The following is a 55,823-nucleotide window of genomic DNA, read 5'->3' on the forward strand; positions in this document are numbered from 1 at the left end:
ACAACGTGCTGGTCTTCCCCGGCGTCTTCCGTGGCCTGCTGGACGCGCAGTCGCGGACGGTGAACACGGACATGATGCTGGCCGCGGCCCGGGCGCTCGCCGATGTGGTCGCCGAGGACGAGCTCAACGCGAACTACATCATCCCCAGCGTCTTCAACCCGAAGGCCACGACCGCGGTCGCCGACGCGGTGAAGCGGGCCGCCCTGGCAGCGGGCGCCGCAGCCGCGGCGGACCGTTCGCCGCACGCATGAGGTGACGGCCCCGCCGCCGCGCCGGGCAGCCCGCCCGGCGCGGCGGCGGCCCGGTCGAGCGGCAGCCGTGGCCTGCACCGGACCGAGGGGTCGGTACGGGCCCGTCCGGCGGAGGGCGCCGCGTACCGTGGATCCATGACGGACGGGACCGGACAACGCCGCCACGCCTTCGGCGACGACGCCGATCAGTACGACGCGGCCCGGCCGGGCTATCCGGCACAACTGGTCGACGACGTCCTGGACTTCGCCGCCCCCGCCGACGCACCCGCCCTGGAGGTCGGCGCCGGCACCGGAAAGGCCACGCGGGCCTTCGCGACGCGAGGAATGCCCGTGACGTGCGTCGAGCCGGACGCACGCATGGCCCGGGTCCTGCGCCGCACCTGTGCGGGGACGCCGGGCGTTGCCGTCGAGGTCGCCGACTTCGAGACGTGGGACCCGGGCGGGCGGCGGTACGGCCTGCTGTACTGCGCCCAGGCGTGGCACTGGGTCGACCCGGCGGTGCGCTGGGCACGGGCGAGGTCCGCACTGCGGCCGGGAGGTGCCCTCGCCCTCTTCTGGAACCACTGGTTCCTTGACGACGGGCAGCTGGCGCACCGGCTGACCGCCGCCCATGCCCGGCACGGAGTGGAGGTTCCCGAACACACGCTCCTCGACCCTCGCCCGCGCCCGGCCCGTCGCGGCTTCGAGGCCCGGCAGTGGCGGGAGATGGAGGCGGACGGCGGCTTCACCGACATGGACCACCGCCTGTACGAGACCGAGCACGAGCGCCCGGGATGCGGGATCGCCGAGCTGATGGCCTCGTACGGCGGCTACAGGGTGATGGGGAAGACGGTGCGGGAACCCCTCCTCGCGGACATGGCCCGGATCGCGGGCGACGCCGGCGGCGGGACGGTGCGCGTGGTCAGCAGCCTGTTCCTGGCACGGACGAAGAGCATGTAGCGTCCGGACCGGCGGCCGCGGCTACGGCGCGTCTGCTGCGTCGGCCCATTCGACGAGGAGCATCGCCGCGTCGTCCGTCAAGTGGCCCCCCGTGTGCCCGAGCAGTGCCGCGTGCAGGTCCTCCAGGAAGTCCCGGGGAGCTCCGGAACACCGCCCTGCGGCGTTCTCCTTCCTGGCGGCCTCTTCCATGGCCTCGGGCAGGGGGAAGAACGCGTCGTCACGATCGCGGGCCTCGATCACGCCGTCGGTGTAGAGCAGCAGGCGGTCGCCGGGTGCGAAGGGGTGACGCTCGGCCGTGGACGGAAGGCTCGCGGCGAAGTCCTCCAGCCACAGGGGCGGCAGGGTCTCGGCCGGGACCAGGGCGTGCACCGTGCCCCGGCGCAGCACCAGCGGGGACGGGTGGCCGCGGTTGACGACCTCGACCACGTGCCCGTCGTCCGGCACCTGGGCCACGAGAGCGGTGACGAACCCCTCCAGCAGCGCGACCTGGTCGAACGCCCCCGGTACGGCGGTCTCCCGGCGCAGCGCGGCCGTGCAGTGGTTCATCACCTCCACGAGGTCCTCCTCGTACTGCGCGGCCTCGCGGAAGGCGCCCAGCACCGCCGCGGCCGCCCGCACGGCCGGCAGCCCCTTGCCCCGGACGTCGCCCACGATCATCCGGACCCCGTACCGGGTCTCCAGGACCTCGTACAGGTCACCGCCGATCTGCGCCCCCTCCTCGGCCGCGAGGTACATGCCGGCGGCGCGGAACGTGCCCAGCCGCGCGGGTGCGGGACGCAGGATGACCTCCTGTGCGGCCTCGGCGATCCGGCGGACCTGGTCCAGTTCGCTCTGCCGGCGCGTCTGCACGGCGCTGCTCGACGTGTAGCCGGCCAGGGACACCAGGAAGAGGGCCAGGAAGTTGGTGTAGACCTGCTGGGTGCCCCAGGCGTCGTTGTAGGTGGCGGTGGCCACGCTGACGGCCACGGCGACGGCGACCGCGGCGAGGGTGCCCCGGGGGCCCATCGTCACCGCCGCCAGCGCGGGCGTCGCCGTGAGGAGGGGGCCGGTGTACAGGAAGTGCGCGGGCGTGAACTCGATGACCACCACCAGCACGGCGATGGCGAACGGCACGCACTGTCCCAGCCGGAAGAGGCCCCGGTTGTAGGCACTCGGCCCCCTCCGGGGAGCTGAGCGCAGGAGCGACCCCATGTCTCCAGGCTCCTCCGTGTGTCCCCCGGGTTCCACTCGTTGCTTCGGGCATCCGGTCGTGGCCGTCGCTCATGCGCTGCCCTCGCTCATGCGTGCCTCGTTTCCCCGTGTGAACCTGAAAGAGAGGCTGCATTCGACAGATGCGAGAGAGGGGATCCGTCATGGTCGGATTGCCGAGAAGGAAGCACAGGCAAACCCATGCCGCCGAGGACAAGCGCGAAGAGCAGCAGAAGGCGGCACAGGCCGGGAAGGACCGGGAAAAGCCGGCGGACGAGGTCTACAAGCACCCGTCCGAGCCGAGCGTCCTCGGATGGGGCCACCGCGGGGAATCGCCTCCCTGAACACCAGCCCCGGCCCGCTGAGGCCGCCCCCCTGCGGTCACTGCATGATCTCCGGCGTGGTCCGGTCCCGCCGTCCATCGGAGGGCGGACCACGCCGGAGGGGAGGGGGCGCGTGTCACTCGCGGTGCGGTGTCACTCGTCCTGGCGGACGACGCACAGAGCCCAGATGACGAAGGCGCACAGGGCTATGACGATGATCGACCACAGCGGGTAGTAGGGGATGAAGAGGAAGTTGGCGATCAGCAGGAGTGCCGCGATGGCTATGCCCAGCACTCTCGCCCAGGTCGAGACCTTGAAGAGGCCGATGCCCACCATCAAGGCCGCGATTCCGAGGAAGAGGTGCACCCAGCCCCAGCCCGCCACGCTGAACTTGTAGATGTAGTCGGGCGTGCTGAGGTACACGGCGTCGCGGACTATGGCCGAGATGCCGCGGAATATGTCGAGGAATCCCGTGATCAGCAGCATCACTGCTGCGAAGACGGTCAGTCCTGCGGCGGCCGCGGCGGTCCTCTCGGAGTGGGGGTGCAGTGACGACGACATCGTTCCTCTCCTTTGTCCTGTGCCTCGTTGTCCCGTGGGGTGAGGCTCTGGCTGGGAGTCCGGGTGTTCTCAGTGCAGGATCTTCTCCTTCGCCCGCTGGAATTCCTCTTCCGAGATGTCGCCTCTGGCGCGTACCTCGGACAGCTTCATGAGTTCGTCGGCCGCACTCCGCTGGCCGGAACTGCCGGCCGCGTCACGGATGTACTGATCGAACGCCTGCTGCTGGGCCTGCATGTGCCGGCGTTCGCGCGCCCCCATGCTGCGGCCCCTGGCGAGGACGTAGACGAACACACCGAGGAAGGGCAGCACGATCGTGAGGATCAGCCAGCCGGTCTTGGCCCAGCCGCTCAGGGAGTCGTCGCGGAAGATGTCGCCGATCACCCGGAACAGGAGGATGACCCACAGCACCCACAGCAATATCCAGATGATGGTCCAGAACGCACCGAGCAGCGGGTAGTCGTAGGCCAGGGGGAGGGGTCCGCTCATGTCGTCCGCCTTCTTCTTGGCAGCTTCGGTTTCCTGCAGTCCCATCGTGCGTGCGCGGTGGCCGTGCGGCCTCACACGCAGTGGGTGATCGGCGGGGGCCGGCCCGGCCGCGCCTCACGGCCGGGGTGCCGCACGGTGTGTGGTGGAGGCGGCGCCGAGGATCGCGAGGACGGCCAGGACCAGGAGGGTGATGCCGAGGACCAGGGCCACGCAGGCGACGGTGGGGTAGTTCCAGAGCATCAGGGTCACCGCCGCGGCCGCGATGACGATGCCGGTCGTCCAGCGGCGATGGGTCTCCAGCCAGTGCCCGGTGGCGCCGGTGCGCAGGCCGGAGCGGGCCATCGCCCGGCCGGTGGCCCCGGTGGCCCGGCCGCTGACCGAGCGGACGAACCGGGCGCCGCGTCCGGGACCGTAGAGGTATCCGGCCAGCGCGACGACGACGGCGGTGACGAGGACCGTGCGCGTGCCGTTGCGCAGGAAGCGCACGAAGGTGTCGTAGACCGCGGTGGCCGCGTCCGTGGGCAGGGCCGTGGGCGGGACGGAGTCCAGATAGATCCGCCGTGCCACGACGAGCCCCACGAGCAGCACCAGCATCATGACGGCGATGCCGACGGCTGCGCAGATGAGGGCGACCCGGTGCGAGGGCGACGCCCACACGGCGAGGGCGGCCAGGGCGATGACGGTCACGGGAAGCCAGGTGCCGACCACGGAGAGCAGACGCATGCCGCTCTGTGCGTCGTCGAGCTTGTCGGTCCGGAACAGAGTGATCGTCTTGTCGACGTCGGGGATGTTCGCGGCCTTCTCGTAGCCCTCCTCGACCAGCTTCTGCTTGACCTTGTCCACGACGGTGCCGAGGTCGAGGACGACGGCGTCGCCCTTGGCCTGCACCGCGCTGTTCCCCTCACCGGTGAGGGTCTTGACGATGGCGGCGTGAGCCCGCCGGTTCGCCTCGTCCCACAGCTGCGCGAACTGGTCGCTCGTCACGACCTTCCCGACCACGTTGTGGACGGCCGTGGTGAGCGCGTTCTTCAACGGGCCGGCGAGGAGGTGGGACTTGTCCACGACGCCCGGCGGCGCACTGGCCTTGCTGAGGGCGTTGCTGAGCGCGTCCGTGATGCCGTTGACGTCGACGTTGTCGACGACCCGCTTGGTCAGCCGGTCGTTCACGGCGTTCTGCACCGCCGGGTCCCTGGCGAGGGGGGCGACGGTCTGGACGTAGCGGTCGGTGTCCGAGACCTGGCTGTCGGCCCAGGTGGCGACCACGGCGAGCGGCGAGAGGACGAACGCGAGGACGAGCAGCACGGACGTCGCCGCGTAGCGCAGTTTCCGGTGGCGCATGGCCTCGCGGTTGCGCAGGCGCACATAGTCGTTGCGCTCGTCGGGGGTCAGCGGGCGGTCGCCGGGCGGCGGTCCGGGGCCCTGGGGGCCGGCGGCACCGGTCGGGCTCATGTCCTGCTCCCTTCTCGGCCGGGCTCCCCGCACCGGGGAGGCACTCCGAAGGCGCGGTCATTCCGGCAGCCGGCGGATTTCCTCGACGCGCAGTCCGAGGTCCTGGAAGCGGGCGAGAAGCCCGTAGAGATGGGCCTCGTCCATGACCGGGCCGAAGAACAGCGTCTGCCGGGGCGCCGGTTCCGTTCTCAGCTCCGGGAACGCCTCCGCCAGCAGCCGGGAGACGCTGCCGGTCACGCGGAATTCGTAGCGCATGTCCCGTTTCCGATCCCGGGTCGGGAACGTCTTCACGGGGACCAGCGTGCGCGGACCATGCGGCATCCGGCACCACCCGCAACAGGTGGGAAGGCCACCCGGAGACCACGGAGACGTCAGAGGATGTGCAGCGCCTTGGCCCGTTCCACGGCATCACGTCGCCGGGTCACGCAGAGTTTGCGGTAGACGCTCTTCAGGTGGGTCTTCACGGTGTTGACCGAGAGGTTGAGTTCTGCGGCGATCTCGTCGGCGGACATCATCTGCTGCACGCCCGCGAGCACGTCGCGTTCCCGGCTGCTGAGCGGCTGGACGACGCCCGGCACGCCGGCCCCGTCCCCCCGTGCGGTGAGCCAGGCGCTCGCGGACGGTGCGGGCCCGGGGCCGTCCGGCTCGTTCAGCAGGTGCCGCAGCCACGGACCGGCGTCGGCGAAGGGACGGCGCAGCCGCTCGGGCCGGGCCGTGTCCAGCGCCTGCCCGAGCAGGCGACGGGCGGTCTCCGGGTGACCGTCCAGCACCGCCGCGTGGGCGCCCAGCAGCTGAATGCCGACGTGGTCGGCCAGGCCCAGCTCCGGCGAGCGGCTCGCGCGGGCCAGGAGGCGCCGTGCGCGTTCGGTGCGGCCGGCGGCGGTGTGGGCGCGGGCCAGGGCGACGAGGGGGGCCGGGCCGTCGCCGTCGGTCTCGTGCAGGGCCGCGACGGCTGCTTGGTGATCGCCCCGGGCGAGCGCGATGCCGGCGCGGGCGAGCGCGAGGCGCCGGCCCGGCCAGGGCCCGGCGCCGTCGGGCTTCCGGTGGGGGAGGGGCGTGAGGGCCGTGAGGGCCGCCTCCCAGCGGCCGCGCGTGAGCTCCAGGCGGGACCGCAGGATGCGGCTCTCGGTGCTCAGCACGAGGTCCGCTGCGGTGTCGGGGCAGGCAGCCGCCTCGTCGAGGCGCCGTCCGGCGGCCTCGTCGTCGCCCTGTTCGAACGCCACGGCGGCCAGTGCCAGATATCCGGCTCCGGACCGGTGGTCCGGGACGACCCCGTGCTGGTCGGCGATCGTCAGCGAGCGGAGGGCGTGGTCCTCCGCCGAGGCCAGGGCGCCCTCGGTGCTCTCGGCCAGGGCGAGCGCTCCCAGGCACGCGTGCCGTATCAGGAGCGTCTCGTCCGCCGTGCAGGCGTCGACGGCTTCGGCGAAGGCGCGGCGGGCCTCGGCGAGGCGGCCCCCCACCAGGTACGCCCGGGCGAGCCCCTGCAGCCGCAGGGCCTCGATCTCGGGGCGCTCGCGAAGCCGTTCGGCCGGGAGCCTCCGCATGAGTTCCGCAGCGGCGGCGGCCGTTTCCCCGGCCGTTTCCGGAGGCGTGCCGCCGTCGTGCGGACCGCACAGCAGGCGCAGCAGCGCGTGGGTGAGCAGGACCGCGGGCTCCGGCTCGGACTGCCGGAGACGCAGGTGTTCTCCGGCCTCGTCGAGATGCCTGCGGCATCCCGCCCGGTCGTGCTGCGACAGCCGGCACGCGGCCGCCACCAGCGCGGGCTCCGCTCCGGGCACGCTGCCCGGCATCGACGAGAACGTCCGTTCGATGCGATCGGTGCGTGGCCCGGCGGGCATGGCTGCGGCCAGCAGCCGGTGGACGGCCTCGGAGGCGCCGTAGGCCCAGTTCCCGGCCTCCGCCGCGTGCTCGATCGCTTCGGTGGTGTGTCCGGCGTCGGCCAGCCAGTGGGCGGCACGGGCGTGGAGCCGGGGGACGAGGCCGGGGTGCCCCATCCGCAGCCGGGTCCGCAGCACCTGGGCGAACAGCGGGTGGACGCGGCACCAGGCCGTGCCGGGGACCGGCTCGACGAAGGCGTTCTCACGGGCCAGCCGTGCCAGCACCGCCTCGGCGTCCCGGCGCCCGGTCAGCACGTTCGCCAGGTCGGGGTGGACGCGGTCGAGGACGCTGGTGCGCAGCAGCAGCTCCCTGTCGGCCGCGGGCTGCGCGTCGAGCACCTCGGTGAGCAGGTAGTCGGCAACGGCCTGTTCGGACGTGGTGAAGGAGCGGGTGAAGCCGCCGGGATCGCCCGTCCGCCGCAGGGCCAGGGCGCACAGGCGCAGCCCGGCGGCCCAGCCCTCGGTGTGCTGCGTGAGGGCACGGACGACGTCGTCCCCCGGCGCCAGGTCGTGCCGCCGCAGCAGCACGGCCGTCTCGTGCGGGGTGAAGGCGAGGTCGGCGCCGCGTATCTCCGTCAGCCGGTCCTCGGCCCGGTAGCGGTGCAGCGGCAGCAGGGGGTCCGCCCGCCCGGCCACGACCAGCCGCAACAGGGGGCCCGCGTGGGCGAGGAGGAATTCCAGGCCCGCCGGCACGCGCCGCCCCGCCACCTTCTCGAAGCCGTCGAGCACCAGGACCACGGGCCCGGGCAGCTGCTCCGTCGCCGCGGCGAGCCGCGTCAGCAGGGACGCGCCGACGCTGCCGGGGCAGCCGGGCATGCGGATCCCCTCGGGCAGCCGGGGCAGGGCGCGCCGCAGGGCTTCGACCACGTAGCTCCAGAAGACGCCCGGTGCGCTGTCGTGCGCGTCCAGCGTCAGCCAGGCCACCGGCCCGGGCGGTGCGCCGGAACGCGTCCAGGACGCGGCCAGGGTCGTCTTCCCCGTCCCCGCCGGACCGGTGAGCAGAGTCAGCGGCCCGCTCCCGACGCCTTCGCCGAGCCTGTCCAGCAGCCGCTTCCTGGGCACATGGGTGCGCAGCCCAGCGGGTACGGAGAGCTTGGCGTCCAGCAGGGGGTCACCGGACCAGGCCAGCCGCGTCCGCTGGCCGTCGCCGGGAAGCAGGAGTCCGGTCGGAGGCATCCGATCACCACCGTGGCAGGGAACCGCGGCCCTGGGCCCTGCAGTGCTCCACGGTGCGGAGCCGGACCGTCTCGGGGCCGTCTCGTGAACCGCCTGTCTCCCACTCCATCACCTCCCACGGGTGATCGCACACGCTGCCGGTCCGGCTCCCCGGACCGGACCACGCGCCCGCAGGCGCCGACACGCCCGCAGTCAATGACACCGGCCGGTCCCCGAGCGCCTCTAGGGTGCGATCATGCGGCCGCTCGCGCACCGCCGAGGCGCACCGGGACGTGGAGAGGTGCAGGCGTGAAACGATGGCGGGCCCTGATCGTCCTCGGGACGGCCCAGTTCCTGATGGTGCTCGACACCTCGGTCATGAACGTGTCGATCAGCCGGCTCGTCGAGGACTTCCACACCGAGGTCACCGCGATCCAGGGCGTCATCACCTTCTACACCCTGGTCATGGCCGCCTTCATGGTCACGGGCGGCAAGCTGGGCGACGCCTTCGGGCGACGCCGGACCTTCGCCGTCGGACTGGTCGTGTACGGCGTCGGATCGGCCCTCACCTCGGTGGCGCCCTCGCTGTGGGTGCTGGCCCTCGGCTGGTCGGTGATCGAGGGACTCGGCGCCACCCTCGTCCTCCCCGCGCTGGCGGCGCTCGTCGCCGGTGCGTACCGCGGCCGGGACCGGTCGGTCGCCTACGGCGTCATCGGAGGGCTCGCCGGCGCCGGCATCGCGGTCGGGCCGCTGCTCGGCGGCTGGGTGACGACCTATCTGACGTGGCGGCTGGTCTTCGCCGGCGAGGTCGTGCTCGTCGTCGCCATGCTGTGCGCCGTCCGCTGGGTCCCGGACGTCCCGCCCGGCCCCAGGACCAGACTGGACGTCGGAGGCGTCGCGCTGTCCGCGGCCGGGCTCGCGCTCGTCGTCCTGGGCGTCCTGCAGAGCAGCTCCTGGGGATGGCTCAGGCCCCGCAACCCGCCCTTCACCGTCTTCGGCTTCTCCCCGACCGTGTTCGTCATCGCCGCGGGAGCCGCTCTCCTGTGGTCGTTCTGCGCCTGGGAACGCCGACAGCAGGCACGGGAGCGCGAACCCCTGGTGGACCTGTCGCTGTTCGCCGTGCCACCGCTGCGCGCGGGCCTGACCATGCTGCTCTGCCAAAACCTGATCCTGCTCGGCCTGTTCTTCGTCATCCCGCTGTACCTCCAGATCGTGCAGGGCCTCGACGCCTTCCAGACCGGACTGCGGCTGTTGCCCGTGTCCCTGACGATGCTGGTGTCCGCGATGACCGGCCCGCTGCTCGCCCGGATCGCCACGCCCCGCACCGTGGTGCGATGCGGCCTCCTCGTCCTTCTCGTGGCGGCCGTGTGGCTGCTGTCCACCATCGAACCGCACATCGACAACCTCTCCTTCGGCCTGGCGATGGCCGTCCTCGGCCTGGGCATGGGGCTGCTCGCCTCCCAGCTGGGCAACATCGCGCAGTCCAGCGTCGGGGAGAAGGCACGCAGCGAGGTGGGGGGCCTGCAGTACACCGCCCAGAACCTCGGCTCGTCCCTGGGCACGGCACTCATCGGCTCGCTGCTGATCGGTGCGCTGGTCCACGCCTTCACCACGCAGATCGACAACAACCCGAAGATCTCCGACGACGTGCGCCGGCAGGCCGGCATCGCCATGGAGGCGGGCGTCAGCTTCGTGAGCACGGACCAGGTGCGCGCCGCAGCCGAGCACGCCTCGCTGCCGTCGTACGAAGTGGACGCGGTCGTGGACTCGTACGCCACCGCACAGCTCGACAGCCTCAAGGCCGCGATCCTGGCCGCGGCCGCCGTCCCCCTCCTCGCCTTCCCGTTCACTCGTCATCTGCCGGCCGAACGGCTGGTGAAGCGGGGAAAGCCGGCGGGGGCGGCCGCCGGATGAGCGCCGTCCTCCGGCCCGTCGCCAGCGCGACCGTGCTCGTCCTCGCCTACTACCTGCTGCCGCTGAACCAGCGCTTCGAGGGCAGCGCCGCCGTCGGCCTCGTCCTGGGCCTGGCCGCCGTCGCGGCCCTCTTCACCTGGCAGATCCGGTCCATCCTGCGGTCCTCCCGGCCCCGCCTGCGGGCCGTCGAGGCACTGGCGACCACGGTGCCGTTGTTCCTGCTGCTCTTCGCGGCCACCTACTACCTCGTGGACCAGTCCGGACCGGGCAGTTTCGCCGAACCGCTCAGCAGGACCGATGCCCTGTACTTCACCCTCACGGTCTTCAGTACCGTCGGTTTCGGCGACATCACCCCCCACACCGAACCGGCACGGATCGCCACCATGGCGCAGATGGTGGGCGACATCCTGCTCGTCGGCGTCGCCGCCCACGTCGTCGTCGGCGCCGTCCAGTCCGCCCTCGCCCGCGGATCAGCCGACGACCGATGAAGCCGGGCCGGCGGGACGGCCTCGCGCGGAGAAGGCGAGATGCCACAGGCGCCGCCAGTCCAGGCGCGGCCGCGCCGCCGGGACACCCGGGCGGTTCCGCGGCACCCGCACCCGCAGGGCCGAGGGCTCGATCGTGCAGAGCACCGGCGCGGGAAGCGTCTGCGCCTCACCGTCGATGCCGACCCGCACCTCCGGCAGGTCGGCGCCCACGACGACCTCCGGCACGGCCAGCGAGATCAGGCCCGGCGCGCGCCGCCCGCGCAGCAGCTCGGCCGCCTGGACGGCGCTGTCCGCGCTGACGCTGACCAGACCCAGCACACCGCCGTCGAGCCGGTCCCGCCGCCCCAGCCCCGCACGGTCGCCGACCCGGTACGGGTTGTTGCTGACCAGCACGGCCTGCGGCGCGTCCACGCCGACGGTCCCGGCGGTCACCGTCAACCGGGGACCACGGTGATGCGTCAGGACGTCGGGCAGCAGCTTCATCACGGTGCGCACCTTGTCGTCGCGGTACGCCGGGCTCTGCACGACCTCCGCGTACGCGCCGAACGACGCGTTGTTGACGAAGACCCGGCCTCCCGCCCGCCCCAGGTCCACCCGGAACTCCACGCCGTCGGTGAGGGCTTCGAGACTCCGTGACGGGTCGTCCCGGTCGAGCCCCAGGTCCAGGGCGAAGTGGTTGCGCGTGCCGGCCGGGACCACCACGAACGGCACGCCCCGTTCGGCCGCCACGCCCGCGACCAGCGCCTGCGTTCCGTCGCCGCCGGCCACCCCCAGCAGGTCCGCGCCCTCGTCCACGGCCTCGTGGGCCAGCGCGGCGACGTCGGGGAAGCGGGCGGGATCGAGCAGGAGGACGCGCGCACCCAGCGCCTCCGCCTTCTCCCGCAGGCCGAACTCCACCACCTTCCCGCCTCCTGATCGCGGGTTCATGAGCAGACAGGGGCATCGGGGAGGCGGGGCCGGACGGCCGGGGGGAGGCGCCGGGGCGGCGTCCGCCCTCAGCGCCGCCCGGCCCGCGGCCGCCGCCACCACCCACAACGCACCGCAGACGACGACGAGCCACAGCAGCCGCGCCGCGACGTAGGACACGACCACCATCACCGGTGCGGCCACCGCCAGCACCACGGCGGCACCCCGCACCACGCCCCGCCGGCTCAGCGCCCACCACCCGGCCGCCACCGAGACCACCAGCCCCGCCAGCCCCAGGCCCACCAGTGCCACGCTGCTGACGCCGGCCACGGACGGCAGGAGCAGCGCCGCGGCGACGGCCGCGGCGAACGCCAGGCGCGCCCACCGGCGTGGCGCTGCGCGTCCGCGGCCGGCAACCCGTCCCATGGAGACCTCCCGGAGCCGACGACCGGTGTTCCCGGGCCCATGGTCGCCTCCCCGAGCGGCCGGCACGATCACACGCAACGGGTGAGGTGGGCTCCGCGCACGACGCCCCGACACTGGGAGACGCGGGAGCACGGGAGGTGCGGCAGAGGCGTAAGGGAGCAGGAGACGGCCGAGGAGAGCAGGCCCCGGATGAACGACGGACGCACCACCGGCGGGCGGCACCCGGCCCGCCCGGACGACTCGGTGACGGTGCAGGCCCAGGCGCTGCTCCCGATGATCTGGGCCGACCCGCAGCACATGCCCGAGCAACTGGCCTTCTTCGCCGTGCGGCGGTTCGGTCCCCGGGCCGATGCCGCCGTGGCCCGCCGCAGGCAGCGCAAGCCCCTCGCCGGAGCCGACGAGCTCCGCGGGGACGCCATCGCCCACGGGACGCGCATGACCATCGCCGACGGCGCGGTGCTGGGCGGGCCGTTCATGGTCCTCATGCCCGTGAGCTTCGTCGCGGCCCTGCTCTCCCAGGCACGGATGGTCCTGGAACTGGCCGTCCTCGCCGGTCACGACCCCCGCAGCGAGCAACGGGTCGCCGACCTGCTCGTCCTGCAGGACGTGTACCCCTCGACCGAAGCGGCCGGCAAGGCCCTGACCGGCGTGAAGCGCAGCCCTCCCGGCGGGCGGGGCCGGCTTCCCCGGCGCACCCGCTGGTCGCTGATCGTCAGAATGGCGGAGCTCCTCGGCATCACGGGCGGCGGCGAGAAGCGCAGCAGGCTCCAGCAGGTGACGTCCACGGCGCTGATCGCGGCGCTGTTCGTCGTGGGATGGGTGCTGCCGCTGATCTGGGTGCCCGCCCTTGCGGTGATCTACCGGCAGAACACCCTCCGCCTCGGGGCGAAGGCCGTGCAGTTCTACACCCCGGGCGCCGTCGGGGACCGGGTCAGGCACCGGCGGCGGTTCACACACGTGCCCAGGGTGGCCGGTGTCGCCGCCGTCCTGCGGTTCTGCGCACTGGCGGTGGCGCCCCTCGTGGCCGCCGCCCTGGTGGCCCTGGCGGGGGTGCGGCTGGCCGGCGGCTTCTGGGGCACCGGCCTGCTCGTCCTCGTCGCGGTCTCGCTTCTCGTGGCGGGCGGCTGGTTCGTACACCGCCGGGCACGGCTCGGCGGTCGCCGTCACGCACACGGTGACGGGGCGGATGATAGGGGAGAGAGGAGACCCTGACCATGCACGAGGCACGTCCGGGCCCGGAGGAACGAGCAGCGCTCGGCAGGGCGGCCCGTGGCCGGGTCCCGCGCAGCGCCCACGCCGCGTTCGAGCCCCGGACGGACCGGCCCGATCCGGTGGAGGTCCTCGAAGGACAGAGCGCGGACCGAGTGCCGGAGCTGGTACCGATCCGCTACGGCAGGATGCTGCAGTCGCCGTTCTCCTTCTACCGCGGAGCCGCGGCCCTCATGGCGGCGGACCTGGGCACCCGGCCCGGCACGGGCATCGAGGCACAACTGTGCGGAGACGCCCACCTGCTGAATTTCGGCCTCTTCGCCTCGCCCGAGCGGCACCTGGTCTTCGACCTCAACGACTTCGACGAGACCCTGCCCGGGCCGTGGGAGTGGGACGTCAAACGCCTGGCCGCGAGCCTGGCCGTCGCGGGGCGCGAGAACGCGTTCCCGGCGAAGCGGCGCCGCCGCGTCGTCCGCGCCGCGGTGCGGTCGTACCGCGAGGCGATGCGCGGCTTGGCCGCGATGCGCGACCTCGACGTGTGGTACGCGCACACCGACGTCGACCGCCTGCGCGCGCTGTTCGGCGGCCGGCTGGACAAGCCCGGTCGCCGCCGCCTGTCGCACGCCCTGGACAGCGCGCGCACGCGCGACCACCTGCAGGCGTTCGAGAAGCTCACCACCGTCGTCGACGGCGCACGACGGATCACGTCCGACCCGCCCCTGATCGTTCCGCTGGAGGAACTGCTCGCCGACGTCGGACGTGCCGAACTCGAAGAGCGGCTGCGTCTGCTCGTCGAGCGCTACGGCCACACGCTCTCCGCCGACCGCCGGCACCTCCTGAACCGGTTCCGGATGGTCGACGCGGCGCGCAAGGTGGTGGGCGTCGGCAGTGTGGGCACCCGCTGCTGGGTCGTCCTCCTGCTCGGCAGGGACGAGGACGACCCGTTGCTCCTGCAGGCCAAGGAGGCCGGCCCGTCGGTGCTCGCGCCCTACGTGCCGACGAGCGCGTACCGCAACGAAGGACAGCGCGTGGTCTGCGGCCAGAGGCTGATGCAGGCCGTCAGCGACATCTTCCTCGGCTGGGAACGCGTCACGGGCATCGACGGACGGCAGCGCGACTTCTACGTCCGCCAGTTGCGCGACTGGAAGGGCAGCGCACGCCCGGAGACCATGTCGCCCGGCCAGTTGCAGCTCTTCGGCGAGCTGTGCGGCGCGGCGCTGGCCCGGGCGCACGCCCGCTCCGGCGACCGGATCGCCATCGCCTCCTACCTCGGCGGCGGCGACGTCTTCGACCGGGCGCTGGCCGAGTTCGCCGAGGCGTATGCCGACCGGAACGAGCAGGACTTCCGGGCACTCGCCGAAGCCGTCCACCACGGACGCGTCGAGGCCCGGCTCGCCTGAGACACCACCGAGGCGCGGGAACGCCCGCCGGCCGTGCCACGTGACCAGGCGCCGCCTGAGTAGCCGTACTCAGGTGCCCGGGGCCCTCGCCGCCCGACAATGAAGACCGACATTCGGGCGGCACCAAGCACCGAGCACCGAGGACCGGGGACCTGTTCATGCTCAGCAGCATCGCGACCACCGTCGTACCGGCCTTCGGCCGACTCACCGTCACGGCCGACCCGGGAGCGGACCTCGCGCCGGGGAGCGTCATCGTCGCGAACCACACCTCCCTCGCCGACCCGGCGGTCGTCCTGGCCGCCCTGCACCGGCTCGGCGTGCGCCCGGTGGTGATGGCCACCGCCGGCCTGTGGCGCATACCCGCCCTCGGCCGGCTGCTGACGAGGGAAGGGCACATCCCCGTGCACCGCGGCACCCGGCGCGCGGCCGAGGCGCTGGACACCGCCACGGCCGCGCTCGACGCGGGCCGTCTCGTCCTCATCTACGGCGAGGGCCGCCTGCCGCAACGCAAGGACGCCGCCGAGGCGGCCCCCGGACCGTTCCGCAGCGGCCTGTCCCGGCTGGTGCGGGCGACCGGTGCCGGCGTGATCCCGCTGGGCCAGGCCGGCGCCCGCCGGATCGTCTCCGGCTCGCGCACCAAGCAGCTCGCAGGGCTCGCTACCGCACCGCTGCGCCGCCCCCGCCTGCACGTCCACGTGGGCGCCCGCGCACTGGTGGCGGGCGACACGGCCGCGGTCACGGCGCACGCCAGGCAGGCGGTCACCCTCGCCTGGGAGACCGCGGCCCGGCGCCTGGCAGAACCCCTCGCCGCTCACGCGTGAGCCTCCGTCGCGTTCAGGCGCCGGTACGCGCGGCAGCTCCGGCACACAACTCCCGTGCACTCCCCCTGGGACCGGGCCTAGGCTCACCCCCATGCACGCACCCGACGACGCATCGTTCCTCGCCCACGTCACGTCGCGCCTGGCCGGGCTGCCCCATGTGGAAGCCGTCGCGCTGGGCGGTTCGCGCGCCACGGGGACGCACGGGCCCGACAGCGACTGGGACTTCGCCGTCTACTACCGCGGAGCGTTCTCCCCCGGGAGCGTGCGCGCCCTCGGTTGGCCGGGCGAGGTCTCCGGCATCGGCGAGTGGGGCGGCGGGGTGTTCAACGGTGGCGCCTGGCTGCAGGTCGACGGCCGGCACGTCGACGTGCACTACCGGGACCTCGACGACGTCGAACACCAGCTCTCCGAGGCGGCCGAGGGCCGTTTCCACGTCGAGAGGCTGATGTTCCACCTGGCGGGCATTCCGAGCTACCTCCTGCTGGCCGAACTGGCGGTCAACCAGGTCCTCCACGGCACGCTGCCGCGCCCCGCCTACCCCGAACCGCTGCAGCGGCAGGCGTCCGAACGCTGGTGGGGCGACGCCCGCCTCACGCTCGCCTACGCCCGTGCCGCCCACGCCGCACGCGGACACCTCGCCGAATGCGCGGGCGCGATCGCCACCGCCGCCTGCCAGGCGGCCCACGCGGTCATGGCGGCCCGGGGCCAGTGGGTCACCAACGAGAAGACGCTCCTCGACCGCGCGGGGCTGCGCGCCGTGGACGACGTCCTCGGCGACATCGACCCCGACCCGCAGGCGCTGACCGCCGCCATCGATGCGACGGCGACGTTGCTGGAGAGCACGGTCATGAAGGGCTGAACGGGCCGGGCGGGCCGAAGCGGCCGGAGCCAGGGTGTGCAACGAGGCGGCCGGTACGACGCCGGCGGGGCCGGCAGCCACCCGGCTGCCGGCCCCGCCGGGGGCCCGTCCCGTCAGCAGGCGTCGACCCAGTCGTGCGACGAGACGTTGTCGTTGACCCGCTGCCCCTGGCCCCGGCCGGGGGCGGTGAACACGGTGCCGGCGGCGTTCAGGTCGGGGATCGACTCCCCCTGGTGCAAGCACACCCACGAGCCGTTCATGCCCGTTGCCCAGAAGAGGCGGACATCCTGCAGACGGCCGGGGAAGCCGTTGTTCCACACGTCCGAGATCTTGTTGCGGCAACCCGCCCAGTTGCCGTTGTCCTGGTTCCAGCGGCAGTGGGCGCCTCCGGCGTGTGCGTGCTCCCAGGCGTAGAGGAAGCCGTCGGGGGCGGGTGCTTCGGCACGGACGGAGGACGTGCCGGCGGCCTGGGCGCCGGCCGGTACGAACGCAGCCGCCGTGGCGACCGCCAGCCCGGTCAGGAGGGTGCGGAGGTGGTTCTTGCGCATGGTTTGTTCCCTTTCCGTTGGGGCCGTGCTGCCTGGTGCGGCACGGCGTCTGCCGTCCCGCCGCCGGCCGTGCGACCGGCGGCGGAGGGGGGTCTTTTCGTGTCGGCGATGCCCGGGGCGCCGACGACGCCGTCAGGAGCGCCCCGCGTCGCCGACGACGGCGCGCGCTCGTGGCAGCGCTTCCGTCCGCAGGCGGACCTGCTCGGCGATGGCGCTGCGGTACTGCCGGCGCAGTGCCGCGTCGTGGCGGGCGTCGAGCTCCCGTGCGGTCCCGGCGAGCCCGGACCGTTCGGCACACCGCACCTCCGCCAGGGCGAGCGCTCTCTCCTGTGCCCGCGGCAGGGGGTCGGTGCCGGACAGCGCGGCTGCCCGGGCCTCACCGGGCGTCGCGTACGGGTGGCCGGCGCGCCGCATGCACTGCGCCCATGCGGCGAGGTCACGCGCATAGCGGTGGTCCGCCACGACCCGGGCCCTGCGCATCGCGTCGAGGGAGTGGACGGTGGTCGACGCCTGGAACCACGCTTTCAGGTCGCCGTACAGCCTGCGCTGGGCGTCCGAGACGCATCCGTGGTCGCTGCGCTGCACCGCGCCGCCGGTGGGCAGGGTGGCGGACACCCCGCGGGGACCGGGCCCGTTGGCGGCGACGAGCGCCCGGGCCCTGCGCGGTGCGGACAGGGACCGGAAGTACGCGCCGTTGGGATCGCGCCGCGCACGTTCGCGCTGACGCTGCTGCAGATCGCGACCGTAGCCGTGCCGGCTCGCCCAGTCCGGGTCGTCCAGCACGTAGGGGAAGGCTCGCTCACCCGCGCCCGGCTCGCCGGGTACGGGGTGGTAGTCGAAGCCCGCCCGGCGCATGCAGGTGCGCAGGAGCAGTTGCTCGGCGTCGTGCAGGAGCCGCTCGACGCGAGCGGTGGAGCCGTGGCGCGGGCCGGGGGCGGTGCGCGGCGAGCCGGTGCCGGTGCCCGGCCATCCGCCCCAGCAGGCCACCGCCGCGATGACGAACACGACCACGGCGACGACGGACAGAAGGGCCGGGCTCCGGAGGCGGAGCGGTACGAACGACATGTCTGTTCCAGGAAGAGGCGAGGTGGGTGGGGAGGGGCGGGGCCCCGGGCCCCGGTGCGCGGCGGTTCACCGAGGGCGCGCGCCGCACACCGGGGCCGGTGGGGCCTGCCGGCGTCAGCCGGTGATGTTGACGGGCCGGTAGGCGTGGTAGCCGTCGCGGCCGTTCACCCCGTAGGAGTGCTGCTTCCACCGCGTGCCGACTCCGCCGGCCTGCTCGTAGGACTTGTACGCGCTGTGGGCGGCGTTGGCCCAGCCGTCGAAGATGACGACGTGGCGGAAGTCGGCGCTGTCGCTGTCGGCCTTGATGACGAGGTCGCCCGGGGCGAGGTCCTTCATGGCGATCGGGCGGGTGTAGGCGCTCTTCTTGAGCGTGACGGTGTTGGGGCCGGGCGCCCCCAGGCGCAGGGCCATGGAGACGTATCCGGAGCAGTCCTGCCGGTAGCCGTCCTTCCAGTACAGCTTCTGGCCGTACGGGACGGGCCGGCCGTTGTTGGCGGTCAGCCAGGTCTTCGCCCGGGCCAGCACCTGGGCCCGGCTGATGGCGGGCGCCGCCGCCGCGGCCGTGCGGTGCGGGGCCGCCGCGTGTGCGGCGACCGGCGCAGCGGCGGGCTGTGCCGCGGGTGCCGGAAGGGCCGTCAGCGCGGTGGAGCCCACGCAGAGGAAGGCGGTCAGGGCCGCCATGCCCCATCGCCTGGCGGTGGGCCTGGTCGCGGATGTGGCCGTGGACATGGACATGGTTCTCTCCCAGTGGGTGGGGGTGTGCCGAACTGGTGTGCGGCAGCAGGGTGCTGCGCACGGCGATCACCCGTGTGTGTGGTGGGAAATGCGGGGCGTCGTGCAGCCCGCGCCGGATGCCACCGGCGGGCGTGCGGCGGCCGGTCGACCGTTGCCGTCCGCACCGCGTTGCCGGGGTGATCTGAGTCTGCGACGGTCCGTCACCCGTCGCAAGAATGTCCCGTTTGCTTCACCAAGGTCGGGATCCCTAGGGTTCTGACCTGCTGGGACGTGCCCGTCCCGGGGCAGGGACGGGGCACTGGGGCAACATCGCGGGCCGCGCGAGGAAGGGAGCCGCCATGACCGGCGGTGAGAAGGCGGAAGGAGATCCGGCGCAGCGGCTTGGCAGCGCGTTACGCGCGCTCCAGCAGCGCTCCGGCCGCACGCTGCGGTCCTTGCAGGACGAGATCCGGATCAGTGACTCGTCGCTGTCCCGCTACTTCTGCGGAAGCACGGTGCCCCAGTGGGCCGCGGTCGAGGACCTCTGCCGGGCTCTGGACGCCGATCCGATGCGGTACCGGAGCCTGTGGGAGGCGGCCGACCGGACCCAGACCAGACGACCCGCGGACGCCGGCCCGTCCGACGGACCGGCCTCCGGCGTGCGCCGCCGGCTCCGCACGCTGCGCACCGGCCTCCACAGCCGCTGGGCGTACGCGACGGCCGGAATCCTCACCGGCGCGGTCCTCGGCGCGGTGCTCACCTCGGTCGTCCTGCCGCCGGCCCAGCCGGACGCCGCGGGGGCCCCGTACGCGCAGGCGGCCGGCAAGGGGGCCGCGCCGCAGCACGAGGCGGCGTCGGCCGACCTCTCGCGCATCTTCGTCAGCCGGGCCACGGGCGCCTGCCTGGACGACAGCCTGGACAAGAAACTGCGCACCTACGACTGCAACGGGCTCAGCTACCAGCGCTGGACGGTCCACGCCTTCCCGGACGGCACGCGGCAGCTGCGGAACCACGCCACAGGAGCGTGCCTGGAGCACGGCAGTGCGGGGCTGCGGGCCGTTGCCTGCTCGACGCCCGCCACACCACCGCAGTCCTGGTCGGTGACCAAGTGGCCCGACGATGCGGTGGAGCTCAGGAACAAGGCGACGGGCGCGTGCCTGGACGACGCCACCGACGCCGGGCTGCGCGCCCTGCCCTGCAACCGCGACCGCCACCAGAAGTGGGGCTGACCGGACGTACGGGCTAGCCGCGCACCACGGGACGGCCGTGCGTGAAGTCGAGGCCGGCCACGTACAGGGCGCGGTACGCGAAGCCGTTGCGCCAGCCGTGGAAGACGATGCGGTCGCGGCCGTCCGGGCCGGTCACCACGTCCTGGCCGCCGGGGCCGCGGACCGTGCCGCCGAAGGAGGCGGTGGTCATCAGCGGCGTCGCGGCCTTGGCGTACGGCCCGGTGAGGCTGCTCGCCACGGCGTAGCCCGTCCGGTAGTCGTCGCTGCGGTAGAAGTTGGCCGAGTAGAGCAGCACGTAGCGGCCGCCCCGTTTGACGAGCGTGGGCGCCTCGACGAGCGTGCCCTCCCAGGGCAGGTCCTGTTTGATCAGCCGGACGGCCGGGCCCGTCGTCCGGGTGCCGTCCCTGGCCACGGGCTGGAGGTGGATCCACGTGTCCGCTTCGCAGCAGTTGCCGTCGTTCTTCCACAGCACGTACCGCCGGCCGTTCTCCGTGTAACCGGCGGCGTCGATGGCTCCGCCCTCCGAGGCCGGGCAGATCAGGGGCCCGTCCCCGGCCGGCCGGAACGGCCCGTCCGGTGACGCCGACAGGGCGGCGCCGATGCACTGCCGGCCGCTGGCCCGGTCCTGTGCGGTGTAGTGCAGGGTGAAACCCGATCCGTTGGCGTACACCTCAGGAGCCCACACCTGGTTGCGGTCCGCGGACGCCCACGCCCCGAGCACGGGCAGCGCGTCGGCGGCGGCGACCGTCCAGTGGGTCAGGTCGGCCGAGGTGGCGTGCTGGACGTTCCTGCCGTCGTCGTGGGTGGCGTAGGCGTGGTACGTGCGGCCCACCTTCACGATGTCGGGGTCGGCGAACTCCCGGTCGAGGACCGGGCCGTGGACCGGGCCGCGGGCCGCGGCCCCGGAGGCGGGGGCCGGCGCCGCGGCGAGGCAGACGGCGGCCAGGGTGACGGCGGCGACGAGCGCCAGGAGGCGTCCGGGCAGGTGCGTGACGGGGTGGTGGGGCACGGGTTCCCTTCCGCGCGGGGAGTCGTGCCCGTGAGTGTGGTGCATCGGAGCACCGGGCGTGCCGCGTTCGGGGGAGCGTCACGCTTCAGGGCCGGGTGAGGACGCGCGTTCCTCCTCTGTACGGGGCCGCGGAAGGTTGTGCATTCGGACCACTCCTCGAACGCGACACTCCGTGGCACCATGGCTCGTTATGGCGCAGGGAGAGGGCGGGTTACGGCACAGCGTGCGCATCTCCGCATCCGGGCACGTGCAGGAAAAGGACGTCAAGTCCCTGGAGACGTGGCTCAACGGCGAACCGGAGCTGAAGGGCCGGGTGCAGGTGAAGCGGGGCGCCCGACGCGCGGAAGCCGGCGTTCCGATGGGGCCCCAGATGGACATCGTGCTCCATGTGGTCGACTGGGGCGGTGCCGCGGCCATGGCCGAGATCGTGCGGCGCGTGTCGGAGTCGATCAGGGAGTGGCGGACGAGCCGGCGCGCCCTCGGGGATCCGAACCCTCCCGACTTCCGGGCGGAGCAGGACGACGAGCAGGACTAGCGCGATGGCCGGCCCCGCGCAGCACGAGGAAACCCATCGCGCCCTGCTCGTCGGCGTGGCGCACTACGCCAGCAAAAGGCCGCTGAAGTTCGCCGCGGGCCTCGGAAACATCGCCGCCGTTCAGCACAACCTGGTGGAGCTGCGCGAAGTCCTGCGCACCGGCGGCATCTTCGACGAGGACGCGATCGAGTCGCTCCCCTCTCCCGGCGTCGAGCAGTTCGAGCAACGCCTGGGATACGCGCGGGACCACACGGACGGCCTGCTCCTCGTCTATTTCGCCGGGCACGGCATCGTCGACACGCGCACGGGCGGACACGGCCGGCTGCTGCTGGGGCTGCGCGACGCCAAGGTCGAGCACGGCCCCGGCTTCCCGGGCTGGATCCGCTGGGACGACGTGCTCAACCGCCTGTGCTCCGGCAAGAGCAGGCCCCGCCACACCGTCGTGATCCTCGACTGCTGCTACGCGGGCAACGCCTCCGCCGCCTGGGAGGAACTGGACGAGCTGGACCAGAAACGCATCTCCTTGCTGCTGGCGGTGCAGAAGAACCAGCGGATCGACGCGGGGGGCGCCGGCACGCCCACGCCGTACACCGCGCAGCTGTTGCGGCACCTCGGGCAGGGCGCCGGCACGTCCGACGGTGCCGTGACCCTGGGCGGTCTGCACAAGCGGCTGTCGCACGGCCTGAGGGGCGCCAGGACGGTGGGCGGCAGGGAGTGGAGCCCCCAGGCGTGCCGGCAGGACGGCGCGGACGACGAGGTCCTGGCCCGCCCGCCCGGCCCCGCCCCGGCCGGCGGGACGCACGGCACGGCCGGCCGGGGGAGGAGCGACGAGGACCGCAGCGGCCCCGGGCCCCGTCCCGGCCGCGTCCGGCTGGCCGTCACGGTGCTGCTGACCGTGGCGGCCACGGTCTCCGCCGCCCTGTGGTGGGCGGTTTCCCGGGGCCCGGACGGTGACGGTCCCGCCGCCTCGTGCGCCGGCCACCCGCCCCTCGAACTGCGGCTGCTCACCGACCCCGACCTGATGCCGGTCATGCGCAAGGCCGCGGACGGCTTCGTCGCCTCCGACGCGAACACGGACGGGGACCACTGCCGCCGCACCGGCATCACCGTCTACAGCGCCGGCGCCGCCGAGACCGTGGAGGCGTTCCGCACCCAGTACGGGGAGTGGGCCCACGTCGGCCGGGCGGGGTTCAACCCGGTGGGTACGGTCGGGCCGCAGCCGGACGTATGGATACCGGCGTCCGCGGCGAGCGCCCGCAGGGCCCGGGACGAGGCCGGCAGCCAGGCGTCCGTGCTCACCCTGGACTTCGACGACAAACGACCGCTGGCCCACACCCCCATGGTCCTGCTGCTGCCCGAACAGCTCGCCGAGACCGAGGGCGGTCGCACGGGCCGCAAGCTCGCCGACCTGATGACCGCGATGAAGGCGAAGGGCACGCAGGCCGAGGTCCGGCGGGCCGACCCGCGGCACACCGATGCCGGGCTCGCCGCGGCCCGCGGCCTGTACGGGACGGACACGCCGCGCCAGGTCGAGCTCGGCCAGCGGCGTCAGGGGCGGCCCGCGCCGACGGGCCGGGACCTCGTGTGCGGGCTGGCCAAGGGCACGTCCGCCGAGGCCCGGGAGGTGGACCGGCGCACCGCGGTCCTGGTGGCGGAGCCCACCCTCGGCCAGTACCAGCAGTGCGTCGGCGAGACCGGAGTGACGCGGGTGGCCGAGTACCCCGATGACGTGCCCGGACTCGCCCCGGTCTTCGTCCACGTCCGCTGGAACGACGCCCGCCTGGACGAGGAGGAGCGCGAACGGGCCGTTCAGCGGTTCCGGTCCTGGCTGACCTCGGAGGACGGCCGGAAGACCTTCCAGGACGCGGCCTTCCGCGCCGCGCCGCAGTCCCCCTTCCCGTCACCGTCGCCCGGCCTGCTGAAGAGCCCCGGCCCCGTGCCGCGCCCCCTGTCCGCGGACGAGGCCGCCGACACCCTGGAGAAGTACCGGCAGGCCAACGCCGCGAGCCGGGTCCGCTTCCTCCTGGACGGCTCCGGGTCCATGAGCCGGTGGTGGGACGGGGCGAACAGCGCACGGGAGATCCTCAAACAGTCGTTCGGCCGTTTCGGCCCCGACGACATCTTCGGCGTGTGGAGCGTCGCCTCCCGGGGGAACGACACCCCGTACCGCGAACTGCTCGGGTTCGGTACCCACGGGTCGTCGTCGAGGACGGCCGAGAAGGGCGAGCAGGACAAGGCCGCCGAGGCGGGGAAGAAGGTGGACGACGCCGTGCCGGAGCTGTCCATGGAGGCCGACATCGGCGGCGCCCTGCGGGCGGCCCTCGACCAGATGCCCCGGGGCGGCGAGGACGACGGGCACCCGCAACTCGTCGTCATGCTCACCGACGACGAGGACAACGACCGCATGACCGCAGCGCAGCAGAACGATCTCGTGACGTTCGTACGCGACCGGAAGGTGCCGGTGGTGATGGTCTCGTTCGACTCCGGCGGCTGTCTGAAGGACCGGTTGGACCTGCGTGTGGCCGAAGCGAGCGGCGGCACGTGCCTGGACGCCCGGGGCGACCTGGCCAGGAATCTCGGCGCCGAGATCTCCCAGGTCGCGCAGGGCCACCGATAGCTCGACGGGGGCAGCAGAATGAAACACCCGAGGATCGTCCGGCCGTTCGCCTGGTGTGCCGCACTGGTGCTGGCCGCGACCGCCTGCTCCGGGGAGGACGAGCCCGGCGGGCACACCGGGAAGGCGTCGGCACCGCCACTGACCGGAACCCAGCTCGTCATCGCCACCGGCGTGGACGTCACCGGCAAGAACGGCATCCGCAAACGCCTGGTCGAGGCGTGGAACGAGCTGCAGGAGAAGGAGAACTCGCCCTACCGCGCCCGTGCCGTCATCCTGCCCGGCTCCGCGGACCTGCAGCGGAGCCAGCTCCTGGCGGCGCTGCAGTCCGGCAGTGCCGGCTACGACGTCGTGAACCTCGACGTCACCTGGGTCGCGGAGTTCGCCGCGGCCGGCCTCGTCCGGGAACTGCCCAAGGACTTCGCCGACGACGGTGACGTCCTCGCCAAGGTGGCCGCCACCGCCCGCTGGAAGGGCAAGGTCTACTCCGCGCCCTACAACAGCGACGTCGGGCTGCTGTACTACCGCCGCGACTACCTCGTCGACGGCGCCGGAATCGACGAGAGGAAACTGGCCGCGCTCGCGGGCAGACACACGACGTGGAACGACGTGGCCTCGCTGATGGACGCGGTGGACGCATGGGCACGGGCCGACAAGACCGACAAGTCGAAGAACTACCGGGGCGCCTGGACGAGCCAGCTCGCAGCCTACGAAGGGCTCACCGTCAACGGCACCGAAGCCTTCGCCTCCGCCGGGGCACGGCTCACCGACGAGGACGGCGACTACTCCGCCTCGCAGCAGCAGCTGACGAAGGGCGTGGCGGAATTCCGGCGGCGGACCGAGAACCCGCACACGCTCGACGACGCCTTCGAATCGGACGAGGCCGGCACCCTCAAGGACTTCGCGGAGGGCCGGACGGCCTTCCTGCGCCACTGGCCCTACGCCTACCGGACCCTCCACCAAGCCCTGGGCAACGGCAAGCTCGGCGTCGTCCCCCTGCCCGGCGCGGCCGCACTGGGCGGCCAGAACCTCGCCGTGGCCGCCAACCCCGCCATGCCCGAGGCACGGGTGAAGAAGGCCCAGGAGCTCGTCGCCTTCCTCGCCGACCGGACCAGCGAACGCTGCCTCCTCGACGCCGGCTTCGCGGCGACCCGCAAATCCGCCTACACCGACTCCGGAACCTCCTGCAACGATGACCGTGCGGCGCCCAGCGCATCGGCGTCGTCCGAGGGAGGCGGCGGCGACATGCCGCGCGACACGTCCCGGCGCCCCCTGTACGCCCGCGACACGCTCCTGCCCGCCCTGGAAGCGGCGGCCCTGCGCCCGCGCACACCGCTCTACGGGGCGTTCACCCACGCCTTCACCAGGGAGCTGAGCAGGCTGCACACCTCGGCGAAGGCCCGGTCGGCGTCCGACGAGGACGCCGCGAAGGAACTGGACGCGGCACTCCGCAAGGTCCTGCCGAGCGACTGAACCAGTGCCGCCGCACCCCGCCGCCCCGGTCCGATGAAAAGACCACACCGACGGGTACAGCTTCCCGGAACGCCGGCCGCGGCACTCCGCCGCTCGCTAGTGTGCCCCGCACGTTCCGCATCAGCGGAGCAGCAGGAGGGGGAGCAGCCGATGCCCAACTTATTGAGAGTGCCGCTCGAAAACGGCGGAGCCGTCCTGGTCGAGGTCGACGACGATCCCCAGGCGGTCGTGAGGGTCGCGCGCGGGGGAGGGCCCGTGCCCCACGCCACGCACACCCTGGAGCGCGGGCTGGACAGCGTGCGGGACGCGGCCCACGCCGTCGTCGGCCGGCTCGCCGACCTCCCCCGCCGGCCGGACAAGGTCGTCCTGGAACTGGGCCTGAAGCTCTCGGCGGAGACCGGCGTCTTCCTCGCCAAGACCGCCGGCGAAGCCTCCCTGACCCTCACCCTGGAATGGGACGGTCAGCACCCCGACGCACTGCCGCTCACCAGGGCCGTCACCGCCAACGGCGCCACGACCGCGGTCGGCTGACCACAGCGACCCGAAGGAACAGCGAGAAGAAGGAAAGCCGCTCCATGCCCGGACCCGCGCCGAACCCCGGCGTCGCCCGGCTCTGGTCGCCCGGCGCTCCGGAGGGCGCCGGCTTCCTGGCCGCCCCCCGGACGGTCCTGACCTGCGGACACGTCATCTCGGCCATCGCAGGCGAGCACGACGCGGTGGCCCTGCCCCCGGGACTGACCGTCCAGCTGGACTTCCCGCTCGCCGGCGCGCCCCGGCAGCAGACCGCGACCCTGGTCCGGCACGTACCCGTCGCCACCGACGGCACGGGCGACATCGCCGTGCTCTCGCTCGCCGAGGACCCGCCGCCCGGAGCGGAGCCCGTCCTGCTGCTGGACATGGACACCCTGCGGGACCACCCCTTCACCACCTTCGGCTTTCCCCCCGGCAAGGGCGACGACGACGGCGTCTGGTCGTCCGGCAGGATCGTCGACGAGCGCGGCCGCGGCTGGGTGCAGATCGAGAGCACCGGGGCCTGCGAGATCCTGCAGGGGTTCAGCGGCGCCCCGCTGTGGGACGACCGCCTCAAGGCCGTCGTCGGCATGGTCGTCGCCACCGACCGGCGGTTCCAGGGCCGGGCGGCGTACGCCATCACGGCTGACGTGCTGATCGACGCCCATCCCGAGCTGCGCCGCTACGCGACGCTGCCCTCGCCGTTCCGGGGGCTCATGCCCTTCCGGGAACAGGACGCCGCGCACTACTTCGGGCGCTCCACCCAGATCGAGGAACTGACCGAGACGGTGACGACGTCCGCCGTCGTCCCCGTCGTCGGGGCGTCCGGAGTCGGCAAGTCCTCGCTCGTCCAGGCCGGCCTCTTCCCCCGGCTGCGGCGGCGCGGCGACTACAGCGTGGCGACCCTGGTCCCCGAACCGGCCGTGCGGGCGGAGCACATGCTCGCCGCGGCCCTCCTGCCCCTGCTCGACGCCCCGCCCGAGCAGGACAGCGCCTCGGACGAGGTGACGGAACGACTGGACCGGCTGGCGCGCCGGTTACGGGACGGAGCGGCCGCTCCCGTCGTCAAGGAGGCCCTCACCCGCTCCGGGACGTCCCAGCTCCTCGTCTTCATCGATCAGTTCGAGGTCCTCTTCCGCTGTCCGCCCGATGCCGCGGACGCACTGGTCGACCACGTCGTCCGCATGACCGAGTGGCGGACCGCCGACGGCGGCCCGCTCGTACGCCTGGTCTTCACGCTACGGCTGGACTTCCTCACCTCCCTGCGCCGCTTCCCGGCGCTCGACCGTGCCTGCGAGACCTCGGCGTTCTTCGTCAACAAGTTGTCCGGCGAGCAGCTCCGCGACGTGGTGCTCTCACCGGTGGACTCCTTCCACGGCGCCGTGCGGTTCGAGGAACGGCTCGCGGAGCGCCTGCTGGACGACGCCGGGAGGAGCCCCGGAGCCCTGCCCCTCCTTGAATTCGCCCTCACCCTCCTGTGGGAGCGCCGCCTCCGGGGAGTGCTCACGCACGCGGCCTACGAGGAGACCGGCCGCGTCGCGGGCGCCCTCGCGACGCACGCGGAACGGGCCGTCAAGGAGCGGCTGGGAGACCTGCGGGACGGGGTGCGCCGGCTGTTCGTCCAGCTCGTCAGGCCGGGCGACGCCGCCACCGACAGCCCCGTCGACACCGGACGCACGGCGCGCCGGCCCGAACTGCACCCCGCGTGCTGGGAAGCGGCCCAGTACCTGGCCGTGCAGCGCCTCGTCCACCTCGACCGGTCCTCCGACGGCGTGGAGACGGTCTCGCTCGCCCACGAAGCCCTGCTGGAACACTGGCCCACGCTGCGCTCCTGGGTCGACGCGGACCGGGACTTCCGCAGCTGGCAGGAGCACCTCCGCGCGCGGATCGGCCGCTGGGAACTGAGCGATCGCGACCGGGCCCTGCTCATGCGCGGCCCGGAGCTGCGCGAGGCGGAGAAGCGCCTGCGCGACGACCGGCAGGACGACGTTCCCGAGGGCGAGCGCGCGTACATCCGGGCGAGCGCGGAACGGCGGCGGCGCCGGCGCCTCCACGGGGCCTTCGCGGCGACGGCTGTCGTCACGGCGATGGCGGCCCTCGCCGGCGCCAGCCTCTCGACCGTACGGGACAACAGGGCGGCGGAGCTGTCGGGCGGGCTCGTGCAGGAGGCCCAACGCCAGGCCACGTCCCGCCTCGAACCGTCGGCCCTGCTGTCCGTCGCGGCGTGGCGGACAGCTCCCACCCAGCAGGCCCGGGACAACCTCTTCGACCGCTACCTGGCCGGCGCCCGCTACGACGCCGTGCTGCCCGCGCAGGGGACCGTCGCGGCCACGGCACTGGACGACTCGGGGCAGGTGATCGCCGTCCGGACCGATTCCGGCAGGCTGACGGTCTGGCGCGTGCCGGCGTCGGGCGGGATCTCGTCCCTGGCGCAGCGGGACCACGTCTCGGCCGTGGCGGTCAGCCCCGACGGCACGCGGCTGGCGCTCGGCGGCGACGGGAACCGCATCAGCCTGTGGGACACGCGCAGCCGCACGGTCGTGCTGACGCTCCAGGGCGCCCCCAGCACCGCCGGTGGTGGCGGGAGCGTCGACGACCTGGCCTTCGACCGGACGGGCCACCGCCTCCTCTCGCACCCTCCCGAGGAGACCACGGCACAAGTGTGGGACCTCGACCGGCCCACGGCCCCCGCGGTCACGTTGCAAGCGCCCACAGGGATCGAGGGCGCGGCGTGGAGATTCGCCTTCGACGCGAGCGGGGAGCACGTCGTGGCGCAGCACCCGACCCGCGACCTGGTGTGGAACGCGCGCAGTGGCCGTCTCGTACCGAGGAAGGAACCGGTCTACGGCGGGGACGCCCCGGTGCAGTGGTTCGTCTCAGGGCCCCGCCCCGTCGTGGCGGAGTGCATCGGCGACCGGTGGCACGTCACCGACCCGGCCGACGGCGGCACCGACCCGCGCATCGCCCGGACCATCCCCTGCAGCACCGGGGAAGAGCCGCTCGCGGTGTCGGACCACGTCGTCGTGGCGTACCGGAACGACACGGTGACCGTCTACGACGCGCACGGCGGGCAGCAGCTCGGTGTGTTCACCGGCGGTGACGCCCCGCGCGGCCGCTACACCAGGTACTCCCTGGCCAACGGCGGCCGCAGGATCGTCTTCGCCCGTGACACCGAGGTCCTGGCCGTGTCCGCCCCCACGCCCGATGCGCTGGGCGCCGCCGGCTGGACCATCAACGAGCGCCCGGCCGACCGGCACGGCGACGCGGAGGCCGCACAGTTCTCCCCCTCGGGCCGCTACCTGGTGACCGCGGCCCAGGGGAACCCGGTCACGCTCTGGGACGCGGCCACGGGACGCCGCCTCGCCGAGGACCGCACACGGAACGGCGGGATCCCGGACCACGCGGTCTTCGACCCGGCGGAGAAGACCCTCGCCGTGAGCGACCTGACGGACCCGACGGTGACGCTCTACGGCCTGCCGGACCTCCGCGTGCTCCGCCGGCTGCGCGTCGACGTCGCCGGCGGAACCCCGCCCGACGCCGCGTACGTCGCCGGGCTGGGCTTCGGCCCGCGCGGCCTCCTGACCGTCCTGGCGGGCGGCGCCGTCTCCCAATGGGACACGACGACCGGACGGCGGACCGGCCCGCCGCTGCTCTTCACCCAGAACGCGGCCGTCGACCAGCGCCGCTACTCCACCGCCATGACGGTGGACCCGCGTTCCGGACGCGTCGCCCTGACGACCCCCGACCGCCGCGGGGCCGAGGTGTGGGACGTGCGGGCCCGGCGCCGCATCACGGTGCTCGTGCCCGGCTTCACGGCCCAGCTGCTCGACTGGCACCGGGCCGTGCGGTACAGCCCGGACGGCAAGCGCCTCATGCTGGTCGGCCAGGACGGGGAGACGGAGATCAGGGACGTCGAATCCGGCCGCCGGCTGATCGCCGTCCCCGCCGCCCCGGCCCGCTACACGGCCTTCCTCGCCCACTCCGAACGGGTCGTCAGCGTGCGGCCCGACGCCTTCGAGGTGTGGGGGCCGGAGGGCCTGATCACACGGACCCGCACACCGGCGGCCGCTCACGTGCGGGCCGTCGTGCCGTCACCCGACGGCGAACGGATGCTCCTGACCACCGGCAAGGACATGGACGTGAGATTTCACCTCGGACCGGCGTCCCCGGACGCCTGGGCCACGAGCCTGTGCTCGCGCGTCACGCGCGACATCTCCCGCAGCGACATGGGAACGGTGCACTACGGAACGCTGGAACGCTACCTGTTCGAGGTGACGGCATGCGATCGCGGCTAGCGGCCCGGCTCGCCGCCCTCGGCGCCTGCCTCCTGCTGACGGCCTCGTGCACATCGGTGAACAGCACCGACGGCCGTCCCCGCCCGACCGGACCCGGCTCCCTGTGGAACCCGTCGGCCGGGCAGCCGTCACCGTCCGGTGCGAACGCCCCCTTCGACGTCGACGCCGCGCTGCTGCGCATCAAACGCCTGGGGTTCACCGCCGACGACGAGCCCGGCGTCCTGAGGAAGCTCTCCGGCCCCCTCCGGGCGATCCACAGCCACTGCACGGGCAGCGTCGACGGCCACTGCGTCATCGTGCTCTTCTTCCACGGCAACGACTACGCGGGCTACGACGCCCACGGCACCGGCAATTCCAGCGTCGTGTCCCAGGACGGGACGACGGTCAGGATCTCGTACCCGTTCTTCAAGCCGGGGGACCCCATGTGCTGCGCGACGGGCGGCACGCGGGAGTACCGGGCGCGGTGGACGGACGGGAAGGTGACGTTCTCACCCCCGCTGCCGCACAATCCCAACTACGAGGAACCGTCCCCGTAGAGCGTTCGCGCTCATGCCGGCGCGCCTGGCCAGAATCCGTCGGCATCTGGCATTTCAGCCGCTGCTGGAGCGTCCGGAGGGTGACTAGCGTCGGTGCCCGTGCCCCCGCCGAGGGCACTCTCCCCACACAGAAGGACTCTCTGCGCATGCTGTGCCAGATCGTGCCGTACGACGCGCCGCAGTACCGGGACAACCCATGACGAAATTCCTCCTCACGCTCCACGTCCTGGCGGCCGTCGTCACCGTCGGTCCCGTCACCGTGGCCGCCAGCATGTTCCCGCCCTCCGCCCGGCGTGCCCTGGCCGCCCCGGGCGACGCGCGGGCCCTGGCCACGGTGCTGACCCTGCACCGCATCTGCCGGGTGTACGCCGTGGTCGCGGTCGCGGTGCCGGTGTTCGGCCTGGCGACCGCCAACACCATGCACGTGCTGGGCAGCCCCTGGCTCGTCACCTCGATCGCGCTGACCGTGGCCGCCGCCGGCGTGCTCGCCGCCGTGATGCTGCCGCGGCAGAGCTCCCTCCTCGCCGCACTCGGGGACGAGGGCCGGGTGCAGGAACCCGCGGCCGTCGCCCGGGCCGCGGGGCGACTGGCCATGTACACGGGGATGTTCAACCTCCTGTGGGCCACCGTGACCGTCCTGATGATCGTCCGGCCCGGGTCCACCACCGGCGCCTGAGCGCCGGTCAGCCGCGAGAGGCGCGGAGCGCCGGGGCGACGGCTTCCGGCCGGCCGGCGGCCCGCCGGGCCGGGGGCGGGTCGCGGTGCACGGGGGTGCGCAGGCCGGTGAGGGGGCGTCCGGTGCCGCCGTGGCGCTCGGCGACGATCTCGGCGGCGATGGACAGGGCGGTCTCCTCGGGCGTGCGGCCGCCGAGGTCGAGGCCGATGGGGGAGTGCAGTCGCGCCAGTTCCCGGCCGGTCAAGCCTGCTGCGCGCAGCCGTCGCAGCCGCTCGTGGTGGGTGCGGCGCGAGCCCATGGCGCCGACGTAGGCGACGGGCAGGCGCAGCGCCCGTTCCAGGAGCGGCACGTCGAACCGGGCGTCATGGGTGAGCACGCACAGGACGGCCCGGGCGTCGAGCTGCTGGGCGTCGAGGTAGCGGTGGGGCCAGTCGACGGCGATCTCGTCGGCCTGCGGGAAGCGGCGGCGGGTCGCGAAGACGGCCCGGGCGTCGCACACGGTCAGGTGGTAGCCGAGGAACTTGCCGGCGTGCACGAGCGCCGAGGCGAAGTCGACCGCACCGAAGACGATCATGCGGGGCGGCGGCGCCGTCGTCTCGATCAGGAGCGTCGTCGCCCCGCCGCACCACGAGCCGTCGGCGCCGGTCCGTACGGTGGACGTGCGGCCGGCGGCGAGCATCGCGCGCGCTGCGTCGGCGGCCGCGCGGTCCAGCTGTACGTCACCGCCGAGGGATCCGCTCGGCGAGCCGTCCGGTGAAGCGTCCGGCGAGTCGTCCGGCCGGACGAGGAGGACCTGGCCGAGGAGAGCGGCGGGACCGTCGAGGGCCCGGACGACGGCCACCGCCTCGCCCCGGGCGGCGGCCGCGAGCGCGGTGGTGAGCGTGTCGGCAGCGGGGGTGCCGGCCCGTACGGGGGTGACGAGGACGTCGATCGCGCCGCCGCAGGAGAGGCCGACGGCGAAGGGATCGTTCTCGTCGTGTCCGAAGCGTTCGAGCACGGGCGTGCCGGTGGCCAGGGCCTGGCGGCACAGTTCGTACACCGTGGCTTCGACGCATCCGCCGGAGACGGATCCGGTCGCCGTGCCGGCGGCGTCGACGGCGAGGGCGGCGCCGGGCTGCCGGGGTGTGCTCCCCCGGGTGGCCACGACGGTGGCCACGGCGAAGTCGCGCCCCTGCGCGCACCACTGGGTCAGCTCGGGTGCGATGTCCAGCACGGTGATGCTCCTGATGCCGGTGCTTGCTCGTGATGTCTGTGCTCGTGAGGCAGTGCGTACGGGGCCGGGGACGGCGGTGCTACAGCAGGTCCTCGATGGTGATGGGCAGATGGCGCACGCGGGTGCCGGTGGCGTGGAAGACCGCGTTCGCGATGGCGGCGGGGGTGCCGGGAATGCCGAGTTCGCCGCAGCCCTTGGTGCCGTTGGGGTTGGTGGGATCCGGGCCGCCGACGAAGTGGACGTCCAGCTCGGGGATGTCGGCGTTGACGGCGACGAGGTAGTCGCCGAGGGTGCCGTTGGCGATGCGCCCGGTGCGGGGTTCGGTGATGGTCTCCTCCAGCAGGGCCATGCCGATGCCGCCGACCGTGCCGCCGATGAGCTGGCTGCGGGCGGTCTTCTCGTTGAGGATGCGTCCGCAGTGCGCCGCCGTCACCAGGCGGGCCACGCGGACCACGCCCAGGTCCGGGTCCACGTGCACCTCGGCGAACTTGGCGGCGTAGGGGCCGGTGGGGACCACGGGCCGGTCCTCCGCGGGCGCCCCGGCCGATCCCTCGGCGGTCAGCTCCTCCCGGCGGTACCGGGTGAGGATCGCCTCGTAGCTCTCGCCCCCGCCGCCGTCCTTGCGCACGATGCGGCCGTCCTGCACCCGTACGTCGTCCTCCCCGGCGCCGTGCAGGGGCGATGCGGGGTCGTCGCGGACCAGGTCCAGGAAGGAGCGGATCAGGTTCCGGGAGGCGGCGTGGACGGCCGAACCCATGCTGCCGGTCAGCCCGGAGCCGCCCGCCGAGGGCGCCTGGGGGAGGGAGCTGTCGCCCATCACCATGTGCACCCGTTGCAGGGGCAGTGCCAGCAGCTCCGCGGCCAGCTGGGTCATCACCGTGTACGTGCCGGTGCCCAGGTCCATGCCCGCGCTCCCCACCACGGCGTGGCCGTCGCGCCCGACCGTGATCCGTGCCGAGCACGGCGGCTGGTAGAAGAAGAACGAGGTCCCGGCCATGCCGTAGCCCACGAGTGTCCGGCCCCGGCGCATGGAGCGCGGCTCGGGGGTGCGGCGTGACCAGCCGAACTCCTCCGCGCCGACGCGGTAGCACTCGCGCAGGTCGTTGCTCGACCACTGCTGCCCCGTCACCGGGTGTTCCTCGGCGTAGTTGCGCAGCCGCAGTTCGAGGGGGTCCATGCCCAGTTCGTGAGCGAGTTCGTCCAGCGCACACTCCAGCGCGAAGTTGCCCTGGCCGTCACCGGGGGCGCGCATGGAGCCGGGCGAGGGGACGTTCACACGGACCTGGACGTCCCGGGCGGAGAGGTTGGGGCTGGCGTAGCCCGACAGCGAGACCCTGGAGACCATCTCGGTGTTGACGTCGCACATCGAGAGGGTCTGCCGCGCCTCGTGGTCGATGGCGGTGATCCGCCCGTCGCGGGTGGCGCCGATCCTGAGCCGTTGGGTGGTGTCGGGGCGGTGCCCGACCGACGTGAACATCTGCTTGCGGGTCAGCACCAGTTTCACCGGGCGCCCCACATGGCGCGCGGCGACCGCGGCCAGGACCGTGTGCGACCAGGTGCGCAGCCCCGCGCCGAAGCCGCCGCCGAGGTAGGGGGCCAGGACCCGGACGGTGTCCTGCGGTGCGTTGAACGTTGCCGCGAGGTCGGCCCGGGTGCGGGAGGGGCCCTGGGTGCAGTCGTGGACGGTCAGTTCGTCGCCGTCCCAGGAGGCGACGGTGGCGAACGGGCCCATGGGGTGGTTGGTGTTCACCGCCGTGCGGTAGGTCTGCTCGACGCGCACGGGCGCCGCGGCCAGGGCCTTCTCGACGTCGCCCGTTCCGTCGTCGCTGCCGAACGGGTCGTGGACGTGCTCGGCCCGGGGGTCGTCGATGTGCACGACGGGCGTGGCCGGCGCGTACTCGACCCGTACCAGCAGGGCGCCCTCGGTGGCCTGTTCGAACGTCTCGGCCACCACCACCGCGACGGTCTGGCCGTGGTGGACGATCCGGTCGCTCTGCAGCGGGGGCGGCGGCAGCGTCGCCTTCCGGTCGCGCGCCTCGTGCAGCTCGGGGGCGTTCTCGTGGGTGATGACCGCGAGGACGCCCGGTGCGGCCTTGGCCGAGGAGGCGTCGACGGCGGTGATGCGTCCGGCGCCGACGGTGCTCTGCACCAGGACGGCGTGCGCGAGGTCCGGACGGTCGTGGTCCGTGGGGTAGGCGGCACGGCCGCTCACCTTGACCCGCGCGTCGACGCGGTCGATCCCCTCACCGATGCCGGGGTGGGCCATGGTTCTCCGACTCCTCCGCCAGGGTGCTCAGCATCCGTACCACGGCTCTCCTGCCGAGCTCGGTCTTGAAGCCGTTGCCGGACTGCGCCACGGCCCCGCTCAGGGCCGCCTCGGCGGCCGCCGAGAAGACCTCCGCGTCCGGTGCGGCGTCCCGCAGCAGTTCCTCGGCCCGGGGCACGCGCCAGGGAACGGTGCCGACGCCGCCCAGGGCGAGCCGTGCCGCGCGGATCCTCCCGTCCTCGATCACCAGGGCCGCCGCGACGGAGGCGAGGGCGAACTCGTAACTGGCACGGTCGCGGACCTTCAGGTAGCCCGAGCGGGCTCCGGGCGGCAGCAGCGGAATCTCCAGATGGGTGATCAGTTCCCCGTGCGCGAGCACGTTCTCCACGTGCGGGGTGGTGCCCGGGACGCGGTAGAACTCCGTCAGCGGCACCACGCGTTCGCCGCCCGGTCCCCGGGTGCGCACCGAGGCGTCCACGGCGACCAGGGCGACGGCCACGTCCGAGGCGTGGGTGGCGATGCACGCCGGGCTGGTGCCGAGGACCGCGTGCATCCGGTTGAAGCCGTCGACGGCGCTGCAGCCGGCGCCGGGTTCGCGCTTGTTGCAGGCCACGCCCGGGTCGCGGAAGTAGCGGCAGCGCGTCCGCTGCAGGAGGTTGCCGCCCAGGGTGGCCATGTGCCGCAACTGCGGCGAGGCGCCGAGCAGCAGCGCCTGCCGCACCAGCGGCAGCCGGCCGGCCACGACCTCGTGCGCGGCGAGCTCCTCCATGGTCGTCAGGGCCCCGACGACGAGCGTGCCGTCCTCGCTCACGACGTCGCGCAGGGGAAGCCGGGTGATGTCCACCAGCCGGCCGGGCCGGAACACCTCGTCCTTCATCAGGTCGACCTGCGTGGTGCCCCCGGCGAGGTAGGTGGCGTCCGGGTCCGCCGTGACCTCGGCGACCGCGTGCTCGACGGTGGTGGCCCGGACGTACGCGAAGCTACGCACGGTCCCCCCTGCCCGCCACCTCGCGGATCGCGGCCACGATGTTGGGATAGGCGCCGCAGCGGCACAGGTTGCCGCTCATGAACTCGCGGATGTCGTCGTCGGAGCCCGCCCGGCCCTCCTCGATCAGGGCGACGGCCGACATGATCTGCCCCGACGTGCAGTAACCGCACTGCAGGCCGTCGTGCTTGACGAACGCCTCCTGCAGGGGATGCGGCGCACCGTTCCGATCCAGCCCCTCGATCGTCCGCACCGCACGGCCGTCGGCGCTCGCGGCGAGGGTCAGGCACGACAGCACGCGCCTGCCGTCGATGTGCACCGTGCACGCCCCGCACTGTCCCTGGTCGCAGCCCTTCTTCGTACCCGTCAGCTTCAGCCCGTCCCGCAGCGCGTCCAGCAGCGTCGTGCGGGTGTCCACGTCCATCCGGTGCTCGGTGCCGTTCACCCGGAGGACGACCGGAACGCGGACGACCGCCCCGGCCTGTGGTGCAGAACCGCCCATGGCCACCGCCACCCTCCGTGCGCCCGCTGCCGCAGGCTCCCTGGAACAGCAAACCGCCCCTATGGGCATGTAAGCCGTAAATCACCCAGGGGGCCGGGTGTGATCCTACGTGCCTCTGCACGAGCGGGGGGTGAGGACACGTCGGCCCCGGGAGATGTCCTCGCACGCCCGGGGGCCCGCCCCGTACCCGTCATACCTGAGAGCCACGTCCGAAGTGAGCTCCCCGGCGGGACGCCGACCAGGTGCGGGCCTTCGTAGCTTCCGTACCAGCACGTGAGAGAAACCGGTACGGAAGGACCTCCCCATGGCGTCCCGCCCGCGCAGCAGCCGCCTGCGCCGCACCCTGCTCGCCGCCCTCGTCGCCGCATCGGTGGCGGTGCCGGTGTCGGGCATGGCGCACCCCGCGGCCGTCCCGGCGCCCGAACCGACCGCCCTGGCCCCCCTGCGGTCCGCGACGCCCGCCGCCCTCGCCGCGCGGTACGCCACCACCCGCAACGACATCCGGGCCGCCGCGCGGACGGCCGCGGACCACGGCGACCGGCGGCGGGCCGCCGCGCTGCGCACCATGGCCGCGCCGGGGCGGCACTTCCTCTCGTTCGACGGGCGGGACGGCGGCCGGTCCGCCGAGGTCGTCGGCGACCTCTCCCGGGCCGAGCGCGTCGCCGTGCTCGTCCCCGGCTCGGACACCGGCCTCGACCGGTACGGACGCCTCCGGTCCGGGGCGACGGCGCTGCAACGGGAACTGGGCGGCCGGTCCGCGGTCATCGCCTGGCTCGGGTATGCGACGCCGGCCACGCTGAGCCCCGACGTGCTCACGCCCGGGCGGGCCGGCAGCGCCGCCGCCGGGCTCCGCGACTTCGTGAGGGAACTGAGCGCCGCCGCACCCGCCGCGCGCATGTCGCTGCTCTGCCACTCCTACGGCTCGGTCGTCTGCGCCCGGGCCGCCCCGGACCTGCCGGTCGCCGCCATCGTGCTCTACGGCAGCCCCGGCACCGGCGCCGACCACGTCGGGCAGCTGCACACCCGGGCCACCGTCTGGGCCGGCCGGGGCACCGACGACTGGATAGCCGAGGTGCCGCACGTACGGCTCCGGCTGCCCTTCGCCACCGTCGGGCTGGGCGCCGATCCGGTGTCGCCGGGATTCGGCGCCCGTGTCTTCGACGCCGGCACGGGCGGCCACAGCGACTACCTCAGACCCGGCTCCGTCCCCCTGCGGAACATCGCCCGCATCGTCGCCGACGCACCGCACCCCGAGGAGGGCCGTCGTGCATGACCTCGTCCGGCGGATCGACTCCGCCACTCCGCCCGGCCGCGACCGGGCCCTCGACGCGCTGCGGGCCGTCGCCGTCCTCGGCGTGGTGCTCGGCCACTGGCTGGTGACCGCCCTGATCACGGACAGCGGCACGGTGCGCGCCGCCAGCCCGCTCCAGCACCTGCCCCACCTCGCCCCGGCCTCCTGGGCGTTCCAGACCCTGGCGGTGTTCTTCCTGGTCGGCGGGTACGTGGGGGCGCAGGGCCTGCTCTCGGCCCGCGCCCGGGGGACGACGTACGCGCAATGGCTGGGGGCCCGGACGGCGCGGCTGTTCCGGCCGGTCGCCGCCGTGCTGGTGGTGTGGGGCGTGGCGGCGGGCACGATGCTCGCCTCGGGCGTGGGCCCGGACACCGTGCACACGCTGCTCAAGCTGGTCCTGTCACCCCTGTGGTTCCTGCTGGTCTTCGCCGCTCTGACGGCGGCGACTCCGCTGGTCGTACGACTGCACCCGCTGTGGCCGCTGGCCGTGGTCCTGCTCGTGGACCTGGCCCGGTTCGGACTGGACGGGCCGGCCCGGCTCGGCTGGATCAACGTGGCGGCGGGCTGGCTGGTGCCGTACTGCCTGGGCGCGGCCTGGGCCCGCGGGTCCCTGCGGGGTCGTACGACCGGATGGGCGCTGCTGGCCGGCGGCGCCACCGCCACCACCGGTCTCGTCCTGTGGGGCGGCTACCCCGCCTCCATGGTGGGAGTGCCCGGCGCCGCGGTCTCCAACCTCAACCCGCCCACCCTGGCGGCCGTGACGTTCGGACTCGCCCAGTGCGGCGCGGCGGCGCTGCTGCTCGGGCCGCTGCGGCGGTGGCTGGTGCGGCCGGCCGCCTGGGCCGCGGTGGCGCTCGTCAACCTCTCCGCGATGACCGTCTTCCTCTGGCACCAGACGGCGATGATGGCCGTCACCGCGATCGGCCTGCTCGCGGGCGAGCCCCTGCCCGGTCTGCACACCAGGCCCGACGGCCCGGGGTGGGTGTGGGTGCGGCTGGCGTGGCTGCCGGTGTTCGCGGTGGCGCTGCTGGTGTGCCTGTCGGCGTTCCGTGCGTACGAGCAGGGGCGGCGGGCGAGCGGCGGCCCGACCCGTATCGTGCGCGGCCGACGGGCCACCCTGCCGGCGGATGTGCGCCATGTCTAAAGTGGATCTTGTGATCGAGGGGGCGTGGGGGGACAGGGGGCGGCAGCTGGTGGCCGCCGTGCGGGGTGTGCCGCGTGCCGTGCGCGAGGGCCTGTTGACGGTGGCGCGCGATCCGTTGCCCCGCTCGGCCTGGACGGGCAGGCTGCCGCACTTCCACGTGCTGCTGCTCGCCGTGCTGCTGGGCTGGGCCAACGCGAACTCGTTCGCCCGCGTCCTCGGGACCTCGGCGGCCGGGCTGCTGCTCGCCGCGCTCCAGTCGGGCGCCGTGGCCCTCGCGCTGTCCCGCCCGGTCCCCGCGTGGTGGCTGTCGACGGCCCTGCTCTGCGCGGTCGCGGTGATGAGGGACGACGTCTCCGACCCCAACGTGCTCTGGCCCTGGAGCATCGAGGGCATTGCGCTGCACACCCTCGTCCTGCTCCTCCTCGCGCTGCGCGTACGTCTCTGGGTCACCGCCGTCGCGCTGGCGATCACCATCGGGACGGGAGCGGTCCACACGGCCCTCGCGACGCACCCGCACAACCTGGTCGTGGAGCGGGGCTCGGTGTACTTCGCGGCGGCGGCGGTGGTCGGAGCCGCCCTGCGCTTCAGCCGGGCGTCCCGGACCCGGCTGGTCGAGCAGGAGCAGCTCACCACCGAGGAACGGGCCCGGCGCACCCTGCTGGAGGAGCGCCAGCGGATCGCCCGCGAGCTCCACGACGTCGTCGCCCACCACATGTCGGTCATCTCCATCCAGGCACAGGTCGCCCCGCACCTCGTCCAGGACCCGCCCGACGAGCTGAAGGAGAACCTCGCCGGCATCCGGCAGAACGCCGTCGAGGCACTCACAGAGCTGCGCCGCGTGCTCGGCGTGCTGCGCTCGGAGGACGACACGGCCGGCGCGGCCCGGCACGCACCGCAGCCGGGGCTGGACCGGCTGGACGAGCTGGTGGCCAACGTGCGGGCAGCCGGGCAGGCGGTGGAGGTCGACAGGTCGGGGAGGGTCCGCCCGCTCGGACCCGGCGTGGAGCTCTCGGCCTTCCGCATCGTGCAGGAGGCGCTCAGCAACGCCATGCGGCACGCCCCGGGCGCCGACGTGCGGGTGGCTCTCGCCTACGGCACGGCGGCACTCACGGTCCGGGTGGTCAACACCGCCCCCGCCCGGCCGGCCCCGCCCTCCCGCGGCGCAGGTCACGGCCTGCCCGGCATGCGCGAACGCGCCGCGATGCTGGGGGGCGACCTGGCCGACGGGCCGACCCCGGAAGGCGGTTACGAGATAGTGGCCGAGCTCCCCCTGCCCACGGCGACGAAGGACGACGACGCATGACGATCCGGGTGGTGATAGCCGACGACCAGATGATGGTCCGGCAGGGCTTCACGGTGCTGCTCAACGCCGAACCCGGCATCGAGGTCGTCGGCCAGGCCGTGGACGGGCTCGACGCCGTCGCCCGGGTCGACGAGCTCGCGCCCGACGTCGTCCTGATGGACATCCGGATGCCCCGGCTCGGTGGCATCGAGGCCACCCGCCGCATCACCGGCCCCGCCGGCGCCACGGTCAAGGTCCTCGTCCTGACCACCTTCGACCTCGACGAGTACGTGTACGAGGCGCTGCGCGCGGGCGCGTCCGGCTTCCTGCTGAAGGACGCCTCGGCCGCCGAACTCGCCCAGGCGGTGCGCGTGGTCGCCGCCGGCGACGCGCTGCTCGCCCCGAACATCACCAAGCGGCTGATCGCCGAGTTCTCCCGGCTCACCGTCACCCCGCACGCGCCGTCCAAGGACCGCGTGGACGGGCTGACGGAACGCGAGAGCGAGGTGCTGTCCCTCATCGCGCAGGGGCTGTCGAACGCCGAGATCGCCGGCCGGCTGGTCGTGGCGGAGCAGACCGTCAAGACCCACGTGGGGCGGATCCTCGTCAAGCTGGGCCTGCGCGACCGCACGCAGGCCGCGGTCTTCGCCTACGAGACGGGACTGGTGCGGCCGTCGGGGTACTGAGACCGGGCCACTGACGGCGCGTGCCGCCGGGCGCCCCCGGTGTCGCTTCCGTGGCGCTTCGGTGTTGCTTCGTTGTCGCGCGGTGTCAGTGGTCGGCGACGGCGCGGTCGAGGAGGCCGCGCAGGGTCTCCTGCTCGACGGGGGACAGGCCCCGCAGGGGGGAGCCCTCGGCGAGCAGGCCGACGAGGCGCTCACGGAGCGCCGTGCCCTCTGCGGAGAGGACCAGTTGCTTGGCGCGGCGGTCGGTGGGGTGGGGGCGACGCTCCAGGAGGCCCTGGCACTCCAGCTTGTCGATGACGAAGGTCGCGTTGGAGGGCTCGCACCCCATGCGGCCGGCGAGCTCGCGCATCGTCATCGGCCCCGTGAGCTCCCGCAGCGCCGTGGCCTGAGGGGCGGTCAGCCCGAGGCGGGAGGCGCGCTCGCGCACGTGGTCGGAGATGCGCCGGGAGAGGTCGTTCACCAGGCCGCAGAGCTGGCGTTCGGCGAGGGTCTGCGGTTCCTCAGGTGTCATGTCACTCATTCTAGCGAACCCATCAAGCCAGCACCTTTCTAGCTTGAATCATTCAAGCTAGAAGCTTATGCTGATCTCAGCCGATGACCGATCGGCCGATCACTTCACCAAGGGACGGGACATGGGCAACTCCCAGCGCAATGACGACGAGCAGCTGCGGGACGGGCGCCTCCGGGACGAGCGGCTCCGGCTGCGGCGGCCGGCCGGCATCCGCTCACTGCAGCTCGGCGATGTGAAGGTCACCTACGTGCCCGACGGAGTCATCCGGCTCACCCCGCGCGGCTGGCTGCCCGCCACGACCGACGAGGTGTGGGCGGAGCACGCCGAATACCTCGACGAGACCGGCCACCTGGTCGCGAGCGTCGGCGGACTGCTGGTCGAGCACGGAGACCGGGCCCTGCTCATCGACGCGGGGGTCGGCCCGCTGTCCGTCCCGGCCGAGCCGGGCAACGCCGTCGGCGCCATCGAGGGCGGCGCACTGCTCGACAGTCTGGCCGAGATCGGCCGCGACCCCGGCTCCATCGAGGCCGTCGCCTTCACCCACCTCCACGTGGACCACCTCGGCTGGGCCCACCACCTGGCCCCGGGCACGGACGGGCCCGCCTTCACCTCGGCCGACTACCTGATATCCGAGCCCGAGTGGACGCACCGTCACCTCGCGGAGGAGCACGGCACGAGCGAGGAGATACTCGCGGTCCTGGAGCCTCGGGTGCGTACGGTGACCGAGGGCGACGAGATCTTCCCCGGGGTCCGCGTCATGCTCACCCCCGGCCACACGGCGGGCCATGCCGCCTATGTCATCTCCGGCGGCGGCCGCCGTCTGATCGCCTTCGGCGACGCCCTGCACTCGCCGATCCAGATAGGCCACCCCGAATGGTGGGCGACCGTCGACCACGACACGGAGCAGTCCACGTCCTTCCGGCGCGACCTGGTCGAGGAGATGGCCCGCCCCGACACGATCGGGTACGGCATGCACTTCGCGGACGTCGTGTTCGGCCGCGCCGTGCACGGGGCTGCGGGGGAGGGGACGAGGTGGGAGCCCGTCGAGGCGTGAGGGCCGGGGCGGCGTAAAGGCCGGGGGCGTTCAGGCGCAAGGGCGGAGGGCCGTCCGTCGAACGGCGCGAGGCCCGGCTCCCTCGCCCTGTGGGGGCGGGGATCCGGGCCTCGGTCGCTGACGCGGTGCTGGAGCCTCAGGCTCAGACCGTGCCGGACTTCGCGATCGTGATCTTGGCCGACGTGGCGCCGCTGCGCGAGCCCAGGGCCTCGATCTTCTTCACGAGGTCCATGCCCTCGACGACCTCGCCGAAGACGACGTGCTTGCCGTCCAGCCAGTCGGTGACGATGGTGGTGATGAAGAACTGCGAGCCGTTGGTGTTCGGGCCCGCGTTGGCCATGGAGAGCAGGCCCGGCTTGGTGTGCTTCAGCTGGAAGTTCTCGTCCGCGAACTTGGCGCCGTAGATGCTCTTGCCGCCCGTGCCGTCGCCACGGGTGAAGTCGCCGCCCTGGAGCATGAAGGCCGGGATCACGCGGTGGAAGCTGGAGCCCTCGTAGCCGAAGCCGTGCTGACCCGTCGCGAGCTCACGGAAGTTCTGGGCGGTCTTGGGGACCACGTCGTCGAACAGCTTGAAGACGATCCGGCCGGCGGGCTCGTCGTTGATGGTGATGTCGAAGAACACATTGCTCATGAGCACAGCCTGACATCTCCGGTCCCTGGAGTGCACACAGGCCCGGCGTTTCTCACTGCGGGCCGCCCGCTCGGACTCCCGTGGACAGGGGGGCGCCCAGCGGCGAAGCCTGCCTGCTCAGCGGTCTGCGCACGGCCCGAGCGCGAGCCACGGCCGGAGCGTGACGCCCGACGGAATCGGCGAGTTGGATCAAAGGGGGTCGCCCCACGCCGCCATGATGACAAAACGATGAGATGTACGGGTGCGCACCCCGACGCCACCGTCGCCCACCCGACCGCCCCGCACCACCGGAAGAAACTGAGAGCGAGCTCACACGGCAGCCGGTGAGCCACATCACTAAGGAGAACCCTAGGGACGCGCATGGGAGGGTTCTGGGACGTTACAGCCCTTTCCCCCGCATTTTCCTCTGACGAAGAGGTCCCACTGTTCATGACGCAATCGCGAGAAGCCGAACAGCACTTACCGCGGCCCTTCCCCACCGCGCGCCCCTCGGGCTGCCCCTTCGACCCGCCCGCCCCCTTCGCGCAGGCACGCGAGGAAGGCCCGATGACCCCGCTGCTCTACCCCGGCGGGCACATCGGCTGGCTGGTCACCGGCCTGCAGACCGCACGGGCCGTCCTGGGCGACACCCGGTTCAGCTCCCTGCCGGAAGGCAAGCGCGACCCGGTGAAGGAGATCAGCAACCAGCTGAACCCCGACGCACTGCCCCCGGGCATGTTCGTCAACATGGACCCCCCGCACCACACCCGCTACCGCCGTCTGCTGAGCAAGCACTTCACCGTCCGGCGGGTACGCGAGCTCCGGCCGCGCATCCAGGAGATGACGGACCGCCTGCTGGACGAGATGGAGAGCACGGGCGGCCCCGTCGACCTGGTGACGGCCTTCGCCAAGCCGCTCCCCACCCTGGTCACCTCGGAGCTGCTCGGGCTGCCGGAGGCGGACCGCGCGGAGTTCGGGCGTCACGTCGACGTCCTCTTCAGCCTCTCCACCGGCGTGGAGGAGATGAACCGGTCGATGATGGGCCTCGGCGCCATGCTGAACGCCCTGATCGTCGCCGCACGCAAGGACCAGGGCCCCGACATCCTCGGCAGACTCACCGCCGAGACGGACCTGACCGACGAAGAGCTGCTCGGCATCACGCTCGTCCTGCTCATCGCCGGGCTGGAGACCACCACCAACATGCTGGCGCTGGGCACCTACACCCTCCTGCGCCACCCCGACCAGCTGGCCGACCTGCGCGCCGACTGGTCCCTGATGGGCGACGCCGTCGAAGAGCTGCTGCGCTACCTCAGCGTGGTGCAGGTCGGTCCGCTGCGCGTCGCCGCCGAGGACTTCGCGTTCGAGGGGCTGTCCATCCGCAAGGGCGAGGTCGTCGCGGTGTCGCTGCCCGCCGCCAACCGTGACCCGCTCGGCTTCGACGCCCCCGACACCTTCGACATCCGTCGCGGTGTCACCCGTCACGTCGCCTTCGGCAGCGGCCCCCACCAGTGCATGGGCCACCACCTGGCCCGCCTGGAGCTCGCCGTCGGCTACGAGTCGCTGCTGCGCCGCTTCCCCCGGCTGGAGCTCGCCGTTCCGCCGGAGGAGATCGGCACCCGGGAAATGATGGTCACCTACGGCGTCCTCGAACTGCCGGTGCGCTGGTGAGGCGGTGGCCGTGATGCGGATCGAGATCGACAAGGACCTCTGCTGCGGCGCGGGCACCTGCGTGCTCTTCGCGCCCGACGTCTTCGACCAGGACGACGAGGACGGCACGGTGATCCTGCTCGACGCCACCCCCGGCGACGAGCAGCGCGCGGCGGTGGAGAAGGCCGCCGACGGGTGCCCGACGGCGGTCATCAGCATCACCTGACCGCGGCGCTCCGGACGCCCGGCGGAAGCAACACCCACGAGGGTGAGCGTCCAGCCCCACGGATGCGGGGAAGGACTCTTCCTGCCGGGCGATCGGAGAGGTGATGCATGACGAGCGACCACGAGGGCGACGCGGGCTACGAGGGCGACGAGACCGCCGAGGGCGCGTCGAGCCGCTGGGGCAAGAGCAGCTTCGACGACGTCTACGGCCGGGCCGACCCGCGCGCGTACTTCGCCCGGCTCGCGCCGCTGCACTATCAGATCCCCCACCACGCCCAGCCGGTCTTCCGGGACGTCCTGGCCGACCGGATCCGCGCCGAGCCCGCCGGCGCGCCGGTCACGGTCGTCGACCTGTGCTGCTCGTACGGCATCAACGCCGCCCTCATCAACCACGACGTCACCCTGCAGGACCTCTACGACCGCTACACCGGCCCGGCCGCGGCCGGCCTGCCCCTGGGCGAACTCATCGCCGAGGACAAGGAGTTCTACGCGGAGCGCCGTCGCGCCGACGCGGTGCGGATCGTCGGCATCGACGCCTCGCCCCGGGCCGTGGCCTACGCGGCGGCGGTCGGCCTGCTGGACGCGGCCTTCGCCGCGAACCTGGAGACGACGCCCGTCGGCGCGTCCCTCGCCGACGCGCTCGCCTCGGCGAGCCTGGTCACCGTCACCGGCGGCCTGAGCTACATCGGCCCCCGCACCTTCGACGCCGTCTGCGCACCGGCCCGTGGAGGCGCCTGGGTGGCCGCGTTCGCCGTACGCCCCGTCGACTACCGGCCGGTCGTGGCCGCCCTGCGACGAAACGGGCTGGTCACCAGGGCGGACGCCCGTGCCTACCGGCAGCGCCGCTTCACCGACGCCGACGAGCAGCGACGGGTCCTGGCCAGGGTGCGCGCCGCGGGCCTGGACCCCACCGGCCTGGAGACGACGGGCTACTACTACGCCACCCTGTACCAGTCGCGCCCGGCCGCGGCCTGGCGCCGGGACGACGGCAGCGAAGCTGAGTAGCGGATCACGGCGGACTGAGTAGGAGCACTCAGGGCGCGGAAGGGGCGAACGGGGAGGCTGGGGCCATGACCACGTCACCCCTCGCCGTCCCGCCGCCGCCCCACCCCCCGCACCCCGGCCACCCGCCCGTGCCCCCGGTGCCTCCGGCCGGGCGCCCGCGCAACCGCCGGGCGGCGGTGACCGGTGTGGTCGCGGCGCTGGTCCTGGCGCTGTCCGGCGGCACCGCCACGGCGTGGTGGTTGCTGCGCGACGACGGTTCTCCGCTGGCGGGCCGGCCGCGCGTGACGGACAGCACGGCCGGTCTTTCCTACGCGATCCCCAAGGGTTGGGGGCACGAGGAGAAGAAGGGGCTGATCGGGGCCTTCACCTCGTCGATCGCGACGAAGGGCAAGAACAAGGACAAGGACTCCGACGGCGACGGTGGCGGGGACGGTCACGGAAGCGGCGTCGTGCTCGCCGGGCGGGGCGGGCCCGTACCGCAGTCGGAGCTGAAGCGGCAGACGGAGCGTGCGGCCCGGTCGAACGCGGAGTTCTTCTATCCGGACAGCAGGACGACGCTTGAGGATTCCCGCGAGACCACGGTGAGCGACCGCCCCGCCCACACCGTGACCCTGGCGGTGGACGCGGGCAAGCAGGGAACGGCCCACCTCCGCATGACCGTCATCGCGGCACGTCCCACCGCTTCGGCGTTCCTCCTCGGCCTCGCCCAGCCCGCGGGGGCGCCCGCGCAGCGGGAGGTCGACGCGGTCCTGGCAAGCGCCGCGGTGAAGTAGGCGGTGGGCGCCGCCGGGCCGGCAGGACCTATGAGTCGTCGCCGTCCCACAGACCGGTGCTGCGGGCATCGACGAGGGCGGCGACGGCTCACCTTGCGCAGGTGACGCGGCCCAGGGAGGCGGGTGTGCGCCCGAGGAGGGTGCGGGACGTGCGGGCCAGGTGGGCCTGGTCGGCGAAGCCTGCGGCAGCCGCCGCCGCGGCCACCGAGGTGTGGGGCAGGTCGGCGATCGCGTTCCGCAGCCGCCCCCACTGCCGCAGCCGGACGAGGGGGATGCCCACCGACTCGCGGACGAGCGCCCGGAGCCGTGCCGGCGACAGGCCGACCTCGGCGGCCAGCTCGCCGATGGTGCCGTCAGGGCCGGTAAGGCCGGCCGTCCGTACGGCGTGAGCCACCCTCTCGTCGAGGCGGGGCGCGGGCGCGGCTCCGGTGAGGGTGAAGAGTTCGCTGCAGGCCGCCGCCAGGTCGCCGGCCGCCGTGCCGAGTCCGTCGGCGTCATGGGGCCCGAGCGCCGCGAGCAGGCGTCGTACCGTGTCGGCGTCCAGCCGTACGAGCCCCGTACCGGCGCGCAGGCGCCAGGGGTCGATGAACAGGGCGGCGTACGGGGACGCCACGGCGCAGGTGTGGGTGAGTTGGGGCGGTACGACCAGGCCCGCCGCGGAGAGCGGTGGACGGCCCGCCTGCCCGATCCGGACGTCACCGCCGACCGGCAGCACGACCTTCCACGCCGGATGGTGATGGCGGGTGACGCCGGAGCCACCGGATTCGGCGAACAACGTCGCCTCGGCGCCGGTGGAGAAGACGAGCCGGCGATCGTTTTGTTCAAGCGTCCATGCGCGGGGCGAAGAGATCATCGCGCCATGCATGCTATCGCTGCCGTCGTGCTGGCGGTGTTCCTGATGGCCGTCGGGGTCCTGCACTGGGTGGTACCGGGGTACTTCCGTTCCCTGGTGCCGCCCTGGCTGGGCGCGGCCGCCCTGCTGGTGGCCGTCAGCGGAGCCGTGGAGATCGTGGTGGCCGTACTGATCCTGCTGCCCCGCACCCGGGTGGCCGGGGGGTGGGCGGCCGCCGGGCTCATCACCGTCTACCTGGTCCCGCACCTCGACGCCCTGCGGCGCGCGCATCCCACACGCCCCGGTCTGCTGCAGCGACCGGCGGGCGCGGTCGCACGGCTCGTGGTCAACCTCGGCTACGTCGCCTGGGCGCTCGCGGTGGCGCGCGCACCGGTCTGACGCACGTTGACGCACGCCGACGCAGTGAAACCCACCGGAACCCACCGGAACTCACCCGAACCACCGAATCCACGTAGAGCGAGTCACGCCATGAGCCACCACCTCGTCGTTCTCGGAGCCGGCTACGCCGGTCTCGTCGCCGCCAAGCGCGCAGCCCGACGGCTGCGCCACAGCGACGTCACCATCACGCTGATCAATGCCGGGGACCGGTTCGTGGAGCGCGTCCGGCTCCACCAACTCGCGGCCGGACAACGCCTGAACGAGCTGCCCCTGCCGGACCTGCTGCGCGGCACACCGATCGGACTCCTCAACGCCCGCGCGTGTGCGGCCGATGCCGCTGCCCGCACGGTCCACCTCGACCGTGCACCCCATTCGGTCGGCTACGACACGCTCGTCGTCGCCCTGGGCAGCCGGCCGCACCTCGGCACGGTGCCGGGGGCGGCCGAACACGCCCACACGCTCGACGGAGCGGGCGAGGCGGAACGGCTGCACCGCCACGTGAGCCGGCTCGCACCCGGCAGCACCGTCGCCGTGGTCGGCGGCGGCCTCACCGGCCTGGAGACGGTCGCCGAACTTGCCGAGACCTACCCGGCCCTGCGGATGACGCTGTTCGCCGCCACCGGCATCGGCGACGGGTTGTCACCGCGTGCCCAACGGCATCTGCAGCGCGCGCTCAGCCGGTTGGGCGTCACCGCCCACCCCGGCACGCGCGTCACGGAAGTCCATCCCTGTGCCGTGCTGTCCGACGACGGCACGCCGTATACCGCGGACGCCGTCCTCTGGGCCACCGGCTTCCGTGCTCCCTCCCTGGCGGGCGAGGCGGGGTTCGCCACGGACGGGCACGGCCGGATGACGGTCGATCAGACCCTGCGCTCGGTGTCCCATCCCGAGGTGTACGCGGTGGGAGACGCGGCCGCCGGGCACACCGGAGGTGCCGGCACCACCCGTATGTCGTGCCAGACGGCCATGCCCATGGGACGTCAGGTCGCCGACGTCATCACCGCCCGTCTGACCGGCCGCGAACCGGAGCCGGCCCGGATCAGGTACGTCTTCACCAACATCAGCCTCGGCCGCCACGACGGCATCGTCCAGTTCACCCGCGCCGACGACAGCCCGCGCGCCGCGGCGCTGACCGGCCGTACCGCGGCGGCCTTCAAGGAAGCCGTCGTGCGCAGCACTGTCCTGGCCGTCCGCCGCGGCTGACGGGGTGACCGGTACGGGCCGGCGGTCAGGTGGCGGGCGGGACCAGCCCCAGCGACCGGACCAGGTCCCGCATCTCGTCGCGGTAGAGCACTTCGGGAGTGAGGGCGACGGGGGAGAGGTGACCGTAGAGCTCAAGCGCCAGCAGGCCGTGCATCCGTCCCCAGGTGCGCAGGGCCAGCGCCACCGCCTCGGGCGGCAGCTCGGGGTGCTCGGCCCGGACGTGGGCGCCCAGCTCCTCGCCGAAGTCGGACCACTGGTAGGAGGCGTGACCGTGGGCGTCCCGGGCGCGCGGCCAGGCGTCCGCGATCAGGGCGGTGAGCCCGGCGCAGGCGCGGCCGCGTGCCGCGGCTCCGGGGCCGCCTTCCGGAGGCCGGTAGCCGGGCACGGGATCGCCGTAGACGAGGCGGAAGCCCTGGGGGTTGGCGAGCGCCCACGTCCGCAGCGCTTCGGCCCAGGCCAGCACGCGGCCGGCGGCGTCGTCGGCGGGCCGGGCGTCGCGCGCCGCCTCGACGGTGTCGACGAGGTCGGTGTACACCTCGCCGATGAGCGTGGTGATCAGGTCGTCGCGCGTGGCGTAGTAGCCGTAGATGGCCCCCGCCGTCATGCCCATCTCCCGCGCGATCGCCCGCAGGGAGATGGCGTCCGGACCGCCCTCGCCCATGAGCTTCAGCGCGATCGTCTTGATCTCCCGGGCCGTCTCGGCCCGCAGGCGTTCCCGCCGGCTTCTCGTCTCGTTCCCCACCGTTGACACTCTACGGCACCGAGTTACTATCTGCCGTACGCAAACTGAACGCCGTGTAGTAATTGCACGGTGTCCATCAAGGAGGGGATTCCCATGGACATCGGAGTGCTGGGTGCCACCGGTCTCATCGGCCGGGCGGTCGTGGCGGAGGGGCTGCGCCGCGGTCACGCGGTCACCGCCGTCACACGGGACGCCGCGCGCGTGCCGGCGGACCGCGGCGGCGCAACGTGGCGGGTTGCCGACGCCGGTGACCCGGAGGGCGCGTCCCGGGCCGTCGCCGGACTGGACGTCGTCGTGAACGCCATCGCCCCCGGCGGTGACATCGCCGATCAGATCGCGCACGCCGACGTGCTGCCGGCCACGGCCCGCGCGCTCCTGAAGGCATTGGAGCGCCACCCCGCGACCCGGCTCGTCGTGGTCGGCGGCGGTGGCAGCCTGGAGTCGGCGCCGGGCGTACGGCTCCTGGACGACGAGGAGGGATTCGCCCGCGTCCTGACGGACGTTCTGCACGTCCCCGCCGCGTACCGCAAGGTCGTACTCGCCCACGCCGAGGTCCTGGACCTGTGCCGCCTGTCGGACCGCAACTGGACCTACCTCAGCCCCTCGGCCGGCCGCATCCGACCCGGCGAACGCACGGGCCACTACCGCTCGGGCGGCGACCAGGTGCTCCCCCACGAGGAGGGCGCCGGCGACATCTCCACCCAGGACCTGGCCGTGGCCCTGCTCGACGAAATCGAAAACCCCCGCCACATCCAACGCCGCTTCACGGTCGGCTACTGACGAGGGCGGTGGCGAGGGCAGACAAACGTCGGGCCGGGGCCGAGCGGGCTCCCCGGCCCTCAGTCAGGATTCTGTTGTACATGCAAGGACATGCGCAAGGTTGGTCGACTCGTCGCTTGATGGGATGGCTGTTGTGTTCACCCCGTTACCCGTGGGCGGATGTCGGTGGTCTCCTGGTGTTGTTCCGTCGCGGGCCGGGGTGTCCGCGTCGCACGGACCTTGGGGAGGACCCGGGAATGATGCGATCGATGATCAGACGCGTGTGGAGGCCGGCGGTCGCCGCTGCGATGGGCGCGTGTGCCTTCGTGGGAATGGCGGCGCCCGCCCCTGCCGCACCGCAGCCGCCGCAGGCGCGGGCCGCTGCTTCGGGCTACCTGAACCTGCACCAGTGCATGTACTACTCGTCGTCGGCCACCAATCACTTCAGCACGGTGGTGACGAGCAGTGACGGGCGGTTCGCGGCGGGGACGAACGTCTCCGGGACCGCGGACTCGCAGGTGTCCTGCGGTGCGGGTGACGGGAACTACCAGGTCGTACCGATTCTGTCGGGCGTCAAGGCATTGAACCTCGCCTCAGGCCGCTATTTGAACCTCCACCAGTGCGTGTACTACTCGTCCTCCGCGACGAATCACTTCACGACGGTGGTGACGAGCAGTGACGGGCGGTTCGCGGCGGGGACGAACGTCTCCAACACCGCCGATTCGCAGGTGTCCTGTGGTGCCGGGGACGGCAACTATCAGCTCGTCCCGATCCTGTCGGGCGTCAAGGCGCTGGACCTGACCTCGGGAAGCTACGCGAACCTGCACCAGTGCATGTACTACTCGTCCTCTGCGAGCAACCACTTCAGCACGGTGGTGACGAGCAGTGACGGGCGGTTCGCGGCGGGGACGAACGTCTCCAACACCGCCGATTCGCAGGTGTCCTGTGGTGCCGGGGACGGCAACTACCAGCTCGTCCCCATCCTGTCGGGCGTCAAGGCTCTCGCCCTGGGCTAGGAGGTGTCTCTCTGATGGGCTGGTCAGTTGATGAGATGTGTCTGGCCGGTTAGTGATCACTGATGCGATGTGGGACCGGATCGCGCCGCTGATGCCGGCCGATCCGGTCCGCGGACGGCGGTGGGCCGACCACCGCCGCACGCTCGAGGCCATCGCGTGGAAAAACCGCACTTGCTCGCCCTGGCGGGATCTCCCCGACGAGCTCGGCTCGTTCCACACCCCCCACAAACGGCTGATCAGGTGGGCCATCGACGGCACCTGGGCGAAGATCCTCTCCGCAGTCCTGGCCGCAGCTGACGCCGACAATGACATCGGCTGGACGGTATCGGTGGACTCCACCGTAGTCCGGGCCCACCAACACGCCGCCGGAGCACGAAAAAAAGGGGTAGCTGGCGGACCTGATCCCGCCGATCAGGCACTTGGACGCTCTCGCGGCGGGCTGAGCACCAAGGTCCACCTGGTCGCGGACAGTCGCGCCAGGCCCCTGGCCTTGACCGTCAGCGCGGGTCACGCCGGTGATGCTCCGGCCTTCGAGACGGTCATGGCTCGCATCCGCGTGCCTCGAACCGGCTCCGGCAGGCCCCGGACCCGGCCCTTCGCCGTCCTGGCAGACCGGGCCTACTCCTCCCGCGCAATCCGGGGGCATCTACGACGGCGAGGTATACGCGCGGTCATCCCGCAGCCGGCCGACCAAGTCGGCCACCGTCTGCGGCGAGGCAGCCGGGGCGGCCGTCCGCCGGGCTTCGATTCGGAGGTCTACAAGCAGCGGAACGCCGTCGAACGCTGCATCAACCGCCTCAAGCAGTGGCGCGGCCTGGCCATGCGAACCGACAAACTCGCCCTCGCCTACCAGGCCGCATTCCACCTCGCCACCATCCTCATCTGGGCACGACGATGACCAAGGACAGAGGCCGTCTAAAACTCGGGCGGCTTGGGGATGGCTTTGCGCAGGCGGTCGAGGAGTACCCGGGCCGCGGGGCTCGAAGGACCGTTGGCCTGCCAGGCGAGCACGATGCGGGCACGCATCTCGGGCCCGACGATCCGCAGGGTGCGAAGCTGTTCGTCAAGGGTGGAGTCGTCCTCGCCGGCAGGTAGCACGGCAATGCCCAGGCCCCGCGCGGCGAAGTGTGCGAGCACGCGTGGGGCTGCCGCCTCGAAGGTGACCCGGGGCCGGAATCCTGCCTGCGCGCAGCCGCGTTCGAGCGCCGCGCGCACCCCGGTGCCGCGCGGCAGGCAGATCAGCGGCCGATCGCGCAGATCGGCAAGAGGGACGCTCGTGCCGTCGACCCGGTCGAGAAGCGGATCGCCAGGCGCGACAGCGGCAACCAGCGGGACGTCGATCACCGTCTGGAAGGCCGCTCCGGCCGGGGGCACCTCCTCTGCTGTCCCGAGGACGGCGATATCCAGCTCGCCGGCCAGGAGCGCGGCCTGCATCCGCTCCGTGGTGTCCTCGGTGAGTGCCACCTCGACTGAGGGGTGGGCGTCGTGGAAGTCCGCGAGTAAAGCGGCGATGTCGAAGGCGTGGCCGGTGGCGCCGGAGACCAGCCCGAGCGTGACCCGGCCGCGCAGCAGCCCCGTGTACGCATCCACCGTATGCTGCACCGACTCCGCAGCGGCCAGTGCGGCGCGGGCGTACGGCAGGACCGCCCGGCCTACCTCGGTCAGAGTCACCGACCGGCCGGAGCGGTCGAGCAGGGGCTGCCCCAGCTCCTTCTCCAGCTGGCGGATCTGGGCGCTGAGGCCGGGCTGGGCCAGATGCAGCCGGGCGGCGGCTCGGGTGAAACCGCCCTCCTCGACGACGCAAACGAAGTAGCGCAGTTGACGAAGCTCCATAAGCAATGATTCTAGGTGGCAGCAGAACTATCTACTGGTGCAATCGATCCATCGGCTGCAGGCTTGATCACATGGAGAACGCGACAGCCCGCAAAGGGAAGAGCACCGAGGTCAGGGCAGCGATTGCGGGGGAACGCCGAGAACTGGCCGGCCTGCTCGACACTCTGCGAACCGACCAGTGGAACGAGCAGAGCCTGTGCGCAGGGTGGCGCGTTCGCGAGGTCGCGGCGCACATGTCGATGGGCTTCCGGCTCTCCTTGCCCGCGACGTTGGGCGAGTTGGTCAAGGCGCGCGGCAACCTTCACCGCATGACCGATCGAGTCGCGCGCAGGGATGCGGCCGCCCATTCCACCACCGCACTCGCCGCCTTCCTGCGGGACAACGCCCACCACCCCTGGACACCACCGGTCGGCGGGCTCGCGGCGGCGCTCGGCCACGACGTCGTGCACGGGCTGGACATCACCGTCGCCCTCGGCCTCGACCGGCGCGTCCCGGCGAACCGGCTGCGCATCCTGCTCGACGAGATCCGGCCCAGCAGCCTGAAGTTCTTCGGCGCCGGCCTCGACGGAGTGCGGCTGTGCGCCGAGGACCTCGACTGGTCGTACGGCTTTGGCTCGCCCGTGTACGGCGTCGCCCAGGACCTCCTGCTGCTGGCCTACGGCCGCAGGCTGCCGGAAGGCCGGCTCCGAGGTGAGCCGTGCAGTCGTTTCACCCGACCCACCAAGGAAGCATGAACCATATGCGTACCCGGCTCCTCCTGGGCGTGTCCCTGCTGTCCACTGGTCTGCTCGCCGGAGCCTTCAGCTACGGCGCCGCCAACCTCGTCCCGACCTTCAACTCCGTGCCGATCGACATGAGACTCGACTTCCACACCGAGCTGATGAAAATGAACGGGATCACCATGCAGGCGGCCATGGCGGTCTCGGCCCTCAGCTCCCTCGCCCTGGCCGCCCTCACACGCGAGCGGACCCGAGTCCTCACAGCCACGGCAGGGCTCTTGACCGTCGCGTCCTTCCTGATCACCCGGTTCGGCAATGTCCCGATCAACGGCCGCATCAAGCAGTGGGCCGCCACCGCGCCGCCAGCCGACCATCCGGAGATTTTGCGCCGCTGGGAACTGTTCAACGATGCCCGTACCTGCACTGCCATAGCTGCGTTCGCCATCCTGATCTATGTTGCCCTGCGCCAGACAGGCAGGCGAGCGACCGAGCACCACTGAACCCACCACGGTCATCTTGAAAGGCCGGTGCGTCGATGCCTGGCCCGCCCGTACGAGGGTGCGATCCGTCCCACACCACATCGATCACCGACCACAAATGCGGCTGATCAACTGGCAACCCGTCAAGGAGACACGTCCTAGCCGTGCCGACGCGCGCCGCTTCGTCACCGAAGCGGCGCGCCTCGGATCTAGGCCCGGAACGACTTCTTCAGGAGTGCGCCGAATGCGGCGGGATGCGTGGTCAGTCCGGTGTGCCCGCCGGGGAAGTGCAGGAGGTCCATGCCCAGACGCTCGGCCAGGAAGGCGGCCGCACGGTAGGGCAGCTCGCCGCGTGAGTCCTGGCCGCAGGCCAGGACGAGCCGGTCCGACAGCGCCTTCAGCCGCTGGGCGTCCGGGGCGTAGGCCATGAAGCGGGGCACGATGCGCCCGACGAAGTACGGCAGGTTGGCCATCGTCTGCTCGGCCCGCGCCGCCGCCTGCGGGGGAAGCGTGGCGGGGGCCTTCGGCCCGGTGGTGTCGCCCTCCTTCTTCAGCCCCGCGGCGAACACGGCCATCGCCGGCATCAGCCCCTCTGCGCGCAGCGTCTCCTGCACGCGTGCGATGAGCGCGCGATGCTCGGGGGCGTCCGGCAGCACCTCCACCACCGGCGGCTCGTGGGCCACCAGGCGTTCGATGCGGTCGGGACGGTCGGTGAGCAGGTGCAGGGCGGTTATCGCGCCCGAGCTGGTGCCGAACACCCGGGCGGGCTCGTGGGGCGAGAGCAGTTCCAGTATCCGGAACGCGTCGTCGGCGTGCTCGGCCACGTGCTGCTCCGCCTCGGGGTCGTCGAGCGTGCTCCGGGACATCCCGCGCGGGTCGTAGGTCGCGACCGTGTACTCGGCGGCCAGGTCGTCGGCGATGCCGTCGAAGGCGGCCGCGCCCCCCGCCCCGCCGGGGACCAGCAGCAGGAGCGGGCCCTGGCCGCGCACCTCGTAGTGCAGGGTCGCGCCGTCCGTGCGCAGGGTGCCGGTGGTCGGGGCGGTCATGAGGATTCTCCTTCTCGGGACGGAGGCCAGTGCTCCAGCAGGGTGTGCAGGGCGTCGAGGGCGCGCACCCAGGAGTCCTGCGGCGAACGCTTGTGCGCGAACCCTCCCGCGGCCTCCAGGGCGACGAACCCGTGGAACGTGCTGC

General features: G+C 72.9%; 54 protein-coding genes (1 of these 54 running past the window's edge). 32 read left to right on the forward strand and 22 right to left on the reverse strand.

The genetic code is table 11. The features are described 5' to 3' along the window. Together LE181_RS07285 and LE181_RS07290 are read left to right on the forward strand one after the other, a co-directional pair. A partial coding sequence (locus tag LE181_RS07285; RefSeq protein ID WP_308103095.1) for a malic enzyme-like NAD(P)-binding protein occupies positions 1-251 on the forward strand: 251 nt, incomplete at its 5' end. A 135-nt stretch (positions 252-386) separates the two neighbouring features. Further along, on the forward strand, positions 387-1,190 hold the full coding sequence (locus LE181_RS07290) for a class I SAM-dependent methyltransferase (RefSeq protein WP_225660340.1): 804 nt from the start codon (positions 387-389) through the stop codon (positions 1,188-1,190). Between the two features lie 21 nt (positions 1,191-1,211). Here LE181_RS07290 and LE181_RS07295 read toward each other — a convergent pair whose 3' ends face one another. The 6 genes from LE181_RS07295 to LE181_RS07320 form a co-directional block, all read right to left on the reverse strand. After that, positions 1,212-2,381, reverse strand: a complete 1,170-nt coding sequence (locus tag LE181_RS07295; RefSeq protein ID WP_225660341.1) for a PP2C family protein-serine/threonine phosphatase — start codon at positions 2,379-2,381, stop codon at positions 1,212-1,214. A 473-nt stretch (positions 2,382-2,854) separates the two neighbouring features. Next, entirely contained in the window at positions 2,855-3,262 is a 408-nt protein-coding gene (locus LE181_RS07300) for a DUF7144 family membrane protein (RefSeq protein ID WP_225660343.1), read from the reverse strand. A 69-nt stretch (positions 3,263-3,331) separates the two neighbouring features. Then, on the reverse strand, positions 3,332-3,748 hold the full coding sequence (locus LE181_RS07305; RefSeq protein ID WP_225660344.1) for an SHOCT domain-containing protein: 417 nt from the start codon (positions 3,746-3,748) through the stop codon (positions 3,332-3,334). Positions 3,749-3,862: 114 nt separating this feature from the next. After that, the gene (locus tag LE181_RS07310; RefSeq protein WP_225660345.1) at positions 3,863-5,197 is read right to left on the reverse strand and encodes a hypothetical protein; all 1,335 of its coding nucleotides are present in this window, start codon (positions 5,195-5,197) and stop codon (positions 3,863-3,865) included. Between the two features lie 57 nt (positions 5,198-5,254). Then, entirely contained in the window at positions 5,255-5,452 is a 198-nt protein-coding gene (locus LE181_RS07315; protein WP_225660346.1) for a DUF8691 family protein, read from the reverse strand. Between the two features lie 116 nt (positions 5,453-5,568). Then, the gene (locus LE181_RS07320) at positions 5,569-8,250 is read right to left on the reverse strand and encodes a winged helix-turn-helix domain-containing protein (protein WP_225660347.1); all 2,682 of its coding nucleotides are present in this window, start codon (positions 8,248-8,250) and stop codon (positions 5,569-5,571) included. Between the two features lie 288 nt (positions 8,251-8,538). Here LE181_RS07320 and LE181_RS07325 point away from each other — a divergent pair, with 288 nt between their 5' ends. Both LE181_RS07325 and LE181_RS07330 read left to right on the forward strand, forming a co-directional pair. Then, positions 8,539-10,143, forward strand: coding sequence for an MFS transporter (locus tag LE181_RS07325; protein WP_225660348.1), 1,605 nt, complete (start codon positions 8,539-8,541; stop codon positions 10,141-10,143). Then, the gene (locus tag LE181_RS07330; RefSeq protein ID WP_225660350.1) at positions 10,140-10,631 is read left to right on the forward strand and encodes a potassium channel family protein; all 492 of its coding nucleotides are present in this window, start codon (positions 10,140-10,142) and stop codon (positions 10,629-10,631) included. The genes LE181_RS07325 and LE181_RS07330 overlap by 4 nt, the downstream gene beginning before the upstream one ends. Here LE181_RS07330 and LE181_RS07335 read toward each other — a convergent pair. Next, positions 10,614-11,963 carry a diacylglycerol/lipid kinase family protein gene (locus LE181_RS07335; protein WP_225660351.1) on the reverse strand — a complete coding sequence of 450 codons (1,350 nt, stop codon included), beginning with the start codon at positions 11,961-11,963 and terminating at the stop codon, positions 10,614-10,616. The two genes, LE181_RS07330 and LE181_RS07335, sit on opposite strands and share 18 nt — an antisense overlap. A 189-nt stretch (positions 11,964-12,152) precedes the next feature. On the opposite strand from LE181_RS07335, the gene LE181_RS07340 reads away from it, so the two are divergent. From LE181_RS07340 to LE181_RS07355, 4 genes are all read left to right on the forward strand, one after another. After that, the gene (locus tag LE181_RS07340) at positions 12,153-13,175 is read left to right on the forward strand and encodes a hypothetical protein (RefSeq protein ID WP_225660352.1); all 1,023 of its coding nucleotides are present in this window, start codon (positions 12,153-12,155) and stop codon (positions 13,173-13,175) included. Positions 13,176-13,177: 2 nt separating this feature from the next. Continuing rightward, the gene (locus LE181_RS07345) at positions 13,178-14,572 is read left to right on the forward strand and encodes a DUF2252 domain-containing protein (protein WP_225660353.1); all 1,395 of its coding nucleotides are present in this window, start codon (positions 13,178-13,180) and stop codon (positions 14,570-14,572) included. Between the two features lie 158 nt (positions 14,573-14,730). Continuing rightward, positions 14,731-15,393: a lysophospholipid acyltransferase family protein gene (locus tag LE181_RS07350; RefSeq protein ID WP_225660354.1), complete on the forward strand. Its 663-nt coding sequence runs from the start codon at positions 14,731-14,733 to the stop codon at positions 15,391-15,393. Between the two features lie 91 nt (positions 15,394-15,484). Next, positions 15,485-16,252: a nucleotidyltransferase domain-containing protein gene (locus LE181_RS07355; RefSeq protein WP_225660355.1), complete on the forward strand. Its 768-nt coding sequence runs from the start codon at positions 15,485-15,487 to the stop codon at positions 16,250-16,252. A gap of 113 nt (positions 16,253-16,365) precedes the next feature. On the opposite strand, the gene LE181_RS07360 is transcribed toward LE181_RS07355, so the two are convergent. The 3 genes from LE181_RS07360 to LE181_RS07370 form a co-directional block, all read right to left on the reverse strand. Continuing rightward, positions 16,366-16,800, reverse strand: coding sequence for a peptidase inhibitor family I36 protein (locus tag LE181_RS07360; RefSeq protein ID WP_225660357.1), 435 nt, complete (start codon positions 16,798-16,800; stop codon positions 16,366-16,368). Between the two features lie 132 nt (positions 16,801-16,932). After that, positions 16,933-17,865 carry a hypothetical protein gene (locus LE181_RS07365; protein WP_225660358.1) on the reverse strand — a complete coding sequence of 311 codons (933 nt, stop codon included), beginning with the start codon at positions 17,863-17,865 and terminating at the stop codon, positions 16,933-16,935. 114 nt (positions 17,866-17,979) lie between these two features. Continuing rightward, on the reverse strand, positions 17,980-18,600 hold the full coding sequence (locus tag LE181_RS07370; protein ID WP_225660359.1) for a hypothetical protein: 621 nt from the start codon (positions 18,598-18,600) through the stop codon (positions 17,980-17,982). A 338-nt stretch (positions 18,601-18,938) separates the two neighbouring features. Between LE181_RS07370 and LE181_RS07375 the strand changes: the two genes are divergently transcribed. Next, complete coding sequence (locus LE181_RS07375) at positions 18,939-19,808, forward strand: helix-turn-helix domain-containing protein (RefSeq protein WP_225660360.1); 870 nt, start codon at positions 18,939-18,941, stop codon at positions 19,806-19,808. Positions 19,809-19,821: 13 nt separating this feature from the next. Here the strand turns inward: LE181_RS07375 and LE181_RS07380 are convergent, their stop codons facing one another. Beyond that, positions 19,822-20,817, reverse strand: a complete 996-nt coding sequence (locus LE181_RS07380; protein WP_225660361.1) for a glycoside hydrolase family 43 protein — start codon at positions 20,815-20,817, stop codon at positions 19,822-19,824. A gap of 190 nt (positions 20,818-21,007) precedes the next feature. On the opposite strand from LE181_RS07380, the gene LE181_RS07385 reads away from it, so the two are divergent. From LE181_RS07385 to LE181_RS07415, 7 genes are all read left to right on the forward strand, one after another. Then, the gene (locus LE181_RS07385; protein ID WP_225660362.1) at positions 21,008-21,352 is read left to right on the forward strand and encodes an effector-associated constant component EACC1; all 345 of its coding nucleotides are present in this window, start codon (positions 21,008-21,010) and stop codon (positions 21,350-21,352) included. A gap of 4 nt (positions 21,353-21,356) precedes the next feature. Further along, the gene (locus tag LE181_RS07390; protein ID WP_225660363.1) at positions 21,357-23,969 is read left to right on the forward strand and encodes a vWA domain-containing protein; all 2,613 of its coding nucleotides are present in this window, start codon (positions 21,357-21,359) and stop codon (positions 23,967-23,969) included. An 18-nt stretch (positions 23,970-23,987) separates the two neighbouring features. Further along, positions 23,988-25,439, forward strand: coding sequence for an extracellular solute-binding protein (locus LE181_RS07395; protein WP_225660364.1), 1,452 nt, complete (start codon positions 23,988-23,990; stop codon positions 25,437-25,439). Positions 25,440-25,607: 168 nt separating this feature from the next. Then, on the forward strand, positions 25,608-25,970 hold the full coding sequence (locus LE181_RS07400; RefSeq protein ID WP_225660365.1) for a CU044_2847 family protein: 363 nt from the start codon (positions 25,608-25,610) through the stop codon (positions 25,968-25,970). Positions 25,971-26,014: 44 nt separating this feature from the next. After that, on the forward strand, positions 26,015-30,244 hold the full coding sequence (locus tag LE181_RS07405) for an nSTAND1 domain-containing NTPase (protein WP_225660366.1): 4,230 nt from the start codon (positions 26,015-26,017) through the stop codon (positions 30,242-30,244). After that, the gene (locus LE181_RS07410; RefSeq protein WP_225660368.1) at positions 30,229-30,780 is read left to right on the forward strand and encodes an LppP/LprE family lipoprotein; all 552 of its coding nucleotides are present in this window, start codon (positions 30,229-30,231) and stop codon (positions 30,778-30,780) included. Before LE181_RS07405 ends, LE181_RS07410 begins: the two co-directional genes overlap by 16 nt. A gap of 196 nt (positions 30,781-30,976) precedes the next feature. After that, positions 30,977-31,456, forward strand: coding sequence for a DUF2269 family protein (locus LE181_RS07415; RefSeq protein WP_225660369.1), 480 nt, complete (start codon positions 30,977-30,979; stop codon positions 31,454-31,456). A 7-nt stretch (positions 31,457-31,463) separates the two neighbouring features. On the opposite strand, the gene LE181_RS07420 is transcribed toward LE181_RS07415, so the two are convergent. The 4 genes from LE181_RS07420 to LE181_RS07435 all read right to left on the reverse strand — a co-directional run bounded on the left by LE181_RS07420 (position 31,464) and on the right by LE181_RS07435 (position 36,422). Next, positions 31,464-32,669, reverse strand: a complete 1,206-nt coding sequence (locus tag LE181_RS07420; RefSeq protein WP_225660370.1) for an XdhC family protein — start codon at positions 32,667-32,669, stop codon at positions 31,464-31,466. A gap of 79 nt (positions 32,670-32,748) precedes the next feature. Continuing rightward, the gene (locus LE181_RS07425; RefSeq protein ID WP_225660371.1) at positions 32,749-34,935 is read right to left on the reverse strand and encodes a xanthine dehydrogenase family protein molybdopterin-binding subunit; all 2,187 of its coding nucleotides are present in this window, start codon (positions 34,933-34,935) and stop codon (positions 32,749-32,751) included. Continuing rightward, positions 34,913-35,923, reverse strand: coding sequence for an FAD binding domain-containing protein (locus LE181_RS07430; RefSeq protein WP_225660372.1), 1,011 nt, complete (start codon positions 35,921-35,923; stop codon positions 34,913-34,915). Before LE181_RS07430 ends, LE181_RS07425 begins: the two co-directional genes overlap by 23 nt. Further along, complete coding sequence (locus LE181_RS07435; protein WP_225660373.1) at positions 35,916-36,422, reverse strand: (2Fe-2S)-binding protein; 507 nt, start codon at positions 36,420-36,422, stop codon at positions 35,916-35,918. The genes LE181_RS07430 and LE181_RS07435 overlap by 8 nt, the downstream gene beginning before the upstream one ends. Positions 36,423-36,726: 304 nt before the next feature. Here LE181_RS07435 and LE181_RS07440 point away from each other — a divergent pair, with 304 nt between their 5' ends. From LE181_RS07440 to LE181_RS07455, 4 genes are read left to right on the forward strand one after another with little or no spacing between them, the layout of a single operon-like run. Beyond that, positions 36,727-37,695 carry an alpha/beta hydrolase gene (locus tag LE181_RS07440; protein ID WP_225660374.1) on the forward strand — a complete coding sequence of 323 codons (969 nt, stop codon included), beginning with the start codon at positions 36,727-36,729 and terminating at the stop codon, positions 37,693-37,695. Continuing rightward, positions 37,688-38,857: an acyltransferase family protein gene (locus LE181_RS07445; RefSeq protein WP_225660375.1), complete on the forward strand. Its 1,170-nt coding sequence runs from the start codon at positions 37,688-37,690 to the stop codon at positions 38,855-38,857. The genes LE181_RS07440 and LE181_RS07445 overlap by 8 nt, the downstream gene beginning before the upstream one ends. After that, on the forward strand, positions 38,850-40,160 hold the full coding sequence (locus LE181_RS07450; protein WP_372458278.1) for a sensor histidine kinase: 1,311 nt from the start codon (positions 38,850-38,852) through the stop codon (positions 40,158-40,160). Before LE181_RS07445 ends, LE181_RS07450 begins: the two co-directional genes overlap by 8 nt. Beyond that, positions 40,157-40,825: a response regulator gene (locus LE181_RS07455; RefSeq protein ID WP_225660376.1), complete on the forward strand. Its 669-nt coding sequence runs from the start codon at positions 40,157-40,159 to the stop codon at positions 40,823-40,825. The genes LE181_RS07450 and LE181_RS07455 overlap by 4 nt, the downstream gene beginning before the upstream one ends. A gap of 85 nt (positions 40,826-40,910) precedes the next feature. Here the strand turns inward: LE181_RS07455 and LE181_RS07460 are convergent, their stop codons facing one another. Continuing rightward, on the reverse strand, positions 40,911-41,336 hold the full coding sequence (locus LE181_RS07460; RefSeq protein ID WP_225660377.1) for a MarR family winged helix-turn-helix transcriptional regulator: 426 nt from the start codon (positions 41,334-41,336) through the stop codon (positions 40,911-40,913). 121 nt (positions 41,337-41,457) lie between these two features. On the opposite strand from LE181_RS07460, the gene LE181_RS07465 reads away from it, so the two are divergent. Next, positions 41,458-42,390, forward strand: coding sequence for an MBL fold metallo-hydrolase (locus LE181_RS07465; RefSeq protein WP_225660378.1), 933 nt, complete (start codon positions 41,458-41,460; stop codon positions 42,388-42,390). A 142-nt stretch (positions 42,391-42,532) separates the two neighbouring features. On the opposite strand, the gene LE181_RS07470 is transcribed toward LE181_RS07465, so the two are convergent. Further along, the gene (locus LE181_RS07470; protein WP_225660379.1) at positions 42,533-43,021 is read right to left on the reverse strand and encodes a peptidylprolyl isomerase; all 489 of its coding nucleotides are present in this window, start codon (positions 43,019-43,021) and stop codon (positions 42,533-42,535) included. Between the two features lie 429 nt (positions 43,022-43,450). Here LE181_RS07470 and LE181_RS07475 point away from each other — a divergent pair, with 429 nt between their 5' ends. The 4 genes from LE181_RS07475 (at position 43,451) to LE181_RS07490 (ending at position 46,650) form a co-directional block, all read left to right on the forward strand. Further along, positions 43,451-44,668, forward strand: a complete 1,218-nt coding sequence (locus tag LE181_RS07475) for a cytochrome P450 (protein ID WP_225660380.1) — start codon at positions 43,451-43,453, stop codon at positions 44,666-44,668. Positions 44,669-44,681: 13 nt separating this feature from the next. Next, positions 44,682-44,873: a ferredoxin gene (locus LE181_RS07480; RefSeq protein ID WP_225660381.1), complete on the forward strand. Its 192-nt coding sequence runs from the start codon at positions 44,682-44,684 to the stop codon at positions 44,871-44,873. 107 nt (positions 44,874-44,980) lie between these two features. Further along, on the forward strand, positions 44,981-45,877 hold the full coding sequence (locus LE181_RS07485) for a hypothetical protein (protein ID WP_225660383.1): 897 nt from the start codon (positions 44,981-44,983) through the stop codon (positions 45,875-45,877). A 65-nt stretch (positions 45,878-45,942) separates the two neighbouring features. Continuing rightward, positions 45,943-46,650, forward strand: coding sequence for a hypothetical protein (locus LE181_RS07490; protein WP_225660384.1), 708 nt, complete (start codon positions 45,943-45,945; stop codon positions 46,648-46,650). 88 nt (positions 46,651-46,738) lie between these two features. Here the strand turns inward: LE181_RS07490 and LE181_RS07495 are convergent, their stop codons facing one another. Further along, positions 46,739-47,503, reverse strand: coding sequence for a helix-turn-helix domain-containing protein (locus LE181_RS07495; RefSeq protein ID WP_225660385.1), 765 nt, complete (start codon positions 47,501-47,503; stop codon positions 46,739-46,741). Between the two features lie 6 nt (positions 47,504-47,509). Between LE181_RS07495 and LE181_RS07500 the strand changes: the two genes are divergently transcribed. Continuing rightward, entirely contained in the window at positions 47,510-47,881 is a 372-nt protein-coding gene (locus LE181_RS07500; RefSeq protein WP_225660386.1) for a DoxX family protein, read from the forward strand. A gap of 90 nt (positions 47,882-47,971) precedes the next feature. Beyond that, entirely contained in the window at positions 47,972-49,084 is a 1,113-nt protein-coding gene (locus LE181_RS07505; RefSeq protein WP_225660387.1) for an NAD(P)/FAD-dependent oxidoreductase, read from the forward strand. 25 nt (positions 49,085-49,109) lie between these two features. Here LE181_RS07505 and LE181_RS07510 read toward each other — a convergent pair whose 3' ends face one another. Further along, positions 49,110-49,826 (reverse strand): TetR/AcrR family transcriptional regulator, encoded by a 717-nt coding sequence (locus LE181_RS07510; protein WP_225660389.1) that lies wholly within the window; start codon positions 49,824-49,826, stop codon positions 49,110-49,112. 93 nt (positions 49,827-49,919) lie between these two features. Here LE181_RS07510 and LE181_RS07515 point away from each other — a divergent pair, with 93 nt between their 5' ends. The 3 genes from LE181_RS07515 to LE181_RS07525 all read left to right on the forward strand — a co-directional run bounded on the left by LE181_RS07515 (position 49,920) and on the right by LE181_RS07525 (position 52,499). Continuing rightward, positions 49,920-50,606: an NAD(P)-dependent oxidoreductase gene (locus LE181_RS07515; protein WP_225660390.1), complete on the forward strand. Its 687-nt coding sequence runs from the start codon at positions 49,920-49,922 to the stop codon at positions 50,604-50,606. A 248-nt stretch (positions 50,607-50,854) separates the two neighbouring features. Next, a complete protein-coding gene (locus tag LE181_RS07520) occupies positions 50,855-51,601 on the forward strand; it encodes a hypothetical protein (protein WP_225660391.1) in 747 nt (248 codons plus the stop codon). Between the two features lie 37 nt (positions 51,602-51,638). Further along, positions 51,639-52,499, forward strand: a complete 861-nt coding sequence (locus tag LE181_RS07525; protein ID WP_225660392.1) for an IS5 family transposase — start codon at positions 51,639-51,641, stop codon at positions 52,497-52,499. 17 nt (positions 52,500-52,516) lie between these two features. On the opposite strand, the gene LE181_RS07530 is transcribed toward LE181_RS07525, so the two are convergent. Next, positions 52,517-53,434: a LysR family transcriptional regulator gene (locus LE181_RS07530; protein WP_225660393.1), complete on the reverse strand. Its 918-nt coding sequence runs from the start codon at positions 53,432-53,434 to the stop codon at positions 52,517-52,519. Between the two features lie 71 nt (positions 53,435-53,505). Here LE181_RS07530 and LE181_RS07535 point away from each other — a divergent pair, with 71 nt between their 5' ends. Both LE181_RS07535 and LE181_RS07540 read left to right on the forward strand, forming a co-directional pair. Next, positions 53,506-54,168, forward strand: coding sequence for a maleylpyruvate isomerase family mycothiol-dependent enzyme (locus LE181_RS07535; RefSeq protein ID WP_225660394.1), 663 nt, complete (start codon positions 53,506-53,508; stop codon positions 54,166-54,168). Next, the gene (locus LE181_RS07540; RefSeq protein ID WP_225660395.1) at positions 54,165-54,653 is read left to right on the forward strand and encodes an anthrone oxygenase family protein; all 489 of its coding nucleotides are present in this window, start codon (positions 54,165-54,167) and stop codon (positions 54,651-54,653) included. Before LE181_RS07535 ends, LE181_RS07540 begins: the two co-directional genes overlap by 4 nt. A 188-nt stretch (positions 54,654-54,841) precedes the next feature. Here LE181_RS07540 and LE181_RS07545 read toward each other — a convergent pair whose 3' ends face one another. After that, on the reverse strand, positions 54,842-55,678 hold the full coding sequence (locus LE181_RS07545) for an alpha/beta hydrolase (RefSeq protein WP_225660396.1): 837 nt from the start codon (positions 55,676-55,678) through the stop codon (positions 54,842-54,844). Continuing rightward, positions 55,675-55,823 carry the end of a TetR/AcrR family transcriptional regulator gene (locus LE181_RS07550; RefSeq protein WP_225660398.1) on the reverse strand. The gene runs 445 nt beyond the window's last position, so the window shows 149 of its 594 coding nt (coding positions 446-594); its start codon lies off the right edge, out of view; its stop codon occupies positions 55,675-55,677. The genes LE181_RS07545 and LE181_RS07550 overlap by 4 nt, the downstream gene beginning before the upstream one ends.

This window comes from Streptomyces sichuanensis (genome assembly GCF_020328095.1).
Lineage (GTDB): Bacteria > Actinomycetota > Actinomycetes > Streptomycetales > Streptomycetaceae > Streptomyces > Streptomyces cinnamoneus.

Coding starts and splice junctions, on each gene's coding strand:
- LE181_RS07370 (WP_225660359.1), bottom strand. CDS start 18,600: ATGTCCATGTCCACGGCCACATCCGCGACCAGGCCCACCGCCAGGCGA.
- LE181_RS07460 (WP_225660377.1), bottom strand. CDS start 41,336: ATGACACCTGAGGAACCGCAGACCCTCGCCGAACGCCAGCTCTGCGGC.
- LE181_RS07385 (WP_225660362.1), top strand. CDS start 21,008: ATGGCGCAGGGAGAGGGCGGGTTACGGCACAGCGTGCGCATCTCCGCA.
- LE181_RS07505 (WP_225660387.1), top strand. CDS start 47,972: ATGAGCCACCACCTCGTCGTTCTCGGAGCCGGCTACGCCGGTCTCGTC.
- LE181_RS07355 (WP_225660355.1), top strand. CDS start 15,485: ATGCACGCACCCGACGACGCATCGTTCCTCGCCCACGTCACGTCGCGC.
- LE181_RS07395 (WP_225660364.1), top strand. CDS start 23,988: ATGAAACACCCGAGGATCGTCCGGCCGTTCGCCTGGTGTGCCGCACTG.
- LE181_RS07335 (WP_225660351.1), bottom strand. CDS start 11,963: ATGGGACGGGTTGCCGGCCGCGGACGCGCAGCGCCACGCCGGTGGGCG.
- LE181_RS07340 (WP_225660352.1), top strand. CDS start 12,153: ATGAACGACGGACGCACCACCGGCGGGCGGCACCCGGCCCGCCCGGAC.
- LE181_RS07470 (WP_225660379.1), bottom strand. CDS start 43,021: ATGAGCAATGTGTTCTTCGACATCACCATCAACGACGAGCCCGCCGGC.
- LE181_RS07375 (WP_225660360.1), top strand. CDS start 18,939: ATGACCGGCGGTGAGAAGGCGGAAGGAGATCCGGCGCAGCGGCTTGGC.
- LE181_RS07310 (WP_225660345.1), bottom strand. CDS start 5,197: ATGAGCCCGACCGGTGCCGCCGGCCCCCAGGGCCCCGGACCGCCGCCC.
- LE181_RS07415 (WP_225660369.1), top strand. CDS start 30,977: ATGACGAAATTCCTCCTCACGCTCCACGTCCTGGCGGCCGTCGTCACC.
- LE181_RS07520 (WP_225660391.1), top strand. CDS start 50,855: ATGATCAGACGCGTGTGGAGGCCGGCGGTCGCCGCTGCGATGGGCGCG.
- LE181_RS07535 (WP_225660394.1), top strand. CDS start 53,506: ATGGAGAACGCGACAGCCCGCAAAGGGAAGAGCACCGAGGTCAGGGCA.
- LE181_RS07515 (WP_225660390.1), top strand. CDS start 49,920: ATGGACATCGGAGTGCTGGGTGCCACCGGTCTCATCGGCCGGGCGGTC.
- LE181_RS07300 (WP_225660343.1), bottom strand. CDS start 3,262: ATGTCGTCGTCACTGCACCCCCACTCCGAGAGGACCGCCGCGGCCGCC.
- LE181_RS07405 (WP_225660366.1), top strand. CDS start 26,015: ATGCCCGGACCCGCGCCGAACCCCGGCGTCGCCCGGCTCTGGTCGCCC.
- LE181_RS07465 (WP_225660378.1), top strand. CDS start 41,458: ATGGGCAACTCCCAGCGCAATGACGACGAGCAGCTGCGGGACGGGCGC.
- LE181_RS07500 (WP_225660386.1), top strand. CDS start 47,510: ATGCATGCTATCGCTGCCGTCGTGCTGGCGGTGTTCCTGATGGCCGTC.
- LE181_RS07290 (WP_225660340.1), top strand. CDS start 387: ATGACGGACGGGACCGGACAACGCCGCCACGCCTTCGGCGACGACGCC.
- LE181_RS07365 (WP_225660358.1), bottom strand. CDS start 17,865: ATGTCGTTCGTACCGCTCCGCCTCCGGAGCCCGGCCCTTCTGTCCGTC.
- LE181_RS07305 (WP_225660344.1), bottom strand. CDS start 3,748: ATGAGCGGACCCCTCCCCCTGGCCTACGACTACCCGCTGCTCGGTGCG.
- LE181_RS07435 (WP_225660373.1), bottom strand. CDS start 36,422: ATGGGCGGTTCTGCACCACAGGCCGGGGCGGTCGTCCGCGTTCCGGTC.
- LE181_RS07440 (WP_225660374.1), top strand. CDS start 36,727: ATGGCGTCCCGCCCGCGCAGCAGCCGCCTGCGCCGCACCCTGCTCGCC.
- LE181_RS07295 (WP_225660341.1), bottom strand. CDS start 2,381: ATGGGGTCGCTCCTGCGCTCAGCTCCCCGGAGGGGGCCGAGTGCCTAC.
- LE181_RS07425 (WP_225660371.1), bottom strand. CDS start 34,935: ATGGCCCACCCCGGCATCGGTGAGGGGATCGACCGCGTCGACGCGCGG.
- LE181_RS07455 (WP_225660376.1), top strand. CDS start 40,157: ATGACGATCCGGGTGGTGATAGCCGACGACCAGATGATGGTCCGGCAG.
- LE181_RS07450 (WP_372458278.1), top strand. CDS start 38,850: ATGTCTAAAGTGGATCTTGTGATCGAGGGGGCGTGGGGGGACAGGGGG.
- LE181_RS07410 (WP_225660368.1), top strand. CDS start 30,229: ATGCGATCGCGGCTAGCGGCCCGGCTCGCCGCCCTCGGCGCCTGCCTC.
- LE181_RS07330 (WP_225660350.1), top strand. CDS start 10,140: ATGAGCGCCGTCCTCCGGCCCGTCGCCAGCGCGACCGTGCTCGTCCTC.
- LE181_RS07320 (WP_225660347.1), bottom strand. CDS start 8,250: ATGCCTCCGACCGGACTCCTGCTTCCCGGCGACGGCCAGCGGACGCGG.
- LE181_RS07345 (WP_225660353.1), top strand. CDS start 13,178: ATGCACGAGGCACGTCCGGGCCCGGAGGAACGAGCAGCGCTCGGCAGG.
- LE181_RS07315 (WP_225660346.1), bottom strand. CDS start 5,452: ATGCGCTACGAATTCCGCGTGACCGGCAGCGTCTCCCGGCTGCTGGCG.
- LE181_RS07390 (WP_225660363.1), top strand. CDS start 21,357: ATGGCCGGCCCCGCGCAGCACGAGGAAACCCATCGCGCCCTGCTCGTC.
- LE181_RS07490 (WP_225660384.1), top strand. CDS start 45,943: ATGACCACGTCACCCCTCGCCGTCCCGCCGCCGCCCCACCCCCCGCAC.
- LE181_RS07540 (WP_225660395.1), top strand. CDS start 54,165: ATGAACCATATGCGTACCCGGCTCCTCCTGGGCGTGTCCCTGCTGTCC.
- LE181_RS07360 (WP_225660357.1), bottom strand. CDS start 16,800: ATGCGCAAGAACCACCTCCGCACCCTCCTGACCGGGCTGGCGGTCGCC.
- LE181_RS07475 (WP_225660380.1), top strand. CDS start 43,451: ATGACGCAATCGCGAGAAGCCGAACAGCACTTACCGCGGCCCTTCCCC.
- LE181_RS07495 (WP_225660385.1), bottom strand. CDS start 47,503: ATGATCTCTTCGCCCCGCGCATGGACGCTTGAACAAAACGATCGCCGG.
- LE181_RS07530 (WP_225660393.1), bottom strand. CDS start 53,434: ATGGAGCTTCGTCAACTGCGCTACTTCGTTTGCGTCGTCGAGGAGGGC.
- LE181_RS07350 (WP_225660354.1), top strand. CDS start 14,731: ATGCTCAGCAGCATCGCGACCACCGTCGTACCGGCCTTCGGCCGACTC.
- LE181_RS07545 (WP_225660396.1), bottom strand. CDS start 55,678: ATGACCGCCCCGACCACCGGCACCCTGCGCACGGACGGCGCGACCCTG.
- LE181_RS07480 (WP_225660381.1), top strand. CDS start 44,682: ATGCGGATCGAGATCGACAAGGACCTCTGCTGCGGCGCGGGCACCTGC.
- LE181_RS07485 (WP_225660383.1), top strand. CDS start 44,981: ATGACGAGCGACCACGAGGGCGACGCGGGCTACGAGGGCGACGAGACC.